33 protein-coding genes and 6 pseudogenes are annotated in these 43436 nt (G+C 65.2%); 11 read left to right on the top strand and 28 right to left on the bottom strand.

Features of this window, described 5'->3' with window-relative positions; translation table 11 throughout:
• Positions 1 to 270, top strand: a 270-nt coding sequence (locus tag WJW29_RS06220; protein ID WP_181680336.1) for a transposase, incomplete at its 5' end; no start/stop codon positions are given.
• Here the strand turns inward: WJW29_RS06220 and WJW29_RS06215 are convergent.
• The 7 genes from WJW29_RS06215 to glnA all read right to left on the bottom strand — a co-directional run bounded on the left by WJW29_RS06215 (position 265) and on the right by glnA (position 8305).
• The gene (locus WJW29_RS06215) at positions 265 to 897 is read right to left on the bottom strand and encodes a superoxide dismutase family protein (RefSeq protein ID WP_027704180.1); all 633 of its coding nucleotides are present in this window, start codon (positions 895 to 897) and stop codon (positions 265 to 267) included. The genes WJW29_RS06220 and WJW29_RS06215 overlap by 6 nt on opposite strands.
• A gap of 70 nt (positions 898 to 967) precedes the next feature.
• Positions 968 to 1570 carry a superoxide dismutase family protein gene (locus WJW29_RS06210; protein WP_012443745.1) on the bottom strand — a complete coding sequence of 201 codons (603 nt, stop codon included), beginning with the start codon at positions 1568 to 1570 and terminating at the stop codon, positions 968 to 970.
• Positions 1571 to 2068: 498 nt separating this feature from the next.
• A complete protein-coding gene (gene ntrC / locus WJW29_RS06205; RefSeq protein WP_011409760.1) occupies positions 2069 to 3496 on the bottom strand; it encodes a nitrogen regulation protein NR(I) in 1428 nt (475 codons plus the stop codon).
• Complete coding sequence (locus WJW29_RS06200; RefSeq protein ID WP_011260761.1) at positions 3489 to 4544, bottom strand: ATP-binding protein; 1056 nt, start codon at positions 4542 to 4544, stop codon at positions 3489 to 3491. Before WJW29_RS06200 ends, ntrC begins: the two co-directional genes overlap by 8 nt.
• 270 nt (positions 4545 to 4814) lie before the next feature.
• Positions 4815 to 6257: an ammonium transporter gene (locus WJW29_RS06195; protein ID WP_012443742.1), complete on the bottom strand. Its 1443-nt coding sequence runs from the start codon at positions 6255 to 6257 to the stop codon at positions 4815 to 4817.
• Between the two features lie 22 nt (positions 6258 to 6279).
• The gene (locus WJW29_RS06190) at positions 6280 to 6618 is read right to left on the bottom strand and encodes a P-II family nitrogen regulator (protein WP_011260763.1); all 339 of its coding nucleotides are present in this window, start codon (positions 6616 to 6618) and stop codon (positions 6280 to 6282) included.
• A 277-nt stretch (positions 6619 to 6895) separates the two neighbouring features.
• Positions 6896 to 8305, bottom strand: a complete 1410-nt coding sequence (gene glnA / locus WJW29_RS06185; protein ID WP_011260764.1) for a type I glutamate--ammonia ligase — start codon at positions 8303 to 8305, stop codon at positions 6896 to 6898.
• 221 nt (positions 8306 to 8526) lie between these two features.
• Here glnA and WJW29_RS06180 point away from each other — a divergent pair, with 221 nt between their 5' ends.
• Both WJW29_RS06180 and WJW29_RS06175 read left to right on the top strand, forming a co-directional pair.
• A complete protein-coding gene (locus WJW29_RS06180; RefSeq protein WP_011260765.1) occupies positions 8527 to 9324 on the top strand; it encodes an undecaprenyl-diphosphate phosphatase in 798 nt (265 codons plus the stop codon).
• 136 nt (positions 9325 to 9460) lie between these two features.
• Positions 9461 to 10267 (top strand): META domain-containing protein, encoded by an 807-nt coding sequence (locus tag WJW29_RS06175; RefSeq protein ID WP_011260766.1) that lies wholly within the window; start codon positions 9461 to 9463, stop codon positions 10265 to 10267.
• Between the two features lie 64 nt (positions 10268 to 10331).
• On the opposite strand, the pseudogene WJW29_RS06170 reads toward WJW29_RS06175, so the two are convergent.
• From WJW29_RS06170 to WJW29_RS06100, 15 genes and pseudogenes are all read right to left on the bottom strand, one after another.
• Positions 10332 to 11337, bottom strand: a pseudogene (locus WJW29_RS06170) (NAD(P)-dependent alcohol dehydrogenase).
• A gap of 83 nt (positions 11338 to 11420) precedes the next feature.
• On the bottom strand, positions 11421 to 12032 hold the full coding sequence (locus WJW29_RS06165) for a YbhB/YbcL family Raf kinase inhibitor-like protein (protein WP_011409764.1): 612 nt from the start codon (positions 12030 to 12032) through the stop codon (positions 11421 to 11423).
• A gap of 194 nt (positions 12033 to 12226) precedes the next feature.
• On the bottom strand, positions 12227 to 14299 hold the full coding sequence (locus WJW29_RS06160) for a tetratricopeptide repeat protein (RefSeq protein WP_113084394.1): 2073 nt from the start codon (positions 14297 to 14299) through the stop codon (positions 12227 to 12229).
• 128 nt (positions 14300 to 14427) lie between these two features.
• Positions 14428 to 14692: pseudogene (locus tag WJW29_RS06155) on the bottom strand (hypothetical protein).
• A 20-nt stretch (positions 14693 to 14712) separates the two neighbouring features.
• Positions 14713 to 15156: pseudogene (locus WJW29_RS06150) on the bottom strand (alpha/beta hydrolase); the annotation flags it as partial.
• A 1-nt stretch (position 15157) separates the two neighbouring features.
• Positions 15158 to 17063 (bottom strand): annotated as a pseudogene (gene avrBs3 / locus WJW29_RS06145) (type III secretion system effector avirulence protein AvrBs3); the annotation flags it as partial.
• Positions 17059 to 17604, bottom strand: a pseudogene (locus WJW29_RS06140) (alpha/beta fold hydrolase); the annotation flags it as partial. The pseudogenes WJW29_RS06140 and avrBs3, both read right to left, overlap by 5 nt.
• A gap of 59 nt (positions 17605 to 17663) precedes the next feature.
• Complete coding sequence (locus tag WJW29_RS06135; protein ID WP_011409766.1) at positions 17664 to 18467, bottom strand: lysophospholipid acyltransferase family protein; 804 nt, start codon at positions 18465 to 18467, stop codon at positions 17664 to 17666.
• Between the two features lie 119 nt (positions 18468 to 18586).
• Positions 18587 to 19015, bottom strand: coding sequence for a hotdog fold thioesterase (locus WJW29_RS06130; RefSeq protein ID WP_011260771.1), 429 nt, complete (start codon positions 19013 to 19015; stop codon positions 18587 to 18589).
• Positions 19016 to 19306: 291 nt separating this feature from the next.
• Positions 19307 to 21322 carry a phospholipase D family protein gene (locus WJW29_RS06125; protein ID WP_011260772.1) on the bottom strand — a complete coding sequence of 672 codons (2016 nt, stop codon included), beginning with the start codon at positions 21320 to 21322 and terminating at the stop codon, positions 19307 to 19309.
• Positions 21319 to 21891 carry a YceI family protein gene (locus WJW29_RS06120; RefSeq protein WP_011260773.1) on the bottom strand — a complete coding sequence of 191 codons (573 nt, stop codon included), beginning with the start codon at positions 21889 to 21891 and terminating at the stop codon, positions 21319 to 21321. The genes WJW29_RS06125 and WJW29_RS06120 overlap by 4 nt, the downstream gene beginning before the upstream one ends.
• Before the next feature lie 3 nt (positions 21892 to 21894).
• Positions 21895 to 22371 (bottom strand): histidine phosphatase family protein, encoded by a 477-nt coding sequence (locus tag WJW29_RS06115; RefSeq protein WP_011409767.1) that lies wholly within the window; start codon positions 22369 to 22371, stop codon positions 21895 to 21897.
• Between the two features lie 15 nt (positions 22372 to 22386).
• On the bottom strand, positions 22387 to 23019 hold the full coding sequence (locus WJW29_RS06110) for a ParA family protein (RefSeq protein WP_011409768.1): 633 nt from the start codon (positions 23017 to 23019) through the stop codon (positions 22387 to 22389).
• 352 nt (positions 23020 to 23371) lie between these two features.
• Complete coding sequence (locus WJW29_RS06105) at positions 23372 to 24289, bottom strand: AEC family transporter (protein ID WP_011260776.1); 918 nt, start codon at positions 24287 to 24289, stop codon at positions 23372 to 23374.
• 261 nt (positions 24290 to 24550) lie between these two features.
• Positions 24551 to 25186, bottom strand: a pseudogene (locus WJW29_RS06100) (tetratricopeptide repeat protein).
• 194 nt (positions 25187 to 25380) lie between these two features.
• Here WJW29_RS06100 and WJW29_RS06095 point away from each other — a divergent pair.
• From WJW29_RS06095 to WJW29_RS06085, 3 genes are all read left to right on the top strand, one after another.
• On the top strand, positions 25381 to 29088 hold the full coding sequence (locus WJW29_RS06095; RefSeq protein ID WP_011260779.1) for an indolepyruvate ferredoxin oxidoreductase family protein: 3708 nt from the start codon (positions 25381 to 25383) through the stop codon (positions 29086 to 29088).
• A gap of 142 nt (positions 29089 to 29230) precedes the next feature.
• A complete protein-coding gene (locus WJW29_RS06090; protein WP_011260780.1) occupies positions 29231 to 29851 on the top strand; it encodes a helix-turn-helix transcriptional regulator in 621 nt (206 codons plus the stop codon).
• Entirely contained in the window at positions 29848 to 31125 is a 1278-nt protein-coding gene (locus WJW29_RS06085; protein ID WP_011260781.1) for a type II toxin-antitoxin system HipA family toxin, read from the top strand. Before WJW29_RS06090 ends, WJW29_RS06085 begins: the two co-directional genes overlap by 4 nt.
• Positions 31126 to 31169: 44 nt before the next feature.
• Here WJW29_RS06085 and egtD read toward each other — a convergent pair whose 3' ends face one another.
• Both egtD and egtB read right to left on the bottom strand, forming a co-directional pair.
• A complete protein-coding gene (gene egtD / locus WJW29_RS06080) occupies positions 31170 to 32156 on the bottom strand; it encodes an L-histidine N(alpha)-methyltransferase (protein ID WP_011260782.1) in 987 nt (328 codons plus the stop codon).
• Positions 32153 to 33436 (bottom strand): ergothioneine biosynthesis protein EgtB, encoded by a 1284-nt coding sequence (egtB, locus tag WJW29_RS06075; RefSeq protein WP_011409772.1) that lies wholly within the window; start codon positions 33434 to 33436, stop codon positions 32153 to 32155. Before egtB ends, egtD begins: the two co-directional genes overlap by 4 nt.
• Positions 33437 to 33507: 71 nt before the next feature.
• On the opposite strand from egtB, the gene WJW29_RS06070 reads away from it, so the two are divergent.
• Positions 33508 to 34689: an aminotransferase class V-fold PLP-dependent enzyme gene (locus WJW29_RS06070; protein ID WP_011260784.1), complete on the top strand. Its 1182-nt coding sequence runs from the start codon at positions 33508 to 33510 to the stop codon at positions 34687 to 34689.
• 286 nt (positions 34690 to 34975) lie between these two features.
• Here the strand turns inward: WJW29_RS06070 and WJW29_RS06065 are convergent, their stop codons facing one another.
• From WJW29_RS06065 to WJW29_RS06050, 4 genes are read right to left on the bottom strand one after another with little or no spacing between them, the layout of a single operon-like run.
• Positions 34976 to 36448 carry a glycine betaine ABC transporter substrate-binding protein gene (locus WJW29_RS06065; RefSeq protein WP_011260785.1) on the bottom strand — a complete coding sequence of 491 codons (1473 nt, stop codon included), beginning with the start codon at positions 36446 to 36448 and terminating at the stop codon, positions 34976 to 34978.
• Complete coding sequence (locus tag WJW29_RS06060) at positions 36445 to 37182, bottom strand: ATP-binding cassette domain-containing protein (RefSeq protein ID WP_011409774.1); 738 nt, start codon at positions 37180 to 37182, stop codon at positions 36445 to 36447. The genes WJW29_RS06065 and WJW29_RS06060 overlap by 4 nt, the downstream gene beginning before the upstream one ends.
• Before the next feature lie 48 nt (positions 37183 to 37230).
• Entirely contained in the window at positions 37231 to 37563 is a 333-nt protein-coding gene (locus tag WJW29_RS06055; RefSeq protein WP_011409775.1) for an EF-hand domain-containing protein, read from the bottom strand.
• Between the two features lie 52 nt (positions 37564 to 37615).
• The gene (locus WJW29_RS06050) at positions 37616 to 38821 is read right to left on the bottom strand and encodes a fatty acid desaturase (RefSeq protein ID WP_011260788.1); all 1206 of its coding nucleotides are present in this window, start codon (positions 38819 to 38821) and stop codon (positions 37616 to 37618) included.
• A 159-nt stretch (positions 38822 to 38980) separates the two neighbouring features.
• On the opposite strand from WJW29_RS06050, the gene WJW29_RS06045 reads away from it, so the two are divergent.
• The 4 genes from WJW29_RS06045 to WJW29_RS06030 form a co-directional block, all read left to right on the top strand.
• On the top strand, positions 38981 to 39826 hold the full coding sequence (locus WJW29_RS06045) for an ATP-binding cassette domain-containing protein (protein WP_011409777.1): 846 nt from the start codon (positions 38981 to 38983) through the stop codon (positions 39824 to 39826).
• Between the two features lie 188 nt (positions 39827 to 40014).
• Positions 40015 to 41025 carry a TIGR00266 family protein gene (locus WJW29_RS06040; RefSeq protein WP_011260790.1) on the top strand — a complete coding sequence of 337 codons (1011 nt, stop codon included), beginning with the start codon at positions 40015 to 40017 and terminating at the stop codon, positions 41023 to 41025.
• 507 nt (positions 41026 to 41532) lie between these two features.
• On the top strand, positions 41533 to 42570 hold the full coding sequence (locus WJW29_RS06035; protein ID WP_075239304.1) for a patatin-like phospholipase family protein: 1038 nt from the start codon (positions 41533 to 41535) through the stop codon (positions 42568 to 42570).
• Between the two features lie 678 nt (positions 42571 to 43248).
• On the top strand, positions 43249 to 43436 hold a 188-nt coding region (locus WJW29_RS06030; RefSeq protein ID WP_143702108.1), incomplete at its 3' end, for a transposase.

Below are 43436 nucleotides of genomic sequence, written 5' to 3'. Positions count from 1 at the left end.
GCTCACAAGACCCGTGGCGTGCGCGATGACGTGGACAGCCTGAAGGGCAGGCTGACGCTGCATTTCCTGCCGGGTGACGCACCGGACTTGAATCCCGACGAGTTGGTGTGGAGCTACACCAAGCGCACGGGCGTGGCGTGGCGCCCGCTGCGCAGTGGCGAGAAGCTGGCCGATCGGGTGCATGATCAGTTGTCCGACATTGCAGCTCGACCAGAATTGGTGCGCTCGTTCTTCAGGCATCCAAGTGTCGCCTATATTTCTGACTTATGAGTAACGTGTCGCCGCCTGCGCGTTGTCGGTGGTGATCACGCCACAGGCCAGACGGCCGCCAGCGTTGCCGGTGGGCTGGGTTTTGTAATCGTCCGCATCGGCATGCACGATCACCGCGTGGCCGGCGATATCGAACTGGTTGGCCTTAGCGAGATTGACGTTGCTGGACACCGGGCCGTCGATTGTGACGTTGCCCTGCGCATCGGACTTGATGTTGAGCATGTCGCCGCCGTGATGCGGTTCGGCGCTGACGTTGCCGTGATCGGACTGGGACGGGTTGAAGTGGCCGCCGGCGCTGCTGCCGTCCGGTGCGCTGCAATCGCCCTTTTCGTGAATATGGAAGCCGTGCTCGGTGTTGGGCTTGAGGCCGCTCAGCTGGCCGGTGACACGCAATGCGCCATCGACAGTTTTGAAGGTCACCGTGCCTTTGACGTCATTCCCCTTGGTCGGCTTAAGCTCGGCGGTTGCGGTGGTAGTGGCCGCCGCTTCGGTGACCATGGAGGCGGCATGTTCGCCGCCGTGCGCCGCTTCGGCCGGCGTGCTGGCCTGCGGGGCGGGTGCCGGGTCGGCCGGTGCCGGCTCGTCGCGCTTGCAGGCGGTCAGCACCAGAGCAGTGGCCAGAAACAGGGGGCGGCGGAAGAATTCGGATGGAGTACTCCTGAAGAAGGGCCGCAGTTGCAGCCATTGACGCCCTGACTCAGGGCTGCGAAGGGGGCGTGCCCCGTTTGGCGACACGAATGACGCCGCAGGCCAGACGCACGCCGGCATTGCCGCTGGGCTGGCTGCGATAGTCGTCGGCGTCGGCATGCACGATCAGCGACCTGCCGACCACGTCGCTCGGCGCGCCGTCGCCCAGGCTGATGCCCGACAGAATCATGTCCAGATGCACTACCCCTTCGGCGTCGGCACGCAGATTGTCCATGTCGCCCAGATTGTGCGGACCGCTCCCGGCACGCCCGTGCGGCGTACCGCTCGGATTGAAATGCGCGCCGGCACTGCTCGCATCGGCCGCGCTGCAATCGCCGCGTTCGTGCACATGAAATCCCGACACGCCGCCCGGACGCAGCCCGCCGATGGTGCCGGTGAGACGGATGCCCTGCAATGCAGGCACCAGCACCACCCGGCCGCTGACCAAGCTGCCCGAGGCCGAGGCCAGCACCGCTTCGGCCTGTTGCACCGGGCGAGAGGGCACCACGCGTGCGGCCGGCGGTGGAGGCGCCTTCGGCGGCGCTGGCGTGCTGCTGCAGGCGGCCAGCGCCAGCGCGGTGAGGGCAACGATCGTCGGCGACCGATAACGCATCAAGCAGTTCTCCTGATCAGGCTGAAAACCTATGCGGGCGCGTGTTCACATGTCATGAAATACGCCCAGCGAGGGCTCAGGAGTTTACGAGGTTGCAATGGGTGGCCGGGTGTTTGAGGCCTGGTTAACGTGCACGCTAGCTGATATGTGGAAGTGCAAAGCCTGGATCGCGCCCGTTACTTCCTTCTCTCGCCGGGACGCCGTCCTCCTTCGTGGGTGAGAAGGTGGCGCGCAGCGCCGGATGAGGGTCCGGGCGAAGCCCGGTGGCGGTTGCGTGCGCGAAGGTGGGCCGCGTACTCTCGCCCCAGCCCCCGCTCCGCGGCGCGGACGCTCCACGACACGCGCACCTTCGGTGCGCAAGCCGTGCCTTGTCGCTCCAGTGGGAGAGGGCTCAACGCCGCGCGTGGTCTGATGCGCGATTGCGATATGCGTGTATCGCTTAGGCGTCGATTCTTTTTCAAGCACGAGACCTTCCAACGGGAGAGGCCTCGGGCAACCTTAACGGGGTTTGCGCCCCGGACCGAGTTTGCGGGTGACGGTGTTACGGCCCAGGCCCAGGCGGGCGGCAGCTTCGGCGCGGCGGCCCTGGGTGAGTTGCAGTGCGGCTTCGAGCAGGGTTTTGTCCAGGCGTTCGCGCGCTTCGGCGTGCAGGCCCTGGGCGCCTTCGCTCAGGCGTTGTGCGGCCCAGCTGGAGAGCATGTCGTCCCACTGGCCGTCGCTGCGGCCGCTGCGGTGACGACGTCCACCACGTGCCAGTGCGGCTTCCACATCCACCACGTCGATGATGTCGGCGGTGGCCAGCGCGGCCAGACGCCAGCACACGTTTTCCAGTTCGCGGACGTTGCCGGGCCAGTCGTATTGACGCAGGTCTTCCAACGCGGCCGACGACAGCCGCTTGGGCAACATGTCGAGCTTGCGCCCGGCCATGGTCAGGAAGTTCTCGGCCAGTTGCGCGATGTCGCCACGGCGTTCGCGCAGCGGCGGCAATTGCAGGCGCACCACATCCAGGCGATGTAGCAAATCGGCGCGGAAGCGGCCTTGTTGGACCAAGGCTTCCAGATCCTGGTGGGTCGCGGCGATCACACGCACATCGACGCGGATCAATTCGCGCCCACCGACGCGGAAGAATTCGTTCTCTGCCAGCACGCGCAACAGGCGTGTCTGCAGCGGCAACGGCATGTCGCCGATTTCGTCCAGAAACAGCGTGCCGCCATCGGCTTGTTCGAAACGGCCGATATGCCGTTTGGTCGCGCCGGTAAAGGCGCCGGTTTCGTGGCCGAACAACTCGCTTTCCAGCAATTCGGCCGGAATGGCGGCGGTATTGAGCGCGACGAAGGGTTTGCGCGCGCGCGGCGATTCGTTGTGCAGCGCGTGGGCGACCAGCTCTTTACCGGTGCCGGTTTCGCCGTTGATCAAGACCGACAGCGGCGCCTGCGCCAGACGTCCGATCGCGCGAAACAAAGCCTGCATAGCGGGCGTGTCGCCGATCAACGAGGCCGAGCCTTCGGCCAGCCGGGTGGCGAAGATTTCGTCGGCACCCGCATCGGCATCCGGCAGCCCGCGTGCGGCCAGCGCCACCGCATCGTCCAGGTCGAAGGGCTTGGACAGGAACTCATGCGCGCCGCCGCGGAAGGCGCCGGCGGTGCTGGCAACGTCGGTATAGGCCGACATCACGATCACCGGCAGTTGCGGGTGTTTGGCTTTGAGCTTGTCGAGCAGGGTCAGGCCGTCTTCGCCGGGCATGCGCACGTCGGTGAACAGCAGGTCCGGCGTGGGCCGCATGGCGAGCGCCTGCAGCGCGGCGGCAGCGCTGTCGAAACCATCCACCGCGTAACCGGCATCGCGCAAGGCGGTGGACAGCACGAAACGGACCGACCGGTCATCGTCGACCACCCAGATGTGGGATACGGCGGCGGCCTCAGCCATGCAGATGCTCCTTGTCGTCATTGCCGGCCAGCTCGGGCAGCACCAGGGTGAAAACGGTATGGCCCGGACGCGAGCGGTAGGTCAGCGTGCCGTGGTGTTGGCGCGAGACCTGCTGGGCCAGCGCCAGACCCAATCCGCTGCCTTCGGCACGGCCGCTGACCAGCGGCAGGAACAGGTGCTCGGCCAGTTCTTCCGGCACGCCGCCGCCGTCGTCGATGATTTCCAGCCGCAGCGACATCGCGTGCACGCGGTCGCGGATGCGTTGGCCATGTTCGACGCGGGTGCGCAGGGTCACACGGGTGGCGCCAGCCTGGAAGGCGTTGCGTACCAGATTCCACACCGCCTGGGTCAGGCGGTCGCCATCGCCCAGAATGTCGGGAATGCTGGGGTCGTAGTCGCGCTGCACCTGCACCGACCAGCCGCCCTCGGCTTCGGCCAGGCGCAGCACACGTTCAAGGACCACATGGATGTTGAGGCGGTCATGCGGCCGCGCCGGGGTTGGCGAGAGCAGCCGTTCGAGCAAGGTGTTGAGGCGTTCGATTTCGGTGCCGATCAGCTCGAGCAGCTCGCGCTCGTCTTCGTCGCGTCCCGCCGAGCGGCGTGCGAGTAGCTGGGCGGCGCCCTTCAGTCCGGCCAATGGGTTGCGTAACTCGTGCGCCAGCCCCTTGAGCGCGGCGCTCAAGGCATTGGGCAAGGCGTGGGTGGGATCCAGCGCGGGGAATTCGTCGACCGGGTGGGTTTCCAGCAACCAGCCGCCGTCGTCCAGGCGCGACAGCCAGCCTTCGGCAAAGCGTGGCGCGTCGTTGGGCAGGCCCAGCGCCAGCCGGTGCAGACGCAACACATCACGCTCGTCGTTGAGCAGAAAGCGTGCAAGCGCATCGCCCTGCACTTCCAGCGCGGCCAGGGGTTGTTCGACCAACCGCCGGGCACCGACCCCGAGCCAGCGCGCGAACGCCGGGTTGACGCCCAGCAGGCGACCCTCGCGGTCGGCCCAGGCCACCGGCGTGCCCAGACTGTCCAGCGATGGCATGGAGGAGGATGTCAACATTGCACCAATTTAGTGCAAACGGCAGCGCCGTGCATCAATGTCGCGCAAAGCGAAGCGTCCGTAAACAACATAGGGGCCGGACAGCGGCGGGTCGCACCGATCCAGCAAGCATCCGCGCCGGCAGTCACGGGCGTAGGGCTGGTCATGCAGCCCACCTCGGCAGTTGTTCCGCGCCCAACGGGGCAAGGGGGAAAACGGACCCGGCTGGGCATTCCCGGCCGGGTCGTTGCGCCACCCGCAGCGCAGCAGCATGGCCGCGGGTGTGCATGCTCAGGACTCGTACGCGGCTTCGCCGTGCGAGGTGATGTCCAGGCCCTCGCGCTCGGCTTCTTCGCTCACGCGCAGGCCGAATACCAGCTTGGCGACCACAAACCCCACCACCGACACCACGCCGATCCAGCCGACCGTGATTCCGACGCCCAGCGCCTGGATGCCGACCTGATGAACGATGTCGTAATCGCCGCCCTTCTGGCCGCCCAGCGAGGCAGCCGAGAACACGCCGGTCAGGATCGCGCCGATGATGCCGCCCAGGCCATGCACGCCGAACACGTCCAGGCTGTCGTCGGCACCGAGCAGGCGCTTCAGACCGGTGACGCCCCACACGCAGAGCACGCCGGCAGCCAGGCCAATGACGATCGCGCCGAACGGGCCCACCGTACCGCAGGCCGGGGTGATGCCGACCAGGCCGGCCACCATGCCCGAGGCCACACCCAGGGCGGACGACTTGCCCTTGATGATCTTCTCGGTCAGCGACCAGCCCAGGATGGCGGCAGCGGTCGCCAGCAAGGTGTTGAGGAAGGCCAGCGCCGCACCGGCATTGGCTTCCAGATTGGAACCGGCGTTGAAACCGAACCAGCCCACCCACAGCAGCGAGGCACCGATGAAGGTCAGGGTCACGTTGTGCGGCTTGATCGCCTCACGTCCCAACCCGGCACGCTTGCCGACGAAGTAGGCGCCAACCAGACCGGCGACACCGGCGTTGATATGCACCACGGTACCGCCTGCGAAATCCAGCGCGCCCAACCCGAACAGATACCCACCGGTGGCCCAGACCATGTGCGCCAGCGGCAGGTAGCCGAAGGTGAACCAGATCGCCGAGAACAACAGCACCGCGCCGAACTTGGCGCGTTCGGCAAAGGCGCCGACGATCAGCGCGCCGGTAATGCCGGCGAAGGTCGCCTGGAACACCACAAACACGTATTCCGGCAGGCTCACGCCCTTGGTGAAGGTGGCCGCCAGGGTTTCGATGGTGACGCCCTTGAGCAGCGCCTTGTCCAGATTGCCGATCCACGCACCTCCACCGGAGAACGCCAGGCTGTAGCCGTACAGCACCCACAGGATGATCAGCAGCGAGAACACCACAGCGACCTGGATCAGCACCGACAACACGTTCTTGGCGCGCACCATGCCGCCGTAGAACAGCGCCAGGCCCGGCACCACCATGAGCAGCACCAGCAAGGTGGAAGTCAGCATCCAGGCGACGTCGCCCTTCTCCACCACCGGTGCGGCCTCGACGGCAGCGGCCGGCGGGGCGGCCGGTTGCGCCGACGGCAGCGGTTCGGTGGTGACCGGCGCGGTCGGCAGTGGGGTGATCTGGGGAGTGGACTGCGCCTGCGCGCTGCCCATGCCACCGACGATCAGCGCGCTGAACAGCATCAGCATGCACGCGCTGTAGAACCGGGCTTTCCACCCGGCAAAAAGAGCTGTCTTCATACGAACTCCAAGGCTGGTGGGGTTAGAGCGCATCGGCGCCGATCTCGCCGGTGCGGATGCGCACCACCTGCTCGATCGCGGTGACGAAGATCTTGCCGTCGCCGATCTTGCCGGTGCCGGCGGCGTTCTGGATCGCCTCGACCACCGCGTCCAGGCGGTCGTTGGTGACCACCGTTTCGATCTTGATCTTGGGCAGGAAGTCGACAACGTACTCGGCGCCGCGGTACAGCTCGGTGTGGCCTTTCTGACGCCCGAAGCCCTTGACCTCGGTCACGGTGATGCCCGACACGCCAGCTGCGGACAGGGCCTCGCGGACCTCGTCGAGCTTGAACGGCCGGATGATGGCGGTGATCAATTTCATGCGCATACCCCGAATGGTGGAAAGAACCGGACGGCATTGCGCCGCCCGGCGATGTCAGTCACCTCGATGCCAACCCCGGCATCCGATCGTTCGCGATTGCGCAGACCTCAGCAGATGCCATGCATCCGCCTCGTGTGAGAGGTCAGGCCCGCGCCACGCGAACTGTGTGCTCTCTCAATACCCCTGCAATCCACGGCCGGTGCCATGGATCGCTCGAACACGTGTGCGGCGATGGCGGAGGTGGGAGGGGGGGCCTCCGCCATCGCAGCGGTGGAACTCAGTTGCCGTAGTACAGCTGGTACTCCAACGGGTGGGTCGCAGCACGGAACTTGGTGACTTCCTGCATCTTCAGCGCGATATAGCCGTCGATGAAGTCGTCGCTCATCACGCCGCCGGCCTTGAGGAACTCGCGGTCCTTGTCCAGCGCGTCCAGGGCCTGATCCAGGCTGGAGCAGACCTGCGGAATCAGCTTCTCTTCTTCCGGCGGCAGGTCGTACAGGTCCTTGTCGCTCGGTGCGCCAGGGTCGATCTGGTTCTTGATGCCGTCCAAGCCGGCCATCATCAGCGCGGTGAAGGTCAGGTAGCCGGACTGCAACGGATCGGGGAAGCGCATTTCGATGCGGCGCGCCTTCGGGTTGGTGACCCACGGAATACGGCACGACGCCGAGCGGTTACGCGCCGAATAGGCCAGCATCACTGGTGCCTCGAAGCCCGGAACCAGACGCTTGTAGCTGTTGGTGCCGGAGTTGGCGAAGGCGTTGATCGCGCGGGCGTGCTTAAAGATGCCGCCGATGTACCACAGCGCCAGCTGCGACAAACCGCCGTAGCCGTCGCCGGTGAACAGGTTGACGCCGCCCTTGGCCAGCGACTGGTGCACGTGCATGCCCGAGCCGTTGTCGCCCACGATGGGCTTGGGCATGAAGGTGGCGGTCTTGCCGTTGCGGTAGGCGACGTTCTTGATGATGTACTTCATCGTCAGCAGTTCGTCGGCCTTCTGCACCAGCGAGCTGAACTTGGTGCCGATTTCGCACTGACCGGCGGTGGCCACTTCGTGGTGGTGCACTTCGGTTTCGATGCCGACCTGTTCCAGCGTCTTGATCATTTCCGCGCGCAGGTCGTGCAGGGTGTCGGTCGGCGGAACCGGGAAGTAGCCGCCCTTCACGCCCGGACGGTAGCCGCTATTGCCGCCGTCGTACTTTTCACCGGTATTCCAGGCCGCTTCTTCCGAACCCACCTGGAAGAAGGTGTGGCCCATGTCGTTGGCAAAGCGCACCGAATCGAAGATGAAGAATTCCGGCTCCGGGCCGAAGAACGCCTGGTCGGCGGTGCCGGACGACTTCAGATAGGCCTCGGCGCGCTTGGCGATGCCGCGCGGATCGCGCTCATAGCTCTGCATGGTGGCCGGGTCAAGGATGTCGCAGGTCAGCACGATGGTCGGATCGGCGAAGAACGGATCCAGATACGCGGTGCCTGCGTCCGGCAGCAGCACCATGTCCGACTCGTTGATGCCCTTCCAACCCGCGATCGAACTGCCGTCGAACATCTTGCCTTCTTCAAACAGCGCCGGCTCGATGATATTGGCCGGAAAGGTGATGTGCTGCTGTACACCACGCATATCGACGAAGCGCAGGTCGACGAACTCGACCTTGTTGTCCTTGATCAGCTTTTCAACATTTTCCACGGACATCGGAAGAAACCTCAGGTAGGAGTTAAGTGGCTCGTGGCCGGTAGCTCAGCAGGGACCGTGCCAAGCCATCGAGCTTCACAAGCCCTTGATTTTGCTTGCGTCGCTCGCGGCCGCGGACGTTGGCTAGCACCATAATAGTGCAAATAATCAAACACAAAGCACCAATATGGTGCGTTCTACAATGCACTATCCTGACGGCTTCCCCACCCCTCTCCAGTCCGATGTCCGATCTGATTTCCGCCCTGCTGTTGGGCATTCTCGAAGGCCTTACCGAATTCCTGCCGATCTCCAGTACCGGCCATCTGCTGATCGCCGAACAATGGCTCGGACGCCGTTCTGACTTCTTCAATATCGTCATCCAGGCCGGCGCGATCCTGGCTATCTGTCTGGCGCTGCGGCAGCGGCTGTGGACCCTGGCCACCGGCCTGGGCGAGCGCGACAACCGCGATTACGTGCTCAAAGTCAGCGTGGCCTTCCTGGTCACCGCGGTGGTCGGGCTGATCGTGCGCAAGGCCGGCTGGCAATTGCCCGAAACCCTGCAGCCCGTCGCCTGGGCGCTGCTGATCGGCGGCGTGTGGATGCTGGTGGCCGAACACGTCGCCGGCAAGCTGCCCGAGCGCGACGTGGTGACCTGGAAGGTGGCCATCGCGGTGGGCCTGGCGCAGGTCGTGGCCGGTGTTTTCCCAGGCACCTCGCGCTCGGCCTCGACGATCTTCATCGCCATGTTGCTGGGCCTGAGCCGGCGCTCGGCAGCGGCGGATTTCGTGTTCATGGTGGGCATTCCGACCATGTTCGCGGCCAGCGGTTACGCGTTGCTGGAGATGTACAAGGAAGGCGGTTTCGGCACCGAACACTGGGCCGATGTGGCGGTGGCCTTCGTGGCGGCGACCATCACCGGTTTTGTGGTGGTGAAGTGGCTGCTGAGCTATATCAAGAAGCACCGTTTCACCGTGTTTGCGGTGTACCGCATCGTGCTCGGCGCAGCCTTGCTGCTGTGGCTGCCGGCTGCGGCGGGCTGAGACCTAACGACAACTGCCGGGCCTGCACGTCGCGATCGCGGCCAGGTGCAGGCCCGGCGCCCACGTCGTGACGCCGGTCATTGCCCCGGGCGCACGCTGGCGGTATCACTGACGCATCGATTCCCGGGAGCTGCACATGCGTGCCGTGTTCTTCGCCCCTGCACTGCTGGCGGCGGGCGTGACGGCCTGCGGATCGGGCGCGTCGCCGGAGCTGCCCGGCGCCAACCACGCTGCTGTCCGGATGCCTGTCATGGCGAGCCCTGACACGGATGCCCTGCCGTTGCGCACCGCCTTGCGCGCACAGCACTGGCAATTGCAGCAGGCCAGCGATGCGCACGGCACCGCCTTGCGCAGCCTGTTCGTCGACGGCCTGCCAGCCGTGCAACTGGACTTCAACGATCAGCGCATCCAGGTCAGCCAGACCTGCAACGCGTTGGGCGCCATCTACAGCGTGGCCCAGGCGCAGGTGCAGATCGGCCGGGTGGTCTCGAGCAGGCGGATGTGCGCCGACGCACGCCGGATGGCGCAGGAACGCGCTGCCAGCGACCTGCTGTCCGGCCGCTTCGCCGTGGTCATGGACACCGCCGCGGCCGCGCCCCGGCTGACCCTGACCCGCAGCGATGGCACCCGGCTGATCTTCGGCGGCACCCCCACGGCAGACACCCGCTACGGCGGGCCGGGGCAGACGTTGTTGATCGAAGTGGCCGCAGACACCGTGACCTGCGCGTCCGACCCGACGCGTCGTTGTCTGCAAGTCCGCGAGCAGACGCAGGCCGACCAATCGGCCACACACGACTGGCAGCCGTTGGAGGGCACGATCGACGGCTTCGAGCACGAGGACGGCATCCGCAACCTGCTGCGGGTGACCCGCTACCCGGCCGGCACGGACCGGAACGCCGACCAGGTGTACGTGCTCGACCAGATGCTCGAAGCCAGCAGCTAGCCCCGCGCCAGCCCAGCATTGGGCCTGTCAGCGGCGCCGCGCGCTGCGACGCCACTGCGGCGCGTCAGAACTGGATCAGGACCTTGCCCACGTGTTGCGCCCTGGCGACGTAATCAAAGGCCTGGGGCGCCTCATCGAACCGGAACGTGTTGTTGTGCAGGGTCTTGATGCGGTGCTGCTCGATCGCACGCAGCAGGTCCACGAACATCGCCCGGCTTGCATTGGCGATCCCGCGAATGGTTGCGTTCTTGCGGATCAACGACACATAGTCGGGAATCGGCGAAGAGGTGCCGGGAGTGACGCCGATCACCACGATGGTCGCGTTGGCAGCTGCCACCTTGATCGACTGTCCCAGGGTGTCCTGCCCGCCGGTCTCGATGATGACGTCCGCGCCGCCGCCGGACAGCTGCGTCACGGCATCGGCCCAGTCGGGATCGGTGCGATAGGTGACGGTGATGTCGGCGCCCAGGCGGCGCGCGAGTTCAAGCTTCTCGTCGCTGGATGAGGTGATGGCGACATGGGCACCGTGGCGCTTGGCGAGTTCGAGCGCGGCCATCGAGACGCCGACGGTTCCCAGACAGAGCACTAGGTCGCCGGCCTTGATCCTGGCGACTTCCGGCGTGCCAGGCGGTGACTGCGGCCGATGCCAGCGCCGCGACATCTTGGTCGTCCAACGACACGGGCACCTTGATCAGCGCGGATGCAGGCAGCACCACCGTTTCCGCCAGCCAGCCATCGTGGGTCACGCCCAGATCGTGGGCGAACATCTCGGCGCGGAACCTGCCGTCCAGCCAGGCGGGGAAGTGCCCGCTGACGACACGGTCGCCCGGCGCGACGTCGCTGACGCCTGCACCGACGGAGGTCACGATGCCCACGCCTTCGGCAACGGGAACGCGCGTTTCGACGAGCTTGCCGGCGTAGGTGCCTTTCAGGATCTGCAGGTCGCGGTTGATCAGGCCAACCAGTCGCGGCGCGACGATGACCTGACCCGGCCCTGCGACTGGCTCGAACATCTCGGCCACGACCAGGCTCTCGAGGCCGGTTTGATTGCCAATCTGGAATGCTTTCAAGGGGGACTGCCTGTACTGAGACGCCGGCCGAACGTGGCTGGCGTCGTCGGGGATGGCGCATTCGACGCCATCGTCGCGATGACTCAGCGCAGCGCTGGGTTCAACGTGTAGGTGCCATGCAACGCGGCTTCCGCCAGCACATGGCCCTGAATCGCCGACAGCACGTCGGCGGCGGTGAAGCGGTCGGGCAGGCTGAGCTTGGCAACGTCCAGCGCGAACACCCGGAAGAAATAGCGGTGCATGCGCAGGTCGTTGAACGGCGGGTACGGGCCGTCGTAGCCGCGGTAGTCGCCGGCCATGTCGGCATTGCCGGCGAACCACTGCGTGTAGGAATTCAGGCCCTGCCGGGCACCGGCCGGGCCGGGCGGTTGCTGCTTGCCCTTGACCACAAAGCCGTCGCTGCAGCTGCCGGCGGCAATCTCATGCACATCGGCGGAGATATCGGCCATCGCCCAATGCACGAAATCGGTGCGTGGCTGCTCGACTGGAATCTGCAGGTCGTCGCGGCCGACGGTGTCGGGCACGGTCGGTACATCCGGGTCCAGGCACAACAGCGCGAATGACTGCGTACCGGTCGGCACCTCGCTCCAGGCCAGGTGCGGGTTGCGGTTGGGTGCGAAGCCATCCGGCGTACCGGCGGCAAATTCCACAGCGATGGGCTTGCCGTTTTCGATGCTGTTGCTGGTCAGACGCATGGAGGGTCTCCGAGAAAAGCGATACGGATCAGGGTGCCTGGGTCCGGGCCGGAGCGAAAGACATCGGCATGGAACCTTCTGATGCGCTCGCTCGGGTTTAGCGCTGCCCGCGCACTGCGTCTGCAAGCAATGCGACAATCACGAGACTGCAGCCACGCCCACCCGGCGGTGAGCGCAACCGCTCTGAGCGCCATTCAGTCCTGCGGGTAGCCGAAGCGCACGGCAATCAGCGTGAGCAGATCGAACTGCGCGCCAAGCACGCCGCGGTAATTGCGCCAGCGACCGGCAGCCAACCGCGTCGGGCCACGCGGTTCGACCAGCGGGAAGTTCAGCCCGAACGCCTGTTCCAGCGCGGTGGAAATGCCCTGCGGATCGTTTTCGATACCGTCCAGCCGAATGATCCGGTGCGGGTACAGATCGCGTTCGTGCAAGACGGCCAGCTGTTCCAGCGCGATCAGCAACCAATCGGCGGCCTGCTGTGGGGATTGCAGTGCCAGCGGCGCGGACGCACCGGCCGAGAGCCAGTCCAGCAGCATGTCGCGCGGGTCGCGCAGCGCAATCGCCAGCCGGCCCTCAGGCAGATGCGGGCGCAGCGCGGTCAACAAGGTGTTGTCCCACCACAGCAGCCAGTCGATGACGTTGCCATCGTCGATGCCGCGACGCGGCAGTTGTGCTTTCCAGCCTTCCACCAGCGCCGTCGGTGCCAGTGCGCCGGAGGCCAACTGGTCGAGCGTACGGTAGCTCTGCAGCGCATCCGACGGCGGCGTGGTGCCATAGCGGTCGCCGCGCACCAGTGGGGTGGCCGCGTCCATCACCGCGATCAAACGTTCGACATGCGAGCCGGGCGTGCCCCACACGAACAGCGGGCGCGCGGTGACGGTGTCGGGGATGGTCACCAGCGCAGGCCACTGCGTCGGCTGTTTGGCGGCCTGCGGCGGCAACGGCAACCGGTGCTGGGCCTGCTCGCGGTGGAACTGCATCCAGGTGCCCACGGCGGCATCGGGCTGGCCGGCGCGGTCCTGCACATTGCCCAGCCACGGCCGCAGCACGGTCTGCTGCGGCGCAGGCAGCGATTCGATCAACGATTCGACGCAGGCGATGGCCGCCAGCGGGTCGCGCTCCAGCAAGGCTTCGACAATGCGCTGCTCGCCGCTGATGCGGCCCGGCTCCACCGCCACGATCTGGCGCGCCACCATCTCCGCTGCGTCGCCATGGCCCTGCATGTCATGCACGCGCATCAGCGCCTCCAGCGCCGGCAGGTGCTCGGGCATGGCCAGCAGCCAGCGCTCGATCACCGCCTGCGCCTGCGGCCCACCGACCGGCTCCACCGCCAGGCGGGCCAGCCACAGGTCGTGCGCCGTGGCCGACGTGGCCAGCGCCGCATCCAGGGTGTCGCGCGCATCGTCCACCGCGCCCAGCCGCACCCAGGCGGTAAGCAGCGCATGCAGCGTGCGGCGGTCGGCCGGCCAGTGCGCCAGTGCCAGGCGCAGATGGGCGGCGGCCTGATCGGGGCGACCGGCCTGCAGTTCCATCTCGCCGGCAAGCCGGCGCATGGCCGGCAGATCGCCGCCGGGCTGCTCGAGCACGCCCTGCATCGCCGCCAGCGCGTCGTCCAGACGGCCCTGGCGCTGGGCCAGCTGGGCAATGAAGGCGCGCAGCGCGGTGCCCGGCGGATTGAGCTCGATCACGCGCTCGAACGCGCGCTCGGCGAATGCAAAATGCTCTTTCTGCAGATACGCAAAGCCCAGCGAAAACAGCACGCGTGCATCGTCGGGCAACTGCTCGGCGGCGCGGGTGAGCAACGACAGCGCGCGGTCGCTCTGGCTGCGGCGCATCTCCACCACGCCATCGACCGCCAGCAATTGCGGATGCTCCGGCACCAGGCGCGCGGCAGTGCGGCTGAGCCGCTCGGCCTCGTCCAGATCGCCACGTGCCACCGCCAGATGCGCCTGCATCACGTAAGCATTGAACTGATTCGGATCCAGCGCGGTAGTGCGCGACAGCGCCGCATCGGCGGCAGACAGATCGCGCGTCGCCAACAACGCACCGGCACGCAGCAGATGCAGGTCGGCATCTTCGGGGGTCAGCATCAGCGCGGTGTCGATGCTGCCCAGCGCTAGCCCCGGCTGCCCTTGCTGCTGCAGCGCCACCGCCAGCCAGCGGTGCGCGGCGACGTCGTCGGGCGCGGCGGTTGCCCACTCGCGGGCCAGCGCCACTGCATCGTCGGCCGCATTGCGGCGCAGGGCTTGAAGAATGGCGTCTTGCATGACGGCGGTGGGTCCGGGACAAACCGCTATTGTAACGATGCGGGGTACGGCGGCTCGCGGTGCGAGGGATGCTGGCGTTTAGCGCCACGCCGGCCTCTTGTGCAAGGCGTGCGTCGTCGCCCTTGAACTCACATCGACCGATCGCGCCGGTCGGGCGGTTGAACGCTTGGCAACTTCCGACGCAGCACGCTCGCGCCATGAGCCACGCAGAGCGCCCCAAAACAGCAACTGGCCCATGTGCCAGCGCGCAGCTTCGACGCCCATGGGAACCGATCCTGCGCGTCAGCGGAACAGGATTTCCCCAGTCTGCAGGTAGGTGTAGAAGCTGATCGCGCTGAAGTAGACCATCACGCAACCGACAACCACGAATAAAAAATCAACTACTGCATCCATCTACGGATGTCGTCTCAGCATCATGCGCGAGCTGACGTCAGCCGCTCGGCCACCCAGCGTTCGGCGAAGCCGTCGCCGCGGGCGTTTTCCAGAAAGCCGCAATGGCCGCCCCAGCGCGCGATTTCCAGCTGCGCATGCGCCGGCAACTGCCAGGCAGCGAAATCGGCGAACGGAATCACCGGGTCGTCTTCGGCCATCAAGATGTCGACCGGCACCTGCAGATTGGCCAGGCGTTCGCCGTCAATCGAATAGCTGTCGAAATACGCTTCCAGTGAGCCATGCCCGGTGTGCTTCACCGCCAGCCAGGCCATCAGCCCGCGCATGTCCAGCGCCAGGGTGGCGTCGTCGTAGCTGTGCTGGTCGGGGAACAACGCGCGCTTGCGCAGCAGCGATTCGCGCCATTTACGACGGAAATACCAGTCGTAGAACTGCGGGCCCTTTTCCAACTGAATCATGGCGGCGGCCTCAGATCGTCCCTCCGACTGAGCCTGACTGAGGCAATAGCTCCATCAACCATGCGAGCTCCTCTTCGTTGAATGCCGGGAAATCATCCGCTGCCCCTGCGAAGGGGTCCGCATTTTGTTCCCACATCACGGTGCTGGACGCTGCCAGGTCGGCAGCGATGGGCGTACCAGGATCCGGGAGGCCGCCCCCGATCCTGGTACGCGGGCGTTTTACCCTCCAGCTGAGGGGCAAATGCAGAGCATCGCGCTGTTCGGGAACGCGTACCTCGAAAGATTGCTGTGCGGAGGGGCCGGTGACAGCACGATCCGATCGGGACCGTTTACGGCTGCTTGCCCGCGTCTGATCTCCCTCGTGCATTGGGCTGGGCGCATCAAGGTCACGCTCCAGCGAATCGGCGAATGCATGCAAAGACGCCTGATCCGGTGTTTGAGCTGAAGTAGGGGACGGTTTGGCCCTTTTCATCCCTGATGCCTGGAGGATACGGTCCCAACGCTGCGAGGCTGGGGGGAGCGTTCCGTAGCGGGCTTCGAATTCGGTGACGCCCACTCTGCGAAAGAGCTGTACCAACCCGTGCCTGCTCATCCCGAACTGTGTCATGGCGTCATCGAATGCTTGCGCTGGGTGGGAGTGGCTCTGGAAAAAACCAAGCACGCGCACCACGTGCGCGAGGTCGGCAACGCGATGGGACGTGCGTTCGGGAATACGGCGATTGATTCTTCTGATCAATTCCGGCGCGTGCGGCAATCCCTTTTTCACTGCATCCAGGGCAGGACGTCCGCCGAGGCAGGCCAAGGCGACGAGGTGGTCGTTGGTCAACGCGGCCAACGCCGGATCAGGGCGATATAACTGGGCAACAATGCTCTCCAGCGCCTGCTTGCCGCCGCCATTGCTGGCGATGGCCACCACCTGGTCCGGGGTCAGGCCATGGTCCTGGCACAGCACCGGCAACAGCCGCTGCACCGTCTCCAGCGCCTGCTTGCCGCCATCGTGGCTGGCGATGGCCACGACCTGGTCCGGGGTCAGGCCATGGGCCTGGCACAGCACCGGCAACAGCCGTTGCACCGTCTCCAGCGCCTGCTTGCCGCCATCGTGGCTGGCGATGGCCACCACCTGGTCCAGGGTCAGGCCATGGTCCTGGCACAGCACCGGCAACAGCCGCTGCACCGTCTCCAGCGCCTGCTTGCCGCCATCGTGGCTGGCGATGGCCACCACCTGGTCCGGACTCAGGCCATGGTCCTGGCACAGCACCGGCAACAGCCGCTGCACCGTCTCCAGCGCCTGCTTGCCGCCGCCATTGCTGGCGATGGCCACCACCTGGTCCGGGGTCAGGCCATGGTCCTGGCACAGCACCGGCAACAGCCGCTGCACCGTCTCCAGCGCCTGCTTGCCGCCATCGTGGCTGGCGATGGCCACCACCTGGTCCGGGGTCAGGCCATGGTCCTGGCACAGCACCGGCAACAGCCGCTGCACCGTCTCCAGCGCCTGCTTGCCGCCGCCATTGCTGGCGATGGCCACCACCTGGTCCGGGGTCAGGCCATGGTCCTGGCACAGCACCGGCAACAGCCGCTGCACCGTCTCCAGCGCCTGCTTGCCGCCAATATTGCTGGCGATGGCCACGACCTGGTCCGGGGGCAGGCCATGGGCCTGGCACAGCACCGGCAACAGCCGCTGCACCGTCTCCAGCGCCTGCTTGCCGCCGTTATTGTTGGCGATGGCCACCACCTGGTCCGGGGTCAGGCCATGGTCCTGGCACAGCACCGCAACAGCCGCTGCACCGTCTCCAGCGCCTGCTTGCCGCCGTATTGTTGGCGATGGCCACCACCTGGTCCGGGTCAGGCCATGGGTCCTGGCACAGCACCGGCAACAGCCGCTGCACCGTCTCCAGCGCCTGCTTGCCGCCATGGGTCCAGCAGCGGGCACACCGCCGCCACGCGCGCCAGCGGCAGGCCGGCAGCGGGCGCACGCAGCGCCAGTCGCAACGCGAAATTGCCGCCCAGCGAATACCCTGCTGCCAGCAACTGCGGCGCAGGAAAACGCCGCCACAGATCGCCTGCGGCATTGACCACTTCGTCGATGCGATCGGAGTGGAACAGGTCCACATTGAGATGGTGGGTGCCGCCGTGGTCGCGGAAGTTCAGCCGGAACACTTGGTAGCCCAGGCCGAGTACGCGCGCTGCGGTCAGGCACATGTAATTGGAATCGGCGCTGCCCTCCCAGCCGTGCAGCAACAGCACGGTGCCGCGCGGTGGCGCGTCGCCGCGCGGAACGCTCATCCAGCCCTGCAGGCGCACACCGTCACCGCCATCGAGAATGTGTTCGCTGGTGACAGCGCCGCTGGCGGCGAGCAACTGACGGCTGCGGATGCGCCGCAAGCCGCTGCTGCCCAGCACCGATTGCACGTGCGGGTTGCGCAGCCAGCGTGGCGGCAGGTAGTCGGCGGCGTTCATGCGCTAATCGCACCGGCGTCGCGACGGGCCGCAGGAGAGAGGCGCGTGCGCATCGTCAGCTAGGACTCCATCGCGGCAACGATCCGTTGCAGCGAGGTGTCGGCCAGTCGGCGACGGCCTTCGATATCCAGCGCGCGAATCGGCTCAAGAAAATGCATTTCGGCCAGCCGTGACGGCTCGCCCAGCAGGCGCAGGATGTTGGCCAAGAAACTCTCGCGTTCACCGAACGCCACCACCGCCTGCGCACTGCCGCGCACACCGTAACGCAGCGCCACCGGCTGTACCGGCACCCCGGCTTCCACTGCCGCCTGGAAGATGCGTGCATGGAACGGGCCGACCTCGGTACCGCCGCGGGTGCGCCCTTCCGGGAACACACCGACCGGCTTGCCGCTTTGCAGGCGCAGCAGCATTTCCTGCAGCACTCCGCCCAGCGATTCGGTATTGCCGCGCTGATGGAAGATGGTCTGGCCAATGGTGGCCAGCCAGCCCACCAGCGGCCAGTCGGCGATTTCGCGTTTGGCCACAAACCCCATCACGCGCTGGCTGTGCAGCATGGGAATGTCCACCCAACTGACGTGGTTGGCCACAAACAGGGTCGCGCCCGACAGCGGCGTCCCGAAGCGGCGCAGCCGGAAGCCGAACACGCGCATCAGGTTGCCCTGCCACCAGCGGATCATCCGCTCGTCCAGGGTGTCGTCCTGACCGATGCGAATCCGCGCCAGCGGCGGTACAACCACACACAACATGGCGACCGGCAGGAACAGGCCCACATGCAGCAACAGCAACGGCACCCGATACAGGTACCGGAGCAAACGCAACGGAGCGCCAGCGTCGCGCGTGGCGTCCGGGGATGACTCGCTCATTCGACGAACGGAACCGGTAACGGGGGGGAAGGAAGCGCGACCATTGTGACAGCAACGTGGACCCCGCGCACTGCCGGCAGCGGGCGACGCTGTTCCATGCATGCCGCTGCCGGGCGAGCTCAGCCATTGCCGCGCGCAACCACCGCCAGGGTCAACCGCGACACGCAGACACGTTTGCCGACCGGGTTTTCGATGGTGATGTCCCAGACGTGCGTGCTGCGCCCCACGTGCACCGCGCGCGCGGTACCGGTCACCAGCCCCTGAGTGGCAGCGCGCAGGTGATTGGCATTGATCTCCAGCCCCACGCACATCCGGGTCGTCATATCCACACACAAGTTGCCGGCGCTGCTGCCCAGCGTTTCAGCCAGCACCACCGAGGCGCCACCGTGCAACAGGCCATAAGGCTGCCTGGTGCGCGCATCCACCGGCATGGTGGCGCGCAGCCAATCGTCACCGGCTTCGGTAAACACGATGCCGAGATGTTCGATCAAGGTGTCGCGGCTGGCGGCGTTGAGGGCGACTAGATCGACGGGTTCGCGGAAGGTCATGGGCTGGGTATCGGGTATCGGGTATCGGGTATCGGGTATCGGGTATCGGGTATCGCAAGAGCATCCAGGTGCCTGGGGTGCGATGCAAGATTGCAGTACGGCTGGCTGCCCACAGCAACCAGAAATGATGCGAGTGCGTTGAACACATCCGTCTGCGACGGGCGCAGCTTCTCAGCGCTACCCTCTTGCGTGTCGATTCTTAGCAAACCGCGCACATCTATGGCAATCGACCGACAACACAGCGCAACATCGCGCATCAATCCATCTTCATCAGTGCAACACGTCAGCAAATCAAAGAATCGGCACCAGCCCGGCGCCGAAGGCGGTGAGCATGCGTACCAAAAGCCACTTCGGGCCGACATTGACCTCCGGGAAGTCGCCCACCGCGACGTAGCACTTACGGAACTGCGTATCCTGGCGCTTGAGCGGGAACAAGCAATCCGGGCCGGGCTGGAACTCGTAATTGGTGGCGTAGCGCCACGGCCAGAAGTCCAGCACCGGCAAGGCTTCGGAAACTTTACCCACGCTGTAGTTCAATCCGCTCAACATCGGCGGCTTTTCGCGCGGGGCCACCGTCCAGGCGTTTTCCGGCGACATATCGCGTTCGATGCTGGCGGCCAGCGCCTGCGCAAAGCGCGCGTCGTCGATCACCACGGCCGCTTCGGTGTTGTAGTTCTCGCTGCGCGGGTCGAAGTTGTGCGTGCCGATCACGCCGATGCGGCGATCCACCACCAGCGACTTGGCATGCAAGCCCATGCGCGCACCGGCGCGGGTCACCGGCAGCGGCTTGTTGACCGCACGCGTGCCCAGGAACGAGGGTCTCGTTTCGGTACGCAGCACGCGCCGATCAACCTCGCTACCGCCCGGCGCGCGGCCACCGCTGCCGCGTAGCACGCTGCCAGCACGTGCGCTTGTGTTCCCGTCTGCACCGCTGCTGCCGCGCATCGCATTGCCGGCCGCACTGCCGCCGATCAGGCGATTGGTGCGGCTGTCTTCGTTGATGTCGGAAGCAGGGTTGAGTGTATCCGGCACCAGGTTGGCGTAATCCACCGGAACATCGAGCGGGAACGGCTTGAACTCGTAGATGTTGAAGCCCAGCTCGCGCATGTTGCGGCGTTTGAACTTGTACGACAGCGCATACACGATGGGATTGTCGGTGGCGGCCAGGCTATTGGTCGACACCACGATGCGCGGCGGCTGCGGGTGCGTGCGCAGCGTGCGAAAGATCGCCTGCGCCGCGTCGGACAACACCAGATACGGCGTCTGCAGCAGCACTTCCTGCTGCGCGCCGGCAATCAGGCCATCCAGTTCCGGCGCCGTGGAAACCGCCTTGGCAGCATGTTCCTTGCGGTGCTTTTGCGGCAGATCGGCCACATACAGCACACGCTGCACCGGCATGGCCGGGGTCACGAAGGCATCGCGTACGAACTGCGGATCGCGCGCTTCGCGATCCACACGCGCCACCCGGTCGGGCCGGCGGAAGTTCGCTGGCGGCATCTGCGGTACGCCCTGCTCCAGCAGCACGCGCCCGACATCGTTCAAACGCTCGGCCGGCACACTGCGCCGGGCACGCCAGAACGCATCGAAATTAGCGGCCATCGCACGAACTTCCGGACCGGCCAGAATCACGTCGCGGTCGCGAAAGTTGTACTCGCTGTCCCACTCGTAATAGTCGTCCTGGTAATTGCGCCCGCCGACCACACCGAGCACGTCGTCCACCACCAACAGCTTGTTGTGCATGCGCTGATTGAAGCGACGGAAGCAGCACAGCACACTGCCGGCATAGTCGAAGTAGTTGAGTTTGACCTTGCCGAAGGTGGGGTTGTAGATGCGCAGCTGCAGGTTTTCGTGGCTGCTGGCCAGCGCACCGAGAATCTGCAGATCGGCGATCGCCGACAGCTGATCGATCAGGATGCGCACCTTGACGCCGCGTTGCGCGGCGTCCATCAGCGCGTCCATGATCATGCGCGCGCTGTCGTCCTTGTCGAAGATATAGGTCTGCAGGTCGATGCTGCGGGTAGCGCTGCGGATCAGATTGAGCCGAGCCACCAGCGATTCTTCGCCGTGGTCGACGATGGTGGCGTAGTGCCGCGGCGCCGCCGGTGTGGAGGCGGTGATCGCCTCGCCGCCCAGCGCGCGCAGCGGCGAAGGTTGCGCGCAACGATTGGCCTGGGTGCAATTCACCACGGTACTGCGTGCCGCAGCGGCGACGCCGGCAGCACGGTTGCGTTCGGTTTGCGACAGGCTGGCGCATCCGGTGCCGAGCAACACCGTTGCCAGCACGAGAACCCTCAACAGGCACTTCACGGGTGCCGCGCCTCCTGCAAGCGCCCACGCAGAATGAACGTCACCCCGTCGCCCAGTGCCATCTGCCACGCATTCATTCCGTAACGTCCACGCAGGACCGTACCTCGACTGATCACGTCGCAATCATAGCCCGTCCGGGTGCATTCGGCCGGAAGTACATGCAGGGTCTCGATGTGGGTGATTCCGCGGATGGTCAGGTTGCCGGTGATGTCGCCACCGCCCTTGATCACATCGTCGGTATACGGAAGCGACTCGAATTCGACGACCGGGTAGTGCGCAACATCGAAAAAATCCTCGCCCCGCATCCAGCTGGTGTAACGGTCCTTGCCCGGGATCTCCACCTGGGTGGCATCCAGCCAGAACCGCACCTGCTTGCGTTTGTCCGGCAGTTCGACCACTTCACCGCGAAACCGTGGGAAAAACCCCTCGATCTTCATTCCGAAACGGGTTTTGATCTCGAATCCGAAGCGCGATTGCGCCGGGTCGATGAAATGCACCTTCTGCTGCGCCAGACAAGGCAGTGTGACCCAGAGCGCGAGCCAGGCGAACCAGCGCAGCGACGATGACACGGGTCAAGGCCACCAGAAGGCGGTCAGGCGGGCGATGCCCGGCTCGATGGTGGCGTCCAGCGGCAAAGCCAGCAACGCGATCGAGGCGGTGGGCATGCCACGGTAATCGCCGGTCTGGCCGCTGTGCATCAGCGCCGCCAGCCGTTCCAGGCCGGGATTGTGGCCGACCAGCAGCAGGCGCTCGGCCTCGCGATGTTCGTCCACCAGGCTGGCCACGGTGCCGGCTGTGGCCTCATAGATGCGCTCGTCCAGCCGTTGTTCGATATAGCCGGTGAGCTCGAGCACCGCCTCCAGGGTTTCGCGGGCGCGCCGGGCCGGCGAGCACAGCACCCGGTCGGGCACCAGCCGCTGCTCGCGCAGCCAGAGTCCGGCCGCTTCGGCCTCGGCGATGCCGTGCGGGGACAGCGGGCGATCAAAATCGGCCTGACCGGTATCGGCCGGTTCGGCATGGGCGTGTCGCAACAAGATCAATTCGCGCATAGGAACTTCCCGGTTCTAGGACTTCTTGAGCCACTTGAACAGCGGCTCCCAGTCCTGTTGATGGTCGCGCACCTGCGCCGAGCGGTAGTCGAACAAGCTGCGTCCCAACCCGGCCATGACCACGTAGGCCTGGGTGTCGCGCAGTTGCGTCACCAGCGGGTACGGCCAGCTACCGATCATGTCGGCGGCCTGTTGCGAGGTCTGGGTCCAAGGGCGGGCGCGATTGAGCACCAAGCCCACCGGCAGTTTGCGCTGGTGCACGCTTGGCACCTTGGCCAGCGTGTTGAGAAAGCCGACCACCGCTTCGATATCGAGTGCCGAGGACAACACCGGCACCACGATGGCATCGACGTGGTCGAGGAATCCGCTGAGATCGTCGGCCATTGCCCCGGCCGGCGCATCGATGATCAAGGTATCGGTGCCGTCGGGCACCGCCGCCTGCCAGCTGCGGCGTTTGGTGGCGTCAATCGGCAGTACCGCACTTTCCAGACTGGCGCGACGCTCCGCCCAGCGGGTGGACGAGCCTTGCGGATCGGCATCTGCCAGCACGGTGCGCTGACCTTGCAACGCCGCATGTGCGGCCAGATTGGTGGCGATCGTGGTCTTGCCGACGCCGCCTTTGGAGGCGGCCACCAGGACTGTCTTCATGCACGCCTCACTTCCGGGAGCAAGCCGGCAGCGTACACCGCGGCAAGGTGAGGAAGTAGTCGAAACGCGTGAAACGCCTTGATGGCGTACAGGCAAGGACAGCGCAGACCTCCAGCCGATGGATGCAAACGCCTTGTGCCGCCAGTGCGCGCGGCGATGGCTGCACACCTCTCACCCAGCGCAAGATCGTCTCCGCGTATTGCGCAGAAGCAGGAGTGCTGTGCATGGGCGATGGCGTGGTCGCAATGCAGCATGGCAGCGGCATTGGACCTCGGCGTGTAACCGAGCGACCGGACGCAAGCGCATGCAGCTGCTGTCCCGCTGCCGCACGGCGCATGTCAGCGCCGCAGCCTTACGCCACCAACCGCGCCAGCAGCCAGGCCCACGCAGGCAGCGTCAGCAACGACAACAAAATGCTGTAGCCAACCATCGCTGCAGCCAGGCGTGGCGCCAGCCGGTGCGAAATGGCCAGCGCGGCGGCAGTGATCATGGTGGGCATGGCCGATTCGAGCACATTGGTCTGCAGCATCTGGCCGTGCAGGCCGAGTACCCAGGACAGCGGCAAGGCCAGGACCGGTATCAGCAACAGCTTGAATATCAGGCCCACCGCCAGCGGCTTGAGTTCGTCCGCGGGCAGGCGCAGCTGCAGCGAAAAACCTACCGACAGCATCACCAGCGGCAACATCGCATCGGAAAGGTTCTTGAGGCCTGAGCCGATCCAGTTCGGCGGTTGCTCGGGCATCAGCGTCAGGGCGAACAGCAGCGCCCACAACGGTGGAAACTGCAGCACCCGCATCAGGATCAGCCGCCCGGTTGGCGGGGTATCGCCGCTATAGCGGGCCAGCACGTACAACCCGAACGTAGACAGCAACACGAAGGTGCCGAACTGGTCGTAAACCACTGCATAGGGCAGCGCGTGATCGCCGATCAGTGCGCGCACCATCGGGAAGCCGATAAAGCTGGAATTGGTGAACACCACGCACATCAGCAGCGCGGCGTATTCGGCGCGGCCGAAGCGCAGCAGGCGGCTGCAGCCCCACAGCAACGGCACGATGATGGCGGTGAGCAACCACGGCGTGGCAATCACCCCGCCCAGCGATGCGTCCAGATGCAGCCGCGGGACATAGGTCAGCACCGACGCCGGCAGGCAGATGTACAGCACGATAAGGTTGAGCACATCGGCGCTGTTGTCGGGCAACACCCGCAGGCGGGCGAACAGCAGGCCCAGCCCCAACATGGCCAGAATCAAGGCAAATGCATCTACCGCCATGGCGCGTGATCGTGTCCGTTGGAAAGCCGTGCACAGGATCGCATGGCGGCGCACGTTTCACTGGAAAAGCCAGCCTGGCTTGGCGCAACGCAAGGAAGTGTCAGTGACCGCATCGTTAAACGCAAAGTCGAAGGCGCGGTTTGCTGGCTGCTTTGGTGGATGCCATTCGCACCGACCAACTCGACTGGTCCTTTTCCCGGCACAGCGCCCACCCAATGCAAACACCACGCTGCGGGACATCCCCGCAGCGCAGCGAGGCGCTTACGGAAACGTCGGCGGCTTGGCCTGCCAGGCCGCGAAGACCTCGGCCAAGGTGGCGCGCTCTGCCTCGCGCCATTCCGGCAACAGGCTGGCGTAGTTGGCGGTGCTGCTCCAACGGTCGGGCCAGGTGCGCACGGCTGCCGCATACCACTCGACCGCATCTTGCTTGCGCCCCACGCGCCAGAGCGCGAGTGCAGCCGTCGTCGGCAACCATTCCGGCGTGGCCGGACGGCCATTGGCCAGGTTGGCCCATTGCTGCAGCGCCTTGTTCGGCTAGTCGGCACGCAGCAGATCCCATCCGTAGTTCCAGGTGATGGCCCGGTACTGCGGGCTGCCGTTGGAGACCAGCGCCAACGCGCCTTGATAGAACTCATCGCCTAACTGCATGCGTCCATCGGCGTAGGCCAGCGACGCCAACTGTGCGCGCGGATCGACCGCACGGGCGTCACGCTGCACCATCGCCGCAAGCCGCTCGACGACTGCATCGCCCTGGCCTTGAAAGGCGATCACGGCCTTGGTTGTGCTGCGGTCTTCGTCGAAATAGAACTCTTTGGGCTTGGGCAGGCTCTGCACCTGCGCAAACGACCACACCCCTCCAAGCAGGGCCAGAGCGGCCCACGCGTATTTCCTTCTCACTGTGTGTTCCCCTGACAGCAAAAGGCCCTTCCCGCCCCCATCCTAACCGCAGCGCGTCGGCTGCGCATCCGCACGGGGACGGGTGCGTAAAAGGCGACTGTTACACTTTGCGTCGCCGTTTTGGAATCCGTCGGGTGCGTCAGATAGTTTCAGATGACAAGCACCGGGGCCCAGCCACCCTTTCCGGGCACGCCATGACCAGTACCGCTGCACGTTCTTCTCCCGACTCTGCCAACACGCCGGAGCTCGACCAGGTGGATGCGGATTACACGCTGGACCACAAGTACACGCGGACCGATGGGCGCATCTATCTTTCGGGGGTGCAGGCGTTGGTGCGGCTGCCGCTGCTGCAGCGTTTGCGCGATGACGCCACCGGGCTGCAGACCGCTGGCTTCATCAGTGGCTATCGTGGCAGCCCGCTGGGCGGGCTGGACCTGGAACTGTGGCGTGCGCGCAAGCATCTGGACGCGGCCAAGGTCACTTTCACTCCCGGCCTCAACGAGGACCTGGCCGCCACCATGGTGTGGGGCACTCAGCAGACCAACCTGTTCCCTGGTGCGAAGGTGCAGGGCGTGTATGGCATGTGGTACGGCAAGGGTCCGGGCGTGGACCGCAGCGGCGATGTGTTCAAGCACGGCAATGCCGCCGGCACCTCCCCGTTTGGCGGCGTGCTGGCACTGGCCGCCGATGACCATGCCTGCCGCAGCTCGACCCTGCCGCATGGGTCGGAAGAGGAATTCGTCAGCGCGATGATGCCCATCCTCAATCCGGCCGGGGTGCAGGACATCCTGGACATGGGCCTGCTGGGCTGGGCGATGAGCCGCTACACCGGGCGCTGGATCGGCTTCAAGACGATTGCCGAAACGGTGGAATCGTCCGCTTCGGTGGACATCGACCCATTCGCACGCACGATCGTGCTGCCGGAGGATTTCGCACTGCCGCCGGGCGGTTTGGGCATCCGCTGGCCGGACCCGCCGATGGATCAGGAGATGCGCCTGCACCGGTATGCGATTGGCGCGGCACAGGCCTTTGCGCGCGCAAACCACATCGACAAGGTGGTGCTAGATGCGCCGCACGCACGCTTGGGCATCGTGACCACCGGCAAGAGCTATCTGGACGTGCTGCAGGCGCTGGAATACCTGGGCCTGGATGCGCAGGCCTGCGCGCAGATCGGACTGCGCGTGTACAAGGTCGGCATGACCTGGCCGCTGGAACCGGTGGGCATCAGCGCATTTGCGCAGGGTCTGGAAGACATCGTGGTGGTGGAAGAGAAAAAAGCCTTCATCGAGCGCCAGATGAAGGAGCTGTTCTACAACTGGCCGGGCAGCGCCGGCGCACGGCCGAGCATTGTCGGCAAATACGATGAGCAGGGCGCGTGGATCCTGCCTTCCACCGGCGAGCTGACGCCTGCCACCATCGCCGGGGTGATCGGCGGGCGCATCCTGCGCCTGCTGCAATCGAGCACGATCAATACCGATTCGATCCAACAGCGCCTGCGCTGGATGGATGCCAAGGAAGCGGAAATGGCGCTGCCGCGCGCGCAATTCCCGCGCGTGCCGCATTACTGTTCGGGTTGTCCGCACAACACGTCCACCGCAGTGCCGGAAGGCTCGCGCGCGCTGGGCGGTATCGGTTGCCACTACATGGTGACCTGGATGAATCGCGCCACCGACACCTTCACCCACATGGGCGGCGAAGGCGTGACGTGGTCGGGGCAGGCGCCGTTCACCGATACCCCGCACGTGTTCCAGAACCTGGGCGACGGCACTTACTTTCACAGTGGCTCGTTGGCGATTCGGCAATCGGTCGCCACCGGCGTCAACATTACCTACAAGATCCTCTACAACGACGCGGTGGCGATGACCGGCGGCCAGCCAGTGGATGGCACGCTCACCGTGCCGGACATCGCGCATCAGCTGCGCGCCGAAGGCATCCACGCGATTGCGGTGGTCAGCGACGACATCGTCAAGTGGACGCGGCGGCGCGATCTGTTTCCCAACGACGTTGCGTTTCACGATCGCAGCGAGCTGGAGGCGGTGCAGCAGCATTTGCGCACGGTCAAAGGCGTGTCGATCCTGATCTTCGACCAAACCTGCGCAACCGAAAAACGCCGCCGTCGCAAGCGCGGCAAGCTGATCGACCCGCCCAAGCGCGTGATGATCAATTCGCTGGTGTGCGAAGGCTGCGGCGATTGCGGCGAGAAGAGTTTCTGCGTGTCGGTCTTGCCGAAGGAAACCGAATTCGGGCGCAAGCGCCAGATCGATCAGTCCAACTGCAACAAGGATTATTCCTGCGTTTCTGGTTTCTGCCCGAGTTTTGTCACCGTGCATGGCGGCGCACCGCGCAAGGGCAAGAAGCGCGATACCAATACGCTGCTGGACACGCTTCCCGAGCCGCCCAGGCGCATCTCGCTGGAGCGGCCCTGGAATATCCTGATCACCGGCGTCGGCGGCACCGGCGTGGTGACCATCGGCGCGCTGCTCGGCATGGCCGGCCATCTGGAAGGCAAGGGCGCTACGGTGCTCGACCAAACCGGCCTGGCGCAAAAGGGCGGCGCGGTGACCACGCATATCCGCATCGCACGTCAGCCTGACGACATCCACGCAGTACGCATCGCTGCAGGCGAAGCGGATCTGGTGCTGGGCTGCGACATGGTGGTGGTCAACGATTATTGGGCGCTGTCCAAGGTGCGCGATGGCCGCACCCAGGTGGTGCTCAACACCTACGAAGCCATGCCGGGCAACTTCACCACGCAACCGGACCTGCAGTTTCCCGCTGCCGAGATTATCGCCGGTGTGCGCACCGCGCTCGGTGGCAAGGAGCCGTTGTTGCTGGATGCCACACAGCTGGCAACTGGGTTGTTGGGCGATGCCATCGCCAGCAATCTGTTCATGCTCGGCTACGCCTGGCAACACGGGTTGGTGCCGTTGTCGCATGCAGCGCTGATGCGCGCGATCGAACTCAATGGCGCGGCCATTGCGATGAATCAGCAGGCATTTGCCTGGGGCCGCTTGGCTGCGATCAATCTGCCGGCAGTACGGCGCGCTGCGGGTCTGGCCGACACCGACGCGCCAGCACATCTACGCGGCGACACCCCGCAAGCGCGTGGCCGAGGCAGCTGGGAAGAGCACGACCTTAGCGGTCAGGGCGCGCCGCATGCGCTGGCGCAAACCGATGCCAGCACGCTGCATGGCGACCTCGCTGCACCGGCCGATCCGCTCGACGACGAGCAGCTGGCGCACTCGCTGGACGACGCCATCGCGCGTCGCATCGCGTTCTTGACCGACTACCAGGATGCCGCCTACGCGCAGCGTTATCGCCACCTGGTCGAGCGCGTGCGCGCGCACGAGCTGCAGCGCGTGCCCGGCAGCAGCGCACTCACCGAGGCGGTGGCGCGGTACGCCTTCAAGCTGATGGCCTACAAGGACGAGTACGAAGTGGCGCGCCTCTACACGCGTGGCGACTTCCAGCGCCGATTGCAGCAGCAATTCGAAGGCGACTACACGCTGCGCTTCCATCTGGCGCCGCCGTTGCTGGCAAAGAAAGACGCGCACGGCAACCTGATAAAGCGCGAGTACGGGCCGTGGATGTTCACGGCCTTCAAACTGCTGGCGCGGTTGAAGTTCCTGCGGGGCGGCAGGCTCGACGTGTTCGGCTACAGCGCAGAACGGCGGGGCGAACGCCAGCTGATTGCCGATTACCGTGCAACCGTGGACATGCTGCTGGAACGGCTGGATGCCGATAACGTCGGCCTAGCTGCGCAGATCGCCAGCATTCCGGAGCACATTCGCGGCTATGGCCACGTCAAGCATGCGCATCTGCAGGAAGCCAAGGCGCGCGAAGCTGCGCTGCTGGCGCAGTGGCGCAATCCAAAGGCGTTGCATGTGGTGCAGGCGGCATGATGTCGCCGAACAATGACATTTCATTGATGTCATCGCTCGATGACATATCGTGCATATGATTGATTGCCTGGGCAGGATCGGCATGCAGATGTAACCGATCGGCGACATTGCACCAATGTAACCGATCGGTTACATTGCAGCCATGGATACGGTCCGCACTCCTTCCGATGTCGGCAACATCATCCGCGCCAGGCGCAAACGCCTGGGCTGGGATCAGGCTCGCCTGGCCCACGAAATCGGCGTGAGCCGACAGTGGATCGTCGATATCGAGAAAGGAAAGCCGCGTGCGGAACTGCAGCTGATCCTAAGAGCGCTGCAGGCGCTGGGGCTGGAGTTGATTCTGAGCTCGGACGTTGCTCAGATTCCGCCGGCGAACGCACCTGAGCGCGGCACCGTGACGCCGATCGATCTCGACGCGATCATTGAACACAACCGGTCCAATTCACGATTGGGAACGACCGTTCTCAATGCGTTTAACAACAACATCTTCAAGAATCAATTCTCCTCGCTCGATAGGCTGAAAAACGCCGACTTGCACAGACCATTCTCGGCAGTGGATGCTCTAGAGCAGTGTCCGGCACAGGCAGCATCAGCAGTAGCTCTGAATAGATATTCCTCGATGATCGATGCGCCAAATGAAAGAAATTTGGTGAGTGAGCCCTTGCAAAAACGGTTCCCCGCGCTTGATCGTCCGACGATTGGCGAGACAACGAAAATATCCAAGGTCATATCGAAACCTTCTAAAAAGAAGGCCGATCCGTGAGACTGGTCGCGCTGATCGAAAACCAGGTGATCGGCCATCTGGCGCCCGATCAGCATGGGCATCCACGATTCACCTACGCGCCGGACTGGCAGCATTCGAAAAATGCGATACCGCTGTCGTTGAACCTTCCCCTCAGCAAGGAGCATCATCCGACTGAGGCGGTCAGTGCAGTGCTATGGGGCCTGCTGCCAGACAACGAAGCCACCTTGCAACGCTGGGCATCCAGGTTCCAGGTTTCGCCGCGCAACCCGCTCGCCCTGTTGTCGCATGTCGGCGAGGATTGCGCTGGTGCGGTGCAGTTCGTCACCGAAGCTAGGCTTGAGGATGTACTGTCCGGTGCCAGCGATGGCATCGAACCGCTCACCGATGGCGAACTGGAAGCACGCTTGCGCAGGCTGCGGCAGGACATCGGTGCGGCGCGCCAAGTCGATGACGTCGGGCAGTTCAGCCTGGCAGGCGCGCAGGCCAAGATCGCACTGCTGCACGACGGCCTGCAATGGGCCATCCCGGCCGGACGCATCCCGACCACGCATATCCTCAAACCACCGAGCGGCGAATACGACGGGTTCGTCGAGAACGAGTTGTTCTGCCTGTGCCTGGCGCACAGCATCGGTCTGCCAACCGCAACCGCACAGGCGCTGCGCGTCGGCGCTGAAACCGCCATTTGCGTCAAACGTTACGACCGCACCGGTGTTAACGGAGTGCTGCTGCGCATCCATCAGGAAGATACCTGTCAGGCGCTGGGGGTGATGCCGCACATCAAGTATCAGAACCAGGGCGGTCCTGGGGTGGAGGCGATCTCACAACTCTTGTGGACGCACTCGTCGCAACCGCGGCAAGACGTAGAAACCTTGTTCCAGGCCCTGGTCTTCAATTACCTGATCGGCGGCACCGATGCGCATGCGAAGAACTATTCGCTACTGCTCAGCCAACACCGGCAGGTACGGCTGGCGCCGTTGTACGACATTTCCAGCGCCCTGCCGTATCCGCAGCTGCAACAGCGCAAAATCAAGATGGCAATGAAGATCGGCAGCCACTATCGCTGGTGGGATATTCGGCCAGGCGACTGGCGGCAACTGGCCGAAACGCTGCATCTGGACGCACCGGCCTGCCTGGCCTGGATGGCGATGGCTGCAAGCGCCTTGCCCGATCAGGCGCGTGATCTTGCCGTCGCACTTCGAGAGGACGGCGTGGCGCATCCGGTCCTGGATGCACTGGTGGACGCCATCGCCGCTTCCTGTCAACGCACGCGCACACTATTGCAATCGAACTGATCGATGGCGACCCGTATCACTCGGCTGCACTCGGCCATGGTCGCTCACAGCGGACGCAGCAGGCGCAGGCCGAACCAATCCTTGGCATCCTTCCAGCCATGGGTGACCTTGAGCCCGGCCGCGGCGGCCAGTTCGGCGAAGCGCGCATCTGTGTACTTGTAGCTGTATTCGACCTGCATCGCTTCGCCGTCGGCGAAGGCAATGTCCTGGCCACCCACCTGGACGCGCTGGTCGCGCTGGCTGATCAGGAAGGTCTCGATGCGGCCGCGTTCGCGCGCATACACCGCATGGTGACGGAAGCCGTCCAGATCGAAATCGCTGCCGATCTCGCGGTTGAGCCGCGCCAGCAGGTTCAAGGTGAACTCGGCGGTGATGCCGGCCGCGTCGTTATAGGCGGCTTCGATCAGCCCGACGTCCTTGTCCAGATCGATGCCGATCAGCGCGCAGCCGTCGCTGCCGATGGTCTGGCGCATCGCATCCATCAGCGCGATGGCGGCAGTGTCGGTGAAATTGCCCAGCGTCGAGCCGGGGAAGAACACCAGATGGCGCCGTGCCGGGCGCTGCGCATCGGGCAGACGCAGCGGCTTGGTGAAGTCGGTGCAGACAGGCAGCATCTGGATCTGCGGAAACTGCTGGACCAGCCGTGCGGTGCTTTCCAGCAGCGCGGTGCGCGAGATTTCCAGCGGCGTATACGCCACCACATCGCGCAGACCCTGCAGCAGCAGCTCGGTCTTGCGACCACTGCCGCTGCCATATTCGACCACGTGCACACCGGCGCCGATGGCCTGGGCAATCGAACCCATGCTGGCTTCCAGCAAGCCCAGTTCGGTGCTGGTGAGGTAATACTCCGGCTGCCGGGTGATCGCTTCGAACAACTGCGAGCCGCGCGCATCGTAAAAATATTTCGATGGCAGCGTCTTGGGCGTTTGCGACAGGCCCGCCAATGCATCGGCGGTGATGTCGTCCGGCTGTGGGCGCAGGTCGGTCAGCGCAGCGTGCGCGCGTTGCATGGCATGGGCGGCGGCGTTCAAGGCAGATCCTTGGCAAGGCGCACGCCGGCAAATTGCCAACGCGCATCGGAGGGGAAAAAGTTGCGGTAGCTGGCACGCAGATGGCTGGCGGGGCTGGCGCAACTGCCGCCACGCAGCACCCACTGCGCATTCATGAATTTGCCGTTGTACTCGCCCAGCGACCCGGGCCATGGCGTAAAGCCTGGATACGGCAGATACGCACTGCCGGTCCATTCCCAGACATCACCGAACAGCTGCTGGATGCCGGTGTCCACTGCTTCGGCGCCACGCGGATGCAGCGCATCGGTGTCGACGAAATTGCCCTGCACCGACATGCCGGTCGCGGCCTGTTCCCACTCGGCTTCGGTGGGCAGGCGCGCACCGGCCCAGCGTGCGAACGCATCGGCTTCGAACAGACTCAGGTGGCAGACCGGCGCATGCGGATCGCGCGTACGCCAACCGTCCAGCGTGAACTCGCGGCCATCGGCATCCCAGTACAAGGGATGTTGCCAACCTTGCGCCTGCACCATCGCCCAGCCATCGCTGAGCCAGGCGACGGCGCTGCGATAACCGCCGGCATCGATGAATTCCTGGAACTCCGCGTTGGTCACCACGCGGTTCGCCAACGCATGCGCGCCGACCAGCACGCGGTGGCGCGGCGATTCGTTGTCGTAGGCGAAGGTGTCGGCCTGTGGCCAGGCTGCGGCCCCGATCTCGACGATCTGTTCGTCGCGCGCGTGCCAGCGCAACGTGCTGGCGACGGCCGTGGGTGGCGCAGCGGCATCACGATACGCCGTCTGCAACGGATTGCTCCACAGTGCATGTTTGATGTCGGTGAGCAACAACTCCTGGTGCTGCTGCTCGTGCTGGATACCGAGCTGCACGATGATGCAGGCCTGCGCGTCGAGTAGGCCATCGCGCAGGCGCTGCTGTATCTGTGCATCCACCACAGCACGGTAATCGCGCACCTGCTGCAACGCGGGGCGCGACAGCACCCCGCGGCACGCGCGCGCATGCATCGGGCCCACGCTCTGGTAGTAACTGTTGAACAGGAAATCCCAGGCCGGGTCGAACACGCGGTACGCCGGATCGGTCTGCAGCACGAAGCGTTCAAAAAACCAGGTGGTGTGCGCCAGATGCCATTTGCTGGGGCTCGCGTCCGGCATGCTCTGCACCATCGCGTCTTCTGCGCTTAACGGTGCGGCGAGACGATCGCTCAACGCGCGTGTCTGCGCGTAACGTTCCAGCAGCGTCAACTGCCGTTGCTGGTGATGGACCAGCAGAGGGGAGAGTGCAGACATCGCCCTATGGTTGGGTAGCGCCCGTGAACGTGCCGTGTCGGCAGCGTGGCAGGCAGCGGTAAGCTGTTGGCATGTCATCGTCTTTTCTGTCCAGCACGCTTCCCACGCTCTTCGATTGGACCCAGCGCCATCGCGCATTTGCGCTGCCTGCCGAGGTCACTTATCTGGATGCTGCGTCGCGCGGTCCATTGCTGCGCGCCGTGCAGCAGGTGGCGCACCAGGCGGTCGATGCGATGGCCGCGCCGTGGCGCTTGCCATTCGACGCATGGCTGCAGCAGATCGAGCAATTGCGCGTGCTTGCCGCCGCGCTATTCGATGGCGATGCCGATGCCCTGGCGATGGTGCCATCCGCGGCGCATGGCTTGGCCACGGTCGCACGTAATCTGCCACTAGACCGTCGCGACGCGGTGCTGGTGCTGGAAGGACAATTCCCCTCCAATGTGTTGATCTGGCAGCGGCGCTGCGCAGAGGCCGGTGCGCATCTTGTGGCGGTTCCCACAGACACTGAGGACAGCTTGACCGATGCAGTGCTGCAAACCATTGCCGAGACCCCTGTGCTGCGTGTCGCGAGCCTGCCGCATGCGTACTGGCTGGACGGGCGGGTGCTGGATCTGGACCGCATCAGCGCCGCCGTGCACGCACGCGGGGCGGCACTGGCGCTGGATCTGAGCCAAAGCCTGGGCGTGTTGCCGCCCGATCTAGCGCGCTGGCAACCGGATTTCGTGGTCAGCGTCGGGCACAAATGGTTGCTCGGGCCGATGGGATTGGCGTGGCTCTGGGTGGCACCGCAGTGGCGCACAGACGGGGTGCCGATCGAAGAACACTGGATCGGCCGCGATGCCGGCAGTACTTGGGAATTTCCGATTGCCGCCGCGCCGCTGTATCGCGGCGGTGCACGGCGATTCGATGCCGGTGGGGTTGCCGACCCGTTGCGGATCGCGACGGCGACGACGGCGTTGCAGCAGATCACTGCATGGCAGCCGGCGCGCATCGCAGCTGCCTTGGGCGCGTTGACCACGCACTGGGACACGGCCTTGCAGGCGCGTGACCTGGGCAGCTGGTGCACGCCTGGACATGCACCGCATCTCACCGCACTGCGGCCATCGGCAGTTGCATTGGACGCAGTGGCAACAACACTCACCACGCTTGGTGTGATCTGCACCCGCCGGCACGGACGCTTGCGGATTGCGCCGCATTTGAGCGTGACCGAGCAGGCGTTGTCAGAGGTGATTGCTGCGCTTCCGGGTGGATGAGACGGCGCGCGTGCGCGTCGGATACCACGCATCAACGGCGATGTTGGCTCGGTACGCGTCGAGGCCAGATTGCGTGCAATGAGGTATTGCCGCTAAGGCTTCATCGCGCGCAAGCGCGCTCCTACAGGTCATGGCTCCGCGAAATTTTGGGTGGTGACAGCGACGTGGTGCACATGACCCTCGGCAAGCCGATCGACCCGATCTTTGTAGGAGCGGGCTCGCCGGCGATGGGTCACTACGGATAACACCGAATCGCGATCCCACGACTGCCGACGCACGCAACACGTCACTGCCGCTGACTGATCCGCAACCCGCGCGGCGTCGCCCAGCGCTCCAGTCCTTCGAACGCCGCCTGCACCAGCAGTGCCAGCACGGCGGCGGGAAGGGCGCCTTCCAAAATCAAGCCGAGATCGTCGAGGCGGATGCCAGTGAGAATCGGCTGACCGTAGCCGCCTGCGCCGATCAACGCGCCCAGCGTGGCGGTACCCACATTGATCACCGCGGCAGTCTGGATGCCGGCCACAATCGTGCGGCGGGCCAGCGGCAGTTCCACACGCCACAGGCGCGTCCACGCCGGTAACCCAATCGCGTGCGCGGTCTGGCGCAGCTCGCGCGGGATCGAGGTCAGCCCAGCGTGGGTATTGCGTACGATCGGCAGCAGGCTATACAGAAACAGCGCGGCAATCGCTGGTTTGGCGCCGATACCGAACAACGGAATCATGAAAACGAACACGGCCAGCGACGGCAGCGTCTGCAGCACACCGGTCAAGGACAACACCACCTGCCCCAGGCGTGGACGCCGCGCTGCCAGCACACCCAGCGGCAGCGCAAGCAGCAACGCCAGCCCCAGCGAAATGCCGACCAACGCCAGATGCTCGCGCGTATACCGAAGCAAGCGCGCCACACGCGAATCCGTTTCAGAGGCCGGCGTGAGGCCCAACCAATGCGCGGCAACCGCCGCTTCGGACTGCCGCTCCAGTTTTACCTGCGCGTTGAGCCGCTGCATGGTGGCTTCATCGATGCGCCCTTGCAGCCCCTGCAAAGCCTGCAACATTGCCGGCGAGCGTTGCGCCAGATCCTTGCGATATAAAAAAATCGCTTGGTAATCGGGGAAATAGTGGCGGTCGTCGCGCAGCACCTGCAGTTGGTAATACGGAATTTCCGCATCGGTGCTGTACAGATCGGTGACTTCGATCGCACCGTTCTGCAGCGCGCGATAGGCCAAGTCGTGATCCAGCCCGGTTGCGGTTTGCGGCAGCGCGTACGCCGCACGCACACCCGGCCAGCCATCGGCACGCTGCATGAATTCGTTGCTCAGACCGATCTTAAGCGTGGGATGCCGCGCAAGATCCGACAGCGAGACGATGCCCAACGCCTGCGCACGTTCGCGCCTCATACCGAATGCGTAGGTGTTCTGGAAACCCAGCGAATCGGTCATCGCCAGCCCGCGCGCGTCGAGTGCTGCACGCAGTTCGGCCTGGCTGGCGGTGGGCAGTTGCAGCAGTTCCTGCGCCAGCGTGCCGGTGTATTCGGCATACGCGTCGATCTGCCCGGTCTGCAACGCGCGCCACAGGATACGCGTGCCACCGAGTTGGGCGCGGTGCTGCACATCCACGCCATCGCGCTTGCCGGCGGCGGTGGCGATGTCGCCCAGGATCACCGCTTCTGTGAAGTTCTTCGAGCCGATAGTGACTTGCGCTGCGTGTGCGGCAAGGCTGCAGATTAGCAACATCGCAGCGATGAGCGCACGCGCCATCATGCGGCATCGCCAATGTTGCGCTGCGCGGTGAGAAAGCGCTGCACGAACGCATCGGCCGGCTGCTCCAGCAGATCGCGCGCACTGCCCTGCTGCACGACGCGGCCAGCGCGCATCAGCACCAGGCTGTCGGCCAGATACGCGGCTTCGGCGACGTCATGTGTCACCAACACCACGGTCTTGCCCAGCTGCGCAAACAGCTCGCGCATCTGCGCCTGCAGGTCGTAACGCACGATGGGATCGAGTGCGCCGAGCGGTTCGTCCAGCAACAAAGCCGGCGGGTCCAGCATCAAGGCACGAATCAGGCCCACACGCTGGCGTTGACCACCCGAAAGTTCGGCCGGGTAGCGCGTCAGCAACTCCGTTGGCAATTGGCACAATGCACATAGCGTCTCCAGGCGCGCCGTGATGCGCTCAGCCGCCCAACCCAGCGTCCGTGCCAGCAAGGTCGCGTTGCTACGCGCGTCCAGATGCGGAAACAACCCGCCCTCCTGGATCACGTAGCCGATACGTTGCCGCTGCGCCTGCAGGTTGGCGCGCTGCAATGGCGTGCCGTCGAAGGCGACCGTGCCGCTATCGGGCCACTCCAGCCCGACCAGCATGCGCAACACGGTGGATTTGCCGGCGCCGCTGGGGCCGATCAGCGCGGTTGTGCTGCCGCCGACGAAGGTTAGCGAGACCGCGTCGAGCGCGATGGCCTGGCCGTAGCGGCGGCTGACATGATCGAGAGTGAACATGCGGCAGAGCTTGCCGAACACAGCGTCAGACGCGCGCGAAGGCATGCCTCAACGTGGCGGCGCCAGCAATTCGCGCGCGCTCAGGTAGCCATCTCCATTGGCATCCTGCCGCGCGAAGCGCTCGATCAAGGTGGCGCGATGCGCCGCGCGGGTGATCGGCTTGCCACGCCGGCCGGGCAGTTCATCGCCTTGCAGCACGCCATCGTGATTGGTATCGCGCTGGTCGAAGGCATAGCTCATCCAGGCCAGATACTCGTCAAGACTCACCCGCCCATCGCCATCGGTGTCCATGCGTTGCAGATACTGCTGGCTGTCCTGCACCTGGGCCTGCGCTGCAACCGCAGGCAAGGATGCAAGACATGCAATCAGCAAACGACGCATGCTCACGCCGCACGCACCATGTTCACGCACCACTGCGCGCCTGCCGCCCGCATTAGGCGCCACTCAGCGCATCCCCTTTGAGCCGCGCTGCATACGCCTGCAAGGCGGCATTGCCGCTGGCTTCGGCCTCATGGCACCACTGCTGCAACTGCCTGAGCCGTTCGGAGGCATCGTGGCTGCGCGCTTCCAGCACGGCCGTCAGCCGCGCACGGTACTCGACCAGGGTGCGCATGCGCGGACGCTGCGCCACCCAGGTCTGCAACTGCGCGCGTGCCTCCGGTTTGAGCCAGCGCCCGTCATCGACCAGACCCTTGCGCAAGCGGCGCGGCAGCAACTCGCGCAGCTTGGCGCCGGTAGCAGCCGCCTCTTCGCGCAATGCAGGCTTGAGCACATTGCGCTGATAGTCGGTCATTGCCTGGAAGCGGTGCGACAACAGCGGCTTGAGCGTATCGGCATCGAGCACGGCGATATTCGGTCGGATATCCAGCGACGGCGCCACCCGCAACACCTTGGCCAGGCCAAACGCCTGCACGCTGCGAATGACGACCCAACCGATATCCAGCTCCCAACGCCGCATCGAAAAGCGTGCCGAACTCGGGAAGGCATGATGGTGGGTGTGCAATTCTTCGCCACCGATCCGCAGCGCCCAAGGCGTGAGGTTGGTGGAGGTGTCGGCCGATTCGAAGTTGCGGTAGCCCCACCAGTGGCCCAGGACGTTGACCACACCGGCGGCCCAGAACGGAATCCACGCCATCTGGACCGCCCACAACGCGATACCCGGCAACCCGAACAACACCGAGTTGATCACCAGCAAGGCGACCGGGCCTGCGTTGGCATGCGGCGTGTACAGGTGCCGCTCGATCCAGTCGGTCGGCGCGGCCTTACCGTACTGCTCGATATCGGCGCGCTGCGTGCGCGCCTCGCGGTACAACTCCACGCCGCGCCAGAACACCTGCGAGATGCCTTTGCTCTGCGGGCTGTGCGGGTCTTCTTCGGTCTCGACCTTGGCGTGGTGCTTGCGATGGATCGCCACCCACTCGCGGCTGATCATCGAGGTAGTAAACCAGGTCCAGAAGCGGAAAAAATGCGCAATGACCGGGTGGAAATCCACACCGCGATGCGCCTGGCTGCGATGCAGGTACAAGGTCACCGCAAAGATGGTGAGCTGAGTGAACACCAGCAGCACCGCCAGCATGCCCCACACACCCAGCCTTGCAACGCCTGACGTCAAAAAGTCGATGAGCGGTTCGGACAACATCGGCATCTCCACAGCAGCGCTCTCGGGTTGGTGCAGACATGATGGGGGCGATCGCGGCAAACTTCACCCTCCGGATGCGTAGGGTCGCATCTACGTTTCTAAAGCGGTTCACACGTCCTCTTCCCAACGCCTTTGCCCACTACGCCTGATGTCATCCGTATGACTGTTGCGACCGAGAATGCTGCCGATTTGGCTGCTGCTGCGAACCCCGCTCCATTGATCGAACTCGACCAAGCCAGTGTGGTGCGCGGCCAGGTTCGTGTGCTGCATGCGCTGCGTCTGCGCATCGCGCTGGGGCAGCACACGGCGATCCTCGGCCCCAACGGCTGCGGTAAATCGTCCTTCATCAAATTGATCACGCGCGAGCTGTACCCGCTGGCGCGCGCCGATGGCCAGCCGGCGGTGAAAGTGTTGGGACAGACGCGCTGGCAGGTGGATCGCCTGCGCTCGCAGCTGGGCATCGTCACCGGCGATCTGAGCGTCAATCTGGCCGACATGCCGGGGCTGGATGTGGAAAGTGCGGTGCTGTCGGGGTTCTTCGCCAGCTACGTGGTGCCGCCGCATCGCGAGATCAGCGACGACATGCGCGCACGCGCACGCCAAGCGCTTGCCCTGGCGCGTGCATTGCCGCTGTTGGACCGGCAATTTGCCGAGTTGTCGGCCGGCCAAACGCGCCGCGTGCTGATCGCACGTGCGCTGGTCAACCGCCCGCAGGCGCTACTGCTGGACGAGCCGTCCACCGGGCTGGACCTGGTCGCGCGCCAGCACCTGCTCGATACGATGCGGCACCTCGCCCAGCAAGGCATCACGCTGGTGCTGGTGACCCATCACATCGAAGAAATCGTGCCGGAGATCGCGCGGGTGATTCTGCTGCGCGCCGGCAAGGTCGTGGCCGACGGCGGGCGCGACGCGCTGCTCACCGATGCCAGCCTGTCGGCCGTGTTCGACGGCCCGGTGCGGGTACAACGCGATGGCGAGCGTTATTGGGCCACGATTGGCGAGTAACGGCCACCCTACCCCTCAGCTCGCGCAGCGCTGTCCTTGCACGAGCTGACCGACGACGCGCGGGATCGCGCTCCGGACGGGCCGCAACCGCGTCACAACCACGCTCTGCAGACATGACCTTGGACACGGGACGCCGCCGCCGCGGTTGCGCTTAGACTCGCCGCACACACAGAGCAGGAGTCGTCCCGATGGCGCAGTGGTATTTCCATACTCCCGGACAGGCCGAGCGTATCGGCCCGCTCGACGACGCCAGCGCCCGCGCGCATGCGCAGCGCCAACCTGACGCGCTGGCCTGGCGCGATGGGCTCGATGGCTGGACCCCGGCCCGTCAGCTGGCCGAACTGCAGGGCGGCAGCAGCGCGCCGCCACCGCTTGCCGGCACGGCCGGGCGCGCAGATGAGATCGACTACCGCATCGTCGGCAACGATATGCAGTTCGTCGAAGTCGAGCTGGACCCGGGCGAAAGCGCCATCGCTGAGGCCGGTGCGCTGATGTACAAGGACGCCGCCGTGCAGATGGACACCGTGTTCGGCGACGGCTCGCATGCCGGCCAGAGCGGTGGCGGCGGGCTGATGGGCAAGCTGCTGTCGGCCGGCAAGCGCGTGGTCACTGGCGAAAGCATGTTCACCACCATATTCACCCACGCCGGCAGCGGCAAGGCCAAGGTCGCGTTCGCCGCGCCCTACCCGGGCACCGTGCTGGCACTGCGTCTGTCCGAGCATGGTGGCCAGCTGATCTGCCAGAAAGACAGCTTTTTGGCCGGCGCACGTGGCGTGTCGCTGGGCATCGCGTTCCAGCGCAAGATCCTCACCGGCCTGTTCGGCGGCGAGGGTTTCATCATGCAGAAGCTCGAAGGCGACGGCTGGGTGTTCGTGCATGCCGGCGGCACGGTTGTCGAACGCGAGCTGGGGCCGGGCGAGTGCATCGACGTGGACACCGGCTGCGTGGTCGCCTATCACGCCAGCGTGGACATGGACGTGCGCCGCGTCGCCGGTCTGAAGAGCATGTTTTTCGGCGGCGAAGGCGTGTTCCTGGCCACCCTCACCGGCCCGGGCAAGGTCTGGCTGCAATCGCTGCCGTTCTCGCGCATGGCCGGCCGCATGCTGCAGGCCGCCCCGCAAGGCGGTGGCCAACAGCGCGGCGAAGGCTCGGTGCTGGGCGGCTTGGGCCGCTTGCTGGATGGCGATAACCGGTTTTGATTGGCTGACGCAGCGGGTCGGCGTGATGGCGATTTGGATTCGGGGGCGAAGCAAGCGTCGTGTCACTTCTGACGGCGCATGGCGACGCGTGTGTCGCTCCAGGCACTGGCAGGTACCTGAGGCGCACCCTCATCCGGCGCTTTGCGCCACCGTCTCCTCCATGAAGGAGGACGATGCTCCGGCGGGAGAAGGCAGGCGTCCGGGTCGTTGGTGCCATGACGGCGCCCTGACCGCAGCCACGTCCATCGCCGCACGGAACCGGAGCCGCTCTCCCCGCGGGAGAGGGTCGGGTTGAGGGTACGGGGCGAAGCCACACGTGGAATGGGAAGGCATCAGGCTCCGCTCGCACCCTCATCCGGCGCTGCGCGCCACCTTCTCCCGAGGCGAGAAGGGAGTGCAACGCCTGCAGACGATGCCGTCTGAATGCGATCCACTCACGCCAACCACCAGCGCCACGGTGACAGCGCGCGTGTATTCTGCCTCGCCTTCCCCATCGACGTTTTCGCCATGATCGCGCCCCGCTGCTCACGCTCGCTTGCCCTGTTGTCCATGCTCGGTCTGCTCACCGCCTGCGGGGGCGAGCCGCGTCCGGCGGCGCCGGCGCCCGTGGTGCAGGCGCCGCCGGACGCGGCCCCCGAGCCGGTCAAGATCGGTGTCGCGCTCGGTGGCGGTGCGGCCAAGGGCTTTGCGCATATCGGGGTGATCAAGATGCTCGAGGCCAACGGCTTCGCGCCGGTGGTGGTGGCGGGCACCAGTGCCGGCAGCGTCGTGGGTGCGCTGTATGCCAGTGGTATGGACGCATTCGAAATGCAGGAAAAGGCCGTCGCGCTCGACCAGACCAGCATCCGCGATGTGCGGCTGTTTTCCGGTGGGCTGGTGCAAGGCCAGAAGCTGCAGGACTACGTCAACGAGCAGCTCGGCGGCAAGCCGATCGAAAAATTGCGCAAGCCGTTCGCGGCGGTTGCCACGCGACTGGAAGATGGCGAGCGCACCGTGTTCGTGCGCGGCAACGCTGGTCAGGCGGTGCGGGCGTCCAGCAGCATTCCGGGTGTGTTCGAACCGGTGACCATCGGCAAATACCACTTCGTCGATGGCGGCGTGGTCAGCCCGGTGCCGGTGGATGCAGCGCGCCAATTGGGTGCCGAATTCGTGGTGGCGGTGGATATTTCCAGCAAGGCCAGCGGCAAGAATCCGGGCGACCTGCTGGGCACGGTGAACCAGTCGATCTCGATCATGGGCCAGCGACTGGGCGAGGCAGAACTCAAACGTGCCGACGTGGTCATTCGCCCCAAGGTCAACGATATCGGCTCGGCCGATTTCAACCAGCGTGCTGCGGCAATCCTGGAAGGCGAGCGCGCTGCAATGGCGGCGATGCCGCAGATTCGCGCCAAGATCGCGCAGCTGCAGGCCGCGCGCAGCAGCGCAACACGGACCGCCGCCGATCAGGCCAAAGCGGCCAAGCAGCAAGCGTACGAGCGCTGCCTGGAACAACGCTCGCGTTGGGAAAAATTGCGCGGCAAGGAAGAGGACTGCGTGGCGCCGTGATGCAGTTGCAGTCGTGCAAATGCCACGCGGGCAGCTTGATACAGGCGTTGTAGAACCGGCGCGGTGCTGCGTGATGACGGGTGCGGCGGCGGCGCGGCCTGGGCCTGTCCTGCACCACGACGATGCGGTGGTCGCTCTACCGAAGCGTGATGGAAGAGCTTCGCGGCCAAGGCCGCTCCTACAGCTATGCCGATCACCGCCACCTTGTCGCGTGAGTGGATTGCACGCATCCGGCGGGTGAATTGCACGCCAACCAAGCTGCTCTGGTGGCGTGTAGAAAGCACGACGGAAATGCCTCGCCTTCCAGGCGGTTCCTACAGCGCTCTATCGCTTGGCAGCTTGTGCATGTCATCGATGCACTGAGCAGAGCAAGCGCAACGCTTGCCGCTCTTGTAGGAGCGGCCTTGGCCGCGATGGCGTCCCGATAAGACGACTGCCGTTGATGCCGCCCTGTCCCGATAACAGCGCTGCTACGCTTGCACGGTGATCGGAACACGCCTGGCCTATTGCCTCAATACCGCCAGCGCAGCGACACACTGACAAAGCGCGGCTCGCCATAGTTCTGGTAATCCAGATTCGCCCAATAGGTTTCCTGATTAGCACGATCTTTCAGCACAGTCGCAGCCAGTGAGAGCCGACCGGTCGATGCTAGGACCGTCGCTCCACCGAGACCAGATCATGGCCATGAATCGTGTGCAGTTCCAAGCCGGGCTGTCGTTGCCGGCGTTCCTCAAGCGCTATGGCAACGCGCAGCAGTGCGAGCAGGCGTTGGAGATCTCGCGCTGGCCACAGGGCTTTGTTTGTCCGCGGTGCGCCGCTACCGCGCACAGTCGATTCCAGCGTCACGGCACCACGTACTGGCAGTG

It is taken from the genome of Xanthomonas sp. JL1 (genome assembly GCF_038405005.1).
Note: the sequence above shows the minus strand (reverse complement) of the source record. Positions and strands in the feature narration are given on the sequence as shown.

Bases quoted from the DNA above. Each gene is read 5' to 3' on its own strand.
- WJW29_RS06210 (WP_012443745.1), bottom strand. From the start codon at position 1,570: ATGCGTTATCGGTCGCCGACGATCGTTGCCCTCACCGCGCTGGCGCTG.
- ntrC (WP_011409760.1), bottom strand. From the start codon at position 3,496: ATGGCTGAGGCCGCCGCCGTATCCCACATCTGGGTGGTCGACGATGAC.
- WJW29_RS06200 (WP_011260761.1), bottom strand. From the start codon at position 4,544: ATGTTGACATCCTCCTCCATGCCATCGCTGGACAGTCTGGGCACGCCG.
- WJW29_RS06195 (WP_012443742.1), bottom strand. From the start codon at position 6,257: ATGAAGACAGCTCTTTTTGCCGGGTGGAAAGCCCGGTTCTACAGCGCG.
- WJW29_RS06190 (WP_011260763.1), bottom strand. From the start codon at position 6,618: ATGAAATTGATCACCGCCATCATCCGGCCGTTCAAGCTCGACGAGGTC.
- glnA (WP_011260764.1), bottom strand. From the start codon at position 8,305: ATGTCCGTGGAAAATGTTGAAAAGCTGATCAAGGACAACAAGGTCGAG.
- WJW29_RS06180 (WP_011260765.1), top strand. From the start codon at position 8,527: ATGTCCGATCTGATTTCCGCCCTGCTGTTGGGCATTCTCGAAGGCCTT.
- WJW29_RS06175 (WP_011260766.1), top strand. From the start codon at position 9,461: ATGCGTGCCGTGTTCTTCGCCCCTGCACTGCTGGCGGCGGGCGTGACG.
- WJW29_RS06165 (WP_011409764.1), bottom strand. From the start codon at position 12,032: ATGCGTCTGACCAGCAACAGCATCGAAAACGGCAAGCCCATCGCTGTG.
- WJW29_RS06160 (WP_113084394.1), bottom strand. From the start codon at position 14,299: ATGCAAGACGCCATTCTTCAAGCCCTGCGCCGCAATGCGGCCGACGAT.
- WJW29_RS06135 (WP_011409766.1), bottom strand. From the start codon at position 18,467: ATGAGCGAGTCATCCCCGGACGCCACGCGCGACGCTGGCGCTCCGTTG.
- WJW29_RS06130 (WP_011260771.1), bottom strand. From the start codon at position 19,015: ATGACCTTCCGCGAACCCGTCGATCTAGTCGCCCTCAACGCCGCCAGC.
- WJW29_RS06115 (WP_011409767.1), bottom strand. From the start codon at position 22,371: ATGCGCGAATTGATCTTGTTGCGACACGCCCATGCCGAACCGGCCGAT.
- WJW29_RS06110 (WP_011409768.1), bottom strand. From the start codon at position 23,019: ATGAAGACAGTCCTGGTGGCCGCCTCCAAAGGCGGCGTCGGCAAGACC.
- WJW29_RS06105 (WP_011260776.1), bottom strand. From the start codon at position 24,289: ATGGCGGTAGATGCATTTGCCTTGATTCTGGCCATGTTGGGGCTGGGC.
- WJW29_RS06095 (WP_011260779.1), top strand. From the start codon at position 25,381: ATGACCAGTACCGCTGCACGTTCTTCTCCCGACTCTGCCAACACGCCG.
- WJW29_RS06090 (WP_011260780.1), top strand. From the start codon at position 29,231: ATGGATACGGTCCGCACTCCTTCCGATGTCGGCAACATCATCCGCGCC.
- egtB (WP_011409772.1), bottom strand. From the start codon at position 33,436: ATGTCTGCACTCTCCCCTCTGCTGGTCCATCACCAGCAACGGCAGTTG.
- WJW29_RS06070 (WP_011260784.1), top strand. From the start codon at position 33,508: ATGTCATCGTCTTTTCTGTCCAGCACGCTTCCCACGCTCTTCGATTGG.
- WJW29_RS06065 (WP_011260785.1), bottom strand. From the start codon at position 36,448: ATGATGGCGCGTGCGCTCATCGCTGCGATGTTGCTAATCTGCAGCCTT.
- WJW29_RS06060 (WP_011409774.1), bottom strand. From the start codon at position 37,182: ATGTTCACTCTCGATCATGTCAGCCGCCGCTACGGCCAGGCCATCGCG.
- WJW29_RS06055 (WP_011409775.1), bottom strand. From the start codon at position 37,563: ATGCGTCGTTTGCTGATTGCATGTCTTGCATCCTTGCCTGCGGTTGCA.
- WJW29_RS06050 (WP_011260788.1), bottom strand. From the start codon at position 38,821: ATGTTGTCCGAACCGCTCATCGACTTTTTGACGTCAGGCGTTGCAAGG.
- WJW29_RS06045 (WP_011409777.1), top strand. From the start codon at position 38,981: ATGACTGTTGCGACCGAGAATGCTGCCGATTTGGCTGCTGCTGCGAAC.
- WJW29_RS06040 (WP_011260790.1), top strand. From the start codon at position 40,015: ATGGCGCAGTGGTATTTCCATACTCCCGGACAGGCCGAGCGTATCGGC.
- WJW29_RS06035 (WP_075239304.1), top strand. From the start codon at position 41,533: ATGATCGCGCCCCGCTGCTCACGCTCGCTTGCCCTGTTGTCCATGCTC.